The sequence below is a fragment of the Escherichia sp. KTE172 genome (assembly GCF_000408845.1).
Taxonomy (GTDB): Bacteria; Pseudomonadota; Gammaproteobacteria; order Enterobacterales; family Enterobacteriaceae; genus Escherichia; species Escherichia coli.
Genome location: NZ_KE137316.1, coordinates 3,579,721 through 3,622,879, shown reverse-complemented (window position 1 = coordinate 3,622,879; position 43,159 = coordinate 3,579,721). Strand labels below are relative to the sequence as shown.

Sequence of the window (43,159 nt, the reverse complement as noted above, 5' to 3'; positions counted from 1 at the left end):
TGCTCCGGCCGAACCGTGGCTGATGCCATGTAGCTCAAGTACCTGACTGCGTAATACAGCCCGTCTGCCGTCTGGTTTTTCAGGACGGTTTTTCCAGTATCTGTAGCTGCTGCGATGAACCCCGAACACATGGCAGAGTGTGACCACAGGATAATGCGCTCTGAGTTTCCCGATTATCGAGAACTGTTCAGGGAGTCTGACATCAAGAGCGCGGTAGCCTTTTTAATATTTCATTCTCCATTTCAATGCGTTGTAGCTTTTTCCTCAGCTTACGTATTTCGATTTGTTCTGGTGTTATCGGAGAGGCTTTTGGTGTTTTGCCCTGACGCTCATCACGCAGTTGTTTGACCCATCTTGTCATTGTGGAAAGGCCAACATCCATAGCTTTCGCGGCATCTGCCACCGTGTATTTCTGGTCAACAACCAGTTGAGCGGATTCGCGTTTAAACTCTGCGCTGAAATTTCTTTTTTTCATTGGAGCACCTGTGTTGTTCTGAGGTGAGCATATCACCTCTGTTCAGGTGGCCAAATTCAGTGTGCCACTTCAGCCCTGATTCGACTTTTACAATGACTTATCTGGACGCATGAAGAACGTCAGGAATATACCAATAACAAGCAATGCGACGGAACCGTAGAATGGTAAACTCCAGTTGCCTGTTTTGTCGATAATAATGCCAAAGGCGATAGGTGAAATAATGTCGGCGACAGCGGAACCGGCGTTCATCAATCCGCTGGCAATTCCCACATACTTCGGCGTAATATCCATCGGGACAGCCCGGATAGGCCCAATGGTCAGCTCATCGGCCAGCAATGTCGTGAACTGTGAGACGAAACAGCGTACACAGTTTGAATGTATCTACTTTTCCCAATACTGGGCGAAGGGAGATTTTATTGCGAAGCGCGCGCCAATTGGTCAGTGGGAACCTTATTCGGAAGAGTCACTACTTGGCATCATCGTCACCAGCGTCTGTCGTATTAAAGTCGCGATGCTAAAACCTGAACCTCCCAGAGATCCCCATATCCCGCTGATGGGGGATTTTAACTAAAACTTAGCGCTATCGCTGCGTATCGTAACTATCCCGTATTACGTAGCGTAAATTATGACGCCATATGGGGAACAAATACACAGAGGAAGAAAAAGATTAGATTGGTTTTAAGGGATGTTTTTATCATAAATGGCACTGCTAAAATTATGAGATTATCGAAGATAAAATTCTTGATCATACATAAAAGGCCTCCTGAATTAAATCAAGAGGCGTATAGTTTTTACATTACTGATGTATGTTTAATGATCTCACTGATTTTCACTTTCCTGTCCTGCGATCTTGAAAGAGTGGCAGCATCAGCAGTAGCAATCGCCGACATGGCCGCCTCACCATTGAGAAGGTCAATATAATCTTCTTCAGGTTTTGCACCACAGAGGATATTATGGAGGAATAACGTCTCCTTTCTTATTAAACTGGCAAGCCATAATGGTGTTTTTTTTCCTGGATGACCATATGCTATAGCGCCATCCATTTCTGAGGTCATATTGCCTTTCCGACGATCATCATCTTCTTCTTGTGTTTCATGGACCAAAAAATGCTTTGTCTGACCGCCAATCCTAAGTGACCCTGCTGTTTCTTGCATATCAATTTTAATAGAGCCTTTAGTTCCATTGATGATGACATAATGTTCCGGCCAGTTAAATGCACTCCCCCACTCTAAGGTTGCTAGTTTTCCTGACGGGAATTCCAAGGTCATAAATAACATATCATCTTCATTGCCAAATCCTGGACCAGAATGGGCCAAATTTCCACCAATCATAGTAACCGTCTCTGGTATTTCTCCAAGTAAATGCTGAACACAATCTAACTCATGTATATGATGATATAGATGTCCACCAGATTGTTCTTTCATCTTTTTCCAGGAAAGTCTCTCTTGTTTGTTTTCCCAGCCATTTCTCTTAGTATGACATGATAATATTTCGCCGATAACACCTTCTTTAATTAACTTCCGTGCATATTGAACCCCATTGAAAAAATTCATAATATGCCCGGCCATAAAGGTCACACCAGCTTCTTTACACGCTTTGACCATATCCACACAATCTTCATAACTTAATGCAATTGGTTTTTCACAAAAAACATGCTTCTTATTCTTTGCTGCTTTAATTACTGGTTCTTTATGCAGATAATTTGGGGTGGCTACGATCACGCAATCGACTAATTTACTTGAGACTAAAGCATCCAAGCTTGACATATTGATACACTGCAATTCACGGGCAATATTTTCTCCATTTTCAGGATCGTATACACATGTAATTTTTGCATTATCATGCATATTCATAAAACGAGCTAATTCAGCGCCAAAGTATCCAACACCAACAACGCCATAATTAATCATAAAGCCTCCAATCATTTAGCCACGGATAGTTTATAAATTTTACCTGGAATATCAAAACCAACTAACAAAATTAATAAGGCAGAGAATGCAACCGTAACAATGAATAATGAAACACCTAAGCCATAATATCCTGAAATGTATGTAGCTAATACAGGTGCGGCCATTCCTCCAGTTGCCCCTAAGTTATAAATAAGACCGGTCCCTAATCCTCTTAATTTTGTTGGAAAGTAATCATATATAAATTTTGGAACCAACCCTGCAATACCTAAATTTGTAAACATTAATCCAAAGAGACATAATCCTATAAGAGAAGAGTTTTTCACAGAAATAAAAAAAAGAGGACAAAGGAAAATAAATGAAGTTATTAGACCGACTACAAAGGCTTTTTTTACACCAATCTTATCACCAACAAAACCAAAAAATATTGTACCTGTCAGTGTTCCTAAACCTGCTATTGTCATCAGAGTTGAAATGACCACTGTATTAACTCCATTATCTGCCAGGTAGGAAGGAAGTAGTCCGTTTATCGGCCAGTTTGCACCAAATAGACAAAAACAGACGAGGAAAACGATCATAGAGATTGAAAGATGTGGTTTTCTGAAGACAGACAAAAATGTTGATTTATCCTTATATTTATCTTCAATCCACTCCTGACTTTCTGGAGCACTTTTTCTGATCCAAAGAACTAGTAAAACTGGTAACAGGCCTATAAAAAAAGAGTTTCTCCATCCATATACTTCAGCAAACTGAGGGATTATTTGTGCCGCAATAATATTTCCAACAGAAAAACCACTTACCAAAAAAGCACTAGCTTTAGATTGAAGATTTTTAGGCCAACTTTCTACCGCATAAGTTGAAGCACATGCATATTCACCAGACATCCCTAAGCCAACAATAAAACGGCAAACTGCGAGCATATATAAGTTTGTAGCAATACCGCTAAGGCCTGTTCCGACTGAGTAAATGAAAATTGCCCACATCATCATTGGCTTACGACCATATTTATCAGCCATGGCACCAAAAAAACCACCTCCAATAGGTCTGGCTATGAAGGCCACTGTCCCTATTAAAGTAGCCTGAATATCCGTAATGCCAAGATCTGCTTTTATAATATGAAGAATGTAAAATATCATCATAAAATCAAAGCCATCAAATACATATCCAAGCCATGCGGAAAAAAGAGCTTTCCGTTGTGGTGGATTAACTTGTTTATACCATGCTGTTGCCATATTTGTTTCCTGTGTTATTCTAATATAGCCCTTAAAGTAAATATTAGGGAGCCTCAACAATATCCAGAAATAATTATATTGTCTTCAAATACGCCAGTACTATTGATTGTTATCAATACCTAATCAGTACAATCTTTTCCTCCATTTCTTCTTAACATATTTCACTCTATGAAAGATAAAACTGATACCCACCTACAGTTTTGGGTCACCAACAAAAAACAATGTTCGCCAGATATTCCACCACTGGCACAGTTCAACCCTGCTTCAAAAATTGACTTATTCATTGTGCTCATTTTCGTAGTCCGTTCAGGTTGAATAAAACTCCCTTCGTCAAATGAGGAAAGACTGAGAGGTTATTACTTTAGCTTACGTTATAGCTGTTTTCCTTTGCAGTATTTCTTTGCTTTTCTGTATACCTTTATACCTGTTATACCAGATCAAAAAACAAGCAATCCACATAACAAAACGCGTTTTGTTACTGATGTCACAAATTGAGCATATTTTTGTAGCTGATAGTTTGTTACAAACACCAGAACCAAGATTAATGCCGATCAGTTAAGGATCAGTTGACCGATCCAGTGGCTGTGTAAGAATCCGGAAACGCTCACTTGTTTCCGGATTTTTTTATGCACATTGGACAGGCTCTTGATCTGGTATCCCGTTACGATTCTCTGCGTAACCCACTGACTTCTCTGGGGGATTACCTCGACCCCGAACTCATCTCTCGTTGCCTTGCCGAATCAGGTACTGTAACGCTACGCAAGCGCCGTCTTCCCCTCGAAATGATGGTCTGGTGTATTGTTGGCATGGCGCTTGAGCGTAAAGAACCTCTTCACCAGATTGTGAATCGCCTGGACATCATGCTGCCGGGCAATCGCCCCTTCGTTGCCCCCAGTGCCGTTATTCAGGCCCGCCAGCGCCTGGGAAGTGAGGCTGTCCGCCGCGTGTTCACGAAAACAGCGCAGCTCTGGCATAACGCCACGCCGCATCCGCACTGGTGCGGCCTGACCCTGCTGGCCATCGATGGTGTGTTCTGGCGCACACCGGATACACCAGAGAACGATGCAGCCTTCCCCCGCCAGACACATGCCGGGAACCCGGCGCTCTACCCGCAGGTCAAAATGGTCTGCCAGATGGAACTGACCAGCCATCTGCTGACGGCTGCAGCCTTCGGCACGATGAAGAACAGCGAAAATGAGCTTGCTGAGCAACTTATAGAACAAACCGGCGATAACACTCTGACGTTAATGGATAAAGGTTATTACTCACTGGGACTGTTAAATGCCTGGAGCCTGGCGGGAGAACACCGCCACTGGATGATACCTCTCAGAAAGGGAGCGCAATATGAAGAGATCAGAAAACTGGGTAAAGGCGATCATCTGGTGAAGCTGAAAACCAGCCCGCAGGCACGAAAAAAGTGGCCGGGACTGGGAAATGAAGTGACTGCCCGCCTGCTGACCGTGACGCGCAAAGGAAAAGTCTGCCATCTGCTGACGTCGATGACGGACGCCATGCGCTTCCCCGGAGGAGAAATGGGGGATCTGTACAGTCATCGCTGGGAAATCGAACTGGGATACAGGGAGATAAAACAGACGATGCAACGGAGCAGGCTGACGCTGAGAAGTAAAAAGCCGGAGCTTGTGGAGCAAGAGCTGTGGGGTGTCTTACTGGCTTATAATCTGGTGAGATATCAGATGATTAAAATGGCGGAACATCTGAAAGGTTACTGGCCGAATCAACTGAGTTTCTCAGAATCATGCGGAATGGTGATGAGAATGCTGATGACATTGCAGGGCGCTTCACCGGGACGTATACCGGAGCTGATGCGCGATCTTGCAAGTATGGGACAACTTGTGAAATTACCGACAAGAAGGGAAAGGGCCTTCCCGAGAGTGGTAAAGGAGAGGCCCTGGAAATACCCCACAGCCCCGAAAAAGAGCCAGTCAGTTGCTTAACTGACTGGCATTACAGAACCAAGATGCCTATTTCGTTTCAGCATCAACTGTTAAATTATCTGGTTGCCAACGAGAATACTGAGCTTTTTTGTCCCCAAGACTGACCGTCAACGCCACAATCTTTGACTGTTTGACATTGTCATGCCCGCAGGCCAGCGGATCTAAAGACATTAGACTGCTTGCATCAGCCAGTTGCGTATCTGGCTATGTCCCTTAATTGGTAAGGGTTCGAGGAACTCAACATTAACGCATTTTTTAGCGCATCACCGACAGTGTATATGAACGATTGCACTCTGACGATGGTTGATTTATTTGGTTGCGTAGGGGCTAGCTAGTCTGGTACCGGAGGCTAGATCTGAAGTACTGACCCCAGGAATAACGCCGGGCTAACTCATATTCTGACCCATTGTCAGCCCGCGTGTTTACTGCTCTAGCTCATTTCCTGTTGTCAGGCGTTCAATTCCCAACTGCAGGTTATGGCCCGGTGCACAAACACCTGACGGCAGGTATCACTTACCCGAAGAAGGTAAAGCCCTCAAGAGGCAGTAACTCAGCCAACCTCTCCTCCGGCCACTCCGGCAGACGCGTCAGGACGTCCGTCAGCCAAGCATGTGGCTCCAGACTGCGGTTCCCAGAAGGCTCATTATCTGTGCCGCGCGGTTCCCGGCCACCAGTGAACCAGCGAACAACCAGGCCTTTCGTCCCATAACGACCGGACGGATAGCACGCTCGCAGATATTGTTGTGTGTGCCTTGAAATGCACGATCTTTCCGTCGGTGAAAGTCCGCCCCGGCTAACTCTCGCTCCGACTGGAAGGACAAGAAGCGGTCCAGGAGGTAACAAAAGGGCTGAATCTCTCCCTGAAACGACTTCTTCAGGAAGTCAACGGGTTATGCGGGCCGTAACGTGAGTGAACACTGAGCAGCCATCGAAATGCCGTCGAGGGTGCTGACACGCCACAATAACGGGGAAGGCCGACGATGACCGGGAAGAGAGTGAGAAAGGCATCGGTCATACCCACCGGGGTTGTGGTGTCAGCATGCATAACAATTGATCGATCGTGCAACAAGAGAAGTCCATAACGGTGTCTGTCCGGGTGACGGGCAACAACGCCTCGCGAGGGGGTGAATCGGTTGTTATGGATGGCAGATGGGGTGTAGTAGTGAAAATACTGAGTAATGTCAGAGGAGCGAAGGCCCCCTCTTGCAGTACCAGTGTAACATGCAGGAAGAGCCCGGCGATTGCCATCAGCCTCACAACCCCGCTAGAACCGGTTCAGAACCTACAGAAAACACTACAGGAGAAAGCAAAGTGAACCGCCCCGTGTTTCCTGTTTATCATTTTCTGGTCAGTGCCGCGATTCTGGTATTCGTGGTGATTTTCTGGCGGACACACCATCGCGACCACCGTAACTGGCTGGCTCTACGGCTATTCGTATTATGCTCTGTAAACCGTTGGCCATTGCGGATGGTTAAAGGAACAGTTGTGGGGACAACTGACACATTACGTGAAATGCAGCGTTATGAACAACTGAGTAGCACGGGGCTGACAACTGGAAAATCCAGCCGGGAGCACCGTTATATGATACGATTGTTATTGTCACTGGTGAGAGTGTGCGCAGGGATTATATGTCAGTGTATGACTATCCCGTACCAACCACACCGTGGCTGAATACGGCACCCGGTTTATTTATTGACGATTATACCTCGACAGCCTCCAGTACAGTGTCTTCCCTGAGCCGGACACTGATTTATGACTATGAGCAGAACCCTGATTCCGGCAACAATGTGGTGGCGCTGGCAGCAAAAGCAGGATACAGCACATGGTGGATATCCAATCAAGGAAAACTGGGGGAGCATGACACACGCATCTCTGTTATTGCTTCTGATGCGGAGCATGCCACTTTCCTCAAGAAAGGCAGCTTCGCTTCCCGTAAAACAGATGACAAACTGTTGTTACAGGAAACAGAACGTGCGCTGGCGGATACATCCTCTCCGAAGATAATTTTCCTGCACATGATGGGTTCTCATCCAAATCCGTGTGACAGCCTTAACTCCTAGCCGAATAATTACCTGGAGCAGTATCCCCGAAAAATTGCCTGTTACCTCGCCAGCATCAGTAAACTGGATAACTTTCTTGGCCAGCTTGATGGTATCCTTCGCCGGTACTCACGTCATTTCGCCATGCTTTACTTTTCTGGCCTTGGGCTGTCGGTCAGCGACAGTGCCAATCCTGTTCATCATTATGGTCATGTGCAGGGAGGCTACAGTGTGCCACTGATTATTACCGCCAGTGACATAACGTCTCATCAGCCCGTCAGTAGAAAAATCAGTGCCCGTCATTTCGCAGGTATTTTTCAGTGGATGACCGGTATTTGTACTGAAAATATACCGCCATTCAATCCGCTGACAGACGAAGATAACTAACCTGTTATGGTTTTTAAGGGAGAGAGGAATATACCGGCAGACAGTTTGAAACCTCAGCCACTTATTCTTCCTGATCACAGGTAATCATATATGGCAGACTGTAATACAGTCGCTTGTACTGAAAAGTATTCTGTATAAAATATCCGTATTCATATCAGCACAAGGGACCATCAAATCCCTGCAGCACTCCTTACGTCAGTTATCCCGCATCACCCTGTGAGTACAGGATTTTTTATGAGGTTACTTTTTTATTGAATGTATATAAATAATGAATAACCGCGGATTCTGATAATCCCCCCTGCAGGGAGCGGTAAATAGTAAATACATCAGTTAATACCGTTTGTCTTTTTTAACAAAGAAAATAATCCTAGAATAATTCCCGGGCATTTGCCCGGGATGATTACTGTTTTAATGGATTATTAATCTTTGCATATTCAAATGGACTGATAAACCTTTCTCTGTTTACATCCAGAAAATCGGCCCACCACTGTAGCATCAATCGCCGTTCTTCCAGATGCTCTGCTTTATGGATATACGCGGCCCTCACTGAATTTCGCGCCATGTGGCTCATCTGACGTTCAACAGCATCACGAGACCACAGACCTGATTCGACCAATGAACTACAGGCCATTGTTCGAAAGCCATGACCACAAACCTCTACTTTTGTATCATACCCCATGACCCGTAACGCACTATTTACCGTATTCTCACTCATGGGTTTGTGCGAATCGTGATCACCAATAAATATCAAGTCATGGGCCCCATAAAACTGTTTTATCTGCTTTAAAATTGCAAGAGCTTGCGTTGAAAGAGGCACTAGATGCGTTGTACGCATTTTTGAGCCTCTATGGGAATGTTTCACTCCAGGAATAGGCTCCCGCTCCGGTGGGATAGTCCATATAGACGCTTCGAAATCGATCTCTGACCAACGAGCAAAACGCAGCTCACTGGACCGAATAAAGATCAGCAAAGTGAGTTCTATCGCCCATCGGGTTAGCGGCCTACCAGTATAGCTATCTATTTTTGTAAGCAACTCAGGGATGCGCTTTAATTCAAGCGCGGGACGATGTTGTCGATTACAGGAAGCAACCGCCCCAGCCATCTCTTGTGCCGGGTTATAATCAATTAACCCACTTTGCACTGCATAGCGCATGATGGCTGTAGTGCGCTGCTGAAGACGAGCGGCCACTTCAAGACGTCCAGACATTTCTACGGCCTTAATAGGTGCTAATAAATCTCGAGTTTTTAACTCAGCGATATTACGTTCACCAAGCGCTGCAAAAAGATTATCTTCAAGACTTTTTAGCACACGATGGGCGTGATCTTCAGACCACTTTTTATTGGTGCCATGCCACTCAATCGCGACTTCTTTAAAGGTTCGTGCTTTACTCTGTTCAACCTTATCATTTTTCTTTTTGTCTCCCGGATCGACGCCATTCGCAAGCAGCTTACGCGCCTCGTCACGACGTACTCTGGCATCCGCTAGTGTGATTTCAGGATAAACCCCAAGTGCCAGCATTTTTTGCTTTCCCTCATAACGGTACTGCAAACGCCAGTACTTAGAACCATTTGGATGGACAAGCAGATGCATACCGCCACCATCAGTCAGCTAATATTGCTTATCCGTTGGCTTGGCTGCTCTGACTTTGATATCTGTTAATGCCATCGTATTCCCTCCCTGTTGGTACAAGCATTATCGAACCGGAAATACCATCATCTGTACCAACATATGTTGGTAGATGTACGTTGATATCGGTTGACCTTGAGAGAGTTAATATAGCGGGAAAGATAGATAAACACTGGATTTCAGGCATAAAAAAAGACCTCAGTTGAGGTCTATTTACATACTTTTGGTGCCGAAGGCCGGACTCGAACCGGCACGTATTTCTACGGTTGATTTTGAATCAACTGCGTCTACCGATTTCGCCACTTCGGCACTGAAGAGGTATGCGGAAAACGTTGTGGATTATACCTGTCGCACGCCACCATGCAAGCGCCAGCTTGCTCGCACCTCGCTAAGTGCTGAAATTTTCAGCATTGCATACAGCGATGTGTAACCTTTGTCACACTCCAGGCACCCCGCCCTGCCATGCTCTACACTTCCCAAACAACACCAGAGAAGGACCAAAAAATGTCGATGATAAAAAGCTATGCCGCAAAAGAAGCGGGCGGCGAACTGGAAGTTTATGAGTACGATCCCGGTGAGCTGAGGCCACAAGATGTTGAAGTGCAGGTGGATTACTGCGGGATCTGCCATTCCGATCTGTCGATGATCGATAACGAATGGGGATTTTCACAATATCCGCTGGTTGCCGGGCATGAGGTGATTGGGCGCGTGGTGGCACTCGGGAGCGCCGCGCAGGATAAAGGTTTGCAGGTCGGTCAGCGTGTCGGGATTGGCTGGACGGCGCGTAGCTGTGGTCACTGCGACGCCTGTATTAGCGGTAATCAGATCAACTGCGAGCAAGGTGCGGTGCCGACGATTATGAATCGCGGTGGCTTTGCCGAGAAGTTGCGTGCGGACTGGCAATGGGTGATTCCACTGCCAGAAAATATTGATATCGAGTCCGCCGGGCCGCTGTTGTGCGGCGGTATCACGGTCTTTAAACCACTGTTGATGCACCATATCACTGCTACCAGCCGCGTTGGGGTAATTGGTATTGGCGGGCTGGGGCATATCGCTATAAAACTTCTGCACGCAATGGGATGCGAGGTGACAGCCTTTAGTTCTAATCCGGCGAAAGAGCAGGAAGTGCTGGCGATGGGTGCCGATAAAGTGGTGAATAGCCGCGATCCGCAGGCACTGAAAGCACTGGCGGGGCAGTTTGATCTCATTATCAACACCGTCAACGTCAGCCTCGACTGGCAGCCCTATTTTGAGGCGCTGACCTATGGCGGTAATTTCCATACGGTCGGTGCGGTTCTCACGCCGCTGTCTGTTCCGGCCTTTACGTTAATTGCGGGCGATCGCAGCGTCTCTGGTTCTGCTACCGGCACGCCTTATGAGCTGCGTAAGCTGATGCGTTTTGCCGCCCGCAGCAAGGTTGCGCCGACCACCGAACTGTTCCCGATGTCGAAAATTAACGACGCCATCCAGCATGTGCGCGACGGTAAGGCGCGTTACCGCGTGGTGTTGAAAGCCGATTTTTGAAAATCATTCGCAGCGCTGATCTGAGGCGCTGCCCTCTTTCGCACATATTCTGTTTTGTCGTATCGCCAGCACAGCCTGCCGACATTGTTCGGTGACATTGGCAATATCATGGTTGATATCAATGCGCACAATATCCTGTTCATCTGCTTGTGGACGCTCCAGTGCCTCAAACTGACTTTTTAGTAACGCTACCGGCATAAAATGCCCAGCCCGACGCTGCATTCGCGCGAGAATAGTTTCATAGTCGCCATCTAACCAGAGGAAATGAACATGGGGGCTACCCTTGCGTAAAATATCACGATACTGTTTTTTTAATGATGAACAGACAATAAATCCTGTTTCATTCTTTTTATAAAGACTGTATGAAGCATCATTTAAGCGTTCCAGCCAGGGAAGTCGATCTTCATCAGATAATGGAATACCCTGCGACATTTTATCTATATTTTTGGCTGGATGAAGATCGTCACCATCAATAAATTTAGCAGATAATAACGCGGCAACCTTGCTACCAATTAATGTTTTACCACTCCCTGAAACGCCCATCAAAATAAAGCTTTCACCCGCCATTTAAAATCTCCTGAATCATCTTACCTGCTGCGATACTACGCCTGGCGGCATAATAATTTCACGTTTTTTTATTTCTACTGATAAGAATTACAAGGCACATCACGTTATGCGTAACATAGTAATGTAACAATTTTCTGACGTGATCTTCATCACAAATAATGACAGTTAAAACCGCTTAAATGCTTCCGAGGTGTCTACCTGACCAGTGAGGAATTTATGCAAGTGAAAACACAGTCCTGCGTTGTTGCGGGCAAGAAAACTGTTGCCGTTACCGAGCAGACGATAGATTGGAATAATAATGGAACATTAGTACAAATAACCCGAGGTGGAATTTGCGGTTCCGATTTACATTATTATCAGGAAGGAAAAGTAGGTAATTTCATGATAAAGGCACCGATGGTGTTAGGTCATGAAGTTATCGGTAAAGTTATTCATAGCGACTCATCAGAATTACATGAAGGGCAAACGGTAGCCATTAATCCGTCTAAACCGTGCGGTCACTGCAAATACTGCATTGAACATAACGAGAATCAGTGTACAGATATGCGTTTTTTTGGCAGTGCCATGTATTTCCCTCATGTTGATGGTGGTTTTACCCGTTATAAAATGGTCGAAACGTCGCAATGTGTCCCTTATCCGGCCAAAGCTGACGAAAAGGTTATGGCTTTTGCCGAACCTTTAGCCGTCGCGATTCATGCCGCACATCAGGCCGGCGAGTTACAGGGCAAGCGAGTATTTATTTCCGGTGTTGGACCCATTGGCTGCCTGATTGTCAGTGCAGTGAAAACACTGGGGGCCGCGGAAATTGTCTGTGCTGATGTGAGTCCCCGTTCCCTTTCGCTGGGCAAAGAGATGGGGGCGGATGTGCTCGTAAACCCACAAAACGACGACATGGATCACTGGAAAGCGGAAAAAGGCTATTTCGATGTCAGCTTTGAAGTGTCCGGTCATCCTTCATCAGTGAATACCTGTCTGGAGGTCACTCGTGCACGCGGCGTAATGGTGCAGGTAGGTATGGGAGGCGCGATGGCAGAATTCCCAATGATGACGTTGATTGGTAAGGAGATTTCACTCAGAGGCTCTTTCCGTTTTACCAGCGAATTTAATACCGCAGTGTCATGGCTGGCGAATGGCGTTATCAATCCACTGCCTTTACTGAGTGCTGAATATCCCTTCACTGACCTGGAAGAGGCGCTACGTTTCGCCGGTGATAAAACCCAGGCAGCAAAAGTCCAGCTTGTTTTCTAAGAGATAAATAAAGGAATAATACAATGAACGATCTATTTTCACTGGCAGGAAAAAATATCTTGATTACCGGTTCAGCACAGGGCATTGGCTTTTTACTGGCAACCGGCCTGGGTAAATATGGCGCACAAATAATTATTAATGATATTACTGCCGAACGCGCAGAACTTGCTGTAGAAAAACTCCACCAGGAGGGTATTCAGGCCGTTGCCGCACCTTTTAATGTTACTCATAAACATGAAATTGATGCCGCCGTTGAACATATCGAAAAGGACATCGGCCCCATTGATGTGCTGGTGAATAACGCCGGTATCCAGCGCCGTCATCCTTTTACTGAGTTCCCTGAACAAGAGTGGAATGATGTGATCGCAGTAAACCAGACCGCCGTGTTCCTGGTATCGCAAGCGGTAACTCGTCACATGGTTGAACGCAAGGCAGGTAAAGTTATTAATATTTGCTCGATGCAAAGCGAACTGGGACGTGACACCATCACCCCTTATGCCGCATCGAAAGGGGCGGTAAAAATGCTCACCCGCGGCATGTGCGTCGAGCTGGCGCGCCACAATATTCAGGTCAACGGTATTGCGCCGGGCTATTTCAAAACAGAAATGACTAAAGCACTGGTTGAGGACGAAGCCTTCACCGCCTGGTTGTGCAAACGGACCCCCGCCGCACGCTGGGGAGATCCGCAGGAACTGATTGGTGCTGCGGTGTTCCTTTCTTCAAAAGCCTCTGATTTCGTAAACGGCCACCTGTTGTTTGTTGATGGCGGCATGTTAGTGGCTGTTTAACAGCCCCCCTACGTGCAGCGCGAAAGCGCTGCTTTTCTGGCACTAATAAGAGATAAAGACTATGCCATTAATCATTATTGCGGCAGGCGTCGCGCTGCTTCTTATCCTGATGATCGGCTTTAAAGTTAACGGCTTTATTGCCCTCGTTCTGGTAGCTGCCGTCGTCGGATTTGCCGAAGGGATGGATGCACAGGCCGTCCTGCACTCTATACAAAATGGTATCGGCAGCACGCTCGGCGGGCTGGCAATGATCCTCGGTTTCGGGGCCATGTTAGGCAAGCTGATTTCTGATACGGGTGCGGCACAACGTATCGCCACTACGCTGATTGCTACTTTTGGTAAAAAACGCGTGCAATGGGCGCTAGTGATCACCGGTCTGGTTGTGGGCCTCGCCATGTTTTTTGAAGTGGGTTTTGTCCTGCTGTTGCCGTTGGTATTTACCATCGTAGCATCATCAGGATTACCCCTGTTGTATGTTGGCGTACCAATGGTAGCAGCGCTCTCTGTAACCCACTGTTTTCTGCCGCCACATCCAGGGCCTACTGCCATCGCGACTATCTTTGAGGCTAATCTCGGAACGACTTTACTGTATGGATTTATCATTACCATTCCGACAGTTATTGTCGCAGGACCGCTGTTTTCTAAACTGCTAACTCGCTTTGAGAAAGCACCACCGGAAGGCTTATTTAATCCTCATCTGTTTAGCGAAGAGGAGATGCCCTCCTTCTGGAACAGTATTTTCGCTGCCGTGATCCCGGTCATCCTGATGGCTATCGCCGCCGTTTGTGAAATTACGTTACCGAAAACTAACACCGTGCGCCTCTTCTTTGAATTTGTCGGTAACCCTGCCGTTGCGCTGTTTATTGCCATTGTTATTGCGATTTTCACACTGGGCCGACGTAATGGACGCACCATCGAGCAAATCATGGATATCATTGGGGATTCTATAGGCGCTATCGCGATGATTGTGTTTATTATCGCTGGCGGCGGCGCGTTTAAGCAGGTATTAGTAGATAGCGGTGTCGGGCACTATATTTCACACTTAATGACCGGAACTACACTTTCGCCGTTATTGATGTGCTGGACTGTTGCGGCGCTGTTGCGTATCGCTCTGGGCTCTGCCACCGTCGCGGCCATTACCACCGCGGGTGTGGTGTTGCCGATTATCAACGTTACCCATGCCGATCCCGCTTTAATGGTACTGGCAACCGGTGCGGGCAGCGTGATCGCGTCACACGTAAACGACCCTGGCTTCTGGCTATTTAAAGGGTATTTTAATCTGACGGTTGGTGAAACGTTGCGTACCTGGACGGTGATGGAAACCCTTATTTCTATTATGGGTTTGCTGGGCGTGTTAGCCATTAACGCCGTATTGCACTGAAAGAATAAAATATTGTGATGTAGTTTCGGGGGAAGATTGAAGATTCCCCCGACGTTGGGAGAAGTTATGCGCAATCACAGAATTTCTTTACAGGATATCGCTACGCTGGCTGGCGTAACAAAAATGACCGTGAGTCGTTATATCCGCTCGCCGAAAAAGGTGGCAAAGGAAACAGGCGAGCGCATCGCCAAAATTATGGAAGAGATCAATTATATCCCTAATCGCGCTCCCGGCATGTTGTTGAATGCACAAAGTTATACCCTCGGTATCTTGATTCCGTCATTTCAAAATCAACTCTTCGCTGACATTCTCGCGGGAATAGAATCCGTCACCTCTGAGCATAATTATCAGACCCTTATTGCTAATTACAATTACGATCGCGATTCCGAAGAAGAGTCGGTGATTAACCTGCTCTCTTATAACATTGACGGGATTATACTTTCGGAAAAATATCACACCATCAGGACGGTGAAATTTCTGCGTTCAGCCACCATTCCGGTCGTGGAATTGATGGATGTACAGGGAGAACGGCTGGATATGGAGGTCGGTTTTGATAATCGGCAGGCCGCTTTTGACATGGTGTGTACCATGCTGGAGAAGCGAGTCAGGCACAAAATTCTGTATCTCGGTTCCAAAGATGACACCCGCGATGAACAGCGTTATCAGGGGTATTGCGATGCGATGATGCTGCATAATCTTTCCCCATTACGCATGAATCCACGCGCCATCTCATCCATTCATTTAGGAATGCAGTTAATGCGTGATGCCCTTAGCGCAAACCCGGATTTAGACGGTGTATTTTGCACCAATGACGATATTGCGATGGGTGCGCTTCTGCTGTGCCGCGAGCGAAACCTCGCCGTGCCAGAACAAATTTCCATTGCGGGTTTTCATGGGCTGGAGATTGGCAGGCAAATGATCCCAAGCCTCGCCAGCGTAATTACTCCCCGTTTTGATATTGGTCGGATGGCCGCCCAAATGTTGCTGAGCAAAATTAAAAATAACGATCACAACCACAACACTGTTGACCTCGGGTATCAGATTTATCACGGCAACACGCTTTAGGTTATTTTCTCTTCATTACACGTATTCTCTTTGCCGGACGTTGCCTATACTCCAGGCAGGAAACTGGAGGATATCTCATGAGTGAACCCCTGTTAATTGCCCGCACGCCGGACACAGAACTGTTTTTACTGCCGGGAATGGCTAACCGTCATGGGCTGATTACCGGCGCAACGGGGACGGGTAAAACCGTTACGCTGCAAAAACTGGCGGAGTCATTGTCGGAAATCGACGTGCCGGTGTTTATGGCTGATGTGAAAGGCGATCTGACCGGCGTCGCGCAGGCAGGAACGGTGTCGGAAAAACTGCTCGCAAGGCTTAAAAATATCGGCGTCAATGACTGGCAACCGCATGCCAATCCGGTGGTGGTGTGGGATATCTTTGGCGAGAAAGGCCATCCGGTGCGGGCGACGGTTTCGGATCTGGGGCCGCTGTTGCTGGCACGACTGTTGAATCTCAACGATGTGCAATCTGGCGTGCTGAATATCATCTTCCGCATTGCTGACGATCAGGGGCTGTTACTGCTCGACTTTAAAGATCTGCGGGCAATTACCCAGTACATCGGCGATAACGCCAAATCCTTCCAGAATCAGTACGGTAATATCAGTAGCGCATCGGTTGGTGCCATCCAGCGCGGGCTGTTGTCGCTGGAACAGCAAGGCGCAGCACACTTCTTTGGTGAGCCGATGCTGGATATCAAAGACTGGATGCGCACCGATGCCAACGGTAAAGGCGTTATCAATATCCTCAGCGCCGAGAAACTTTATCAGATGCCGAAACTGTACGCCGCCAGCCTGCTGTGGATGCTTTCAGAGTTGTATGAACAATTGCCGGAAGCGGGCGATCTGGAGAAACCAAAACTGGTGTTTTTCTTCGACGAGGCACATCTGCTGTTTAACGATGCCCCGCAGGTACTGCTGGATAAGATTGAGCAGGTGATAAGGCTTATTCGCTCAAAAGGCGTGGGCGTCTGGTTCGTTTCGCAAAACCCGTCTGATATTCCGGATAATGTGCTCGGGCAGCTCGGTAATCGCGTTCAACATGCTTTGCGGGCTTTTACGCCAAAAGATCAGAAAGCAGTGAAGGCAGCGGCGCAAACCATGCGGGCCAATCCGGCGTTTGATACCGAAAAGGCGATTCAGGAACTGGGCACCGGCGAGGCGTTGATCTCTTTTCTGGATGCGAAAGGAAGCCCTTCTGTGGTGGAGCGTGCGATGGTGATCGCGCCTTGTTCGCGGATGGGGCCGGTGACGGAAGATGAGCGTAATGGCTTGATTAATCACTCTCCGGTGTATGGCAAATATGAGGATGAGGTGGACCGGGAATCCGCCTATGAGATGTTGCAAAAAGGCTTTCAGGCCAGTACCGAGCAGCAAAATAATCCTCCCGCGAAAGGGAAAGAGGTAGCGGTGGATGACGGCATTCTTGGTGGATTGAAGGATATTTTGTTCGGCACTACCGGACCACGCGGCGGGAAGAAAGATGGTGTGGTGCAAACAATGGCCAAAAGCGCCGCTCGCCAAGTGACGAATCAGATTGTACGCGGGATGTTGGGGAGTTTGCTGGGGGGGAGAAGAAGGTAAGTCAGGCGAGATTTGTCTTTGCCTGATGCGACGCTGGCGCGTCTTATCATGCCCACCCCACTGCAATATATTGAATTTTAATTATTTTTCAGGAATGAACGAAGCACACTTTGCTAACAATAATAAAGGGAGCTTTCGCTCCCTTTATTCGTTCATTCGGTTACGATTTTCTCATTAACAGCCACAGGCTGATTAAGAAGAAGCTGGCGCTTGGCAACAGTGCGCCGATGATCGGCGGGATGCCATAAACCAACGTCAGCGGGCCGAAGATCTGGTCCAGTACGTAGAAGACAAAACCGAAACTGATACCGGTGACCACACGCACGCCCATCGGTACGCTACGCAGTGGGCCAAAGATGAACGACAGCGCCATCAGCATCATCACCGCCACAGATAGCGGCTGGAAGATTTTGCTCCACATGTTGAGCTGATAACGTCCGGCATCCTGACCGCTCGACTTCAGATACTTCACATAGTTGTGCAAACCGCTGATAGAGAGTGCATCCGGGTCCAGCGCCACCACGCCCAGTTTGTCCGGCGTGAGGTTGGTTTTCCAGGTGCCGCTCACCGTCTGCGAACCGGTAATCTGTTTCGGATTGGTCAGATCAGATTCATCAACCTGCGACAGACGCCAGACTTTATGTTCCGGGTCAAACTTCGCAGTAGCGGCATAGCGTACGGATTGCAGACGACGATTCTCGTTAAAGGCATAAATGCTGATGCCACCTAACTCTTCGTCACCTTTAACCCGCTCAATGTAGACGAAGTTGTTGCCATCTTTCGCCCATAAGCCTTGCTGGGTAGAGAGCAACGAGCCGCCGTACATCGCCTGCGCACGGTAGTTACGCGCCATCTGCTCGCCCTGCGGCGCGACCCATTCGCCAATCGCCATCGTCAGCAAGACCAGCGGAATGGCGGTTTTCATCACCGACAGCGCCACCTGCATACGGGTAAAACCAGAAGCCTGCATCACCACCAGTTCGCTGCGCTGCGCCAGCATCCCAAGACCAAGCAACGCCCCAAGCAGAGCCGCCATCGGGAAGAAGATCTGCACATCTTTCGGCACGCTCAGCAAGGTATACATTCCTGCGCCTAACGCGTCGTAACTCCCCTGCCCGGCTTTTTTCAGCTGATCGACAAACTTGATAATGCCCGACAGCGACACCAGCATGAACAGTGTCATCATGATGGTGGTGAAAATAGTTTTACCGATATAGCGGTCAAGTACGCCAAAAGGTTGCATCACACCGCTCCTTTACGCGAAAAACTGGCGCGCAGGCGGCGGACCGGCACGGTGTCCCAAAGGTTGAGAACAATCGCTAAAGCCAGATAAATCAGGTTAACGGTCCACATCCACAGCGTCGGGTCCAGCTTACCTTTACCGCCGTTCGATTTCAGGGAGGTCTGGATCAGGAAGAAAAGTAGATACAGCAGCATGGCTGGCAGCATCGACAGTACGCGTCCCTGACGTGGGTTAACCACGCTCAGCGGTACGACCATAAGTGCCATCATAAACACGGTGAATACCAACGTGATACGCCAGTTCAGTTCTGCGCGAGCACGATCGGTGTCAGTGTTCCACAATGTGCGCATGTCCATCTGGTCGGTATCGTTCGGGTCGAGCGCCACCGCCTGGTGACCAATGATCGCCTGATAATCCTGGAAGTCCGTAATGCGGAAATCACGTAACAATGCAGTGCCTTCGAAGCGCGTTCCCTGGTTGAGAGTGACGACCTGGGAGCCGTCGCGCAGCTGGGTTAAATGTCCGGAATCGGCCACCACCACAGAAGGACGTGCATTACCTTTTGGTCGAATTTGCGCGAGGAACACATCTTTGAAATCGCTGCCGTCAACGCTTTCGATGAACAGCACCGAGCTGCCATTAGTCGCTTGCTGGAATTGCCCTTGCGCCAGCGCCGCCATGCCAGGGTTCGCTTTCGCTTCTGCTAACACTTCATCCTGATGACGCGATGACCACGGTCCCGCCCACATCACGTTAACCGCCGCTACGATTGCCGTGAATACCGCAAGGATCATTGCCGCTTTCACCAGAACCGCTTTGCTCAGGCCGCAGGCATGCATTACCGTAATTTCACTTTCGGTATACAGTTTGCCCAGCGTCATCAGCAGCCCGAGGAACAGGCTTAATGGCAGGATAAGCTGCGCCATTTCCGGCACGCCCAACCCGAGAAGGGAGAGCACCAGATTCGCCGGAATATCGCCGTCAACCGCTGCGCCGAGGATCCTCACTAACTTTTGACAGAAGAAGATCAAAAGCAAGATGAAGAGTATCGCCAGCTGGCTTTTGAGCGTCTCCCGCACCAGATATCTTATGATTATCACTTTAAATACGCCCGTAAAAACTCGTCTTTTGCAGGATTTTAGCTTGTTTCATGGCTTAAACGTCATTTATTCTCTTGAGTCGTCGAAATCGTCGCTAAGATAATTATACTCAACGGATTCACCTCTCAGATTTTGTTCTGACGTGCCAATGCCGTAATAACGTTAAGATTAACACGAAGTCATCGCAACAGCGGACATGAGTTACGAAAGCTTGCAATTCTATCTGTAGCCACCGCCGTTGTCTTTAAGATTCAGGAGCGTAGTGCATGGAGTTTAGTGTAAAAAGCGGTAGCCCGGAGAAACAGCGGAGTGCCTGCATCGTCGTGGGCGTCTTCGAACCACGTCGCCTTTCTCCGATTGCAGAACAGCTCGATAAAATCAGCGATGGGTACATCAGCGCCCTGCTACGTCGGGGCGAACTGGAAGGAAAACCGGGGCAGACATTGTTGCTGCACCATGTTCCGAATGTACTTTCCGAGCGAATTCTCCTTATTGGTTGCGGCAAAGAACGTGAGCTGGATGAGCGTCAGTACAAGCAGGTTATTCAGAAAACCATTAATACGCTGAATGATACTGGCTCAATGGAAGCGGTCTGCTTTCTGACTGAGCTGCACGTTAAAGGCCGTAACAACTACTGGAAAGTGCGTCAGGCTGTCGAGACGGCAAAAGAGACGCTCTACAGTTTCGATCAGCTGAAAACGAACAAGAGCGAACCGCGTCGTCCGCTGCGTAAGATGGTGTTCAACGTGCCGACCCGCCGTGAACTGACCAGCGGTGAGCGCGCGATCCAGCACGGTCTGGCGATTGCCGCCGGGATTAAAGCCGCGAAAGATCTCGGCAATATGCCGCCGAATATCTGTAACGCCGCTTACCTCGCTTCACAAGCGCGCCAGCTGGCTGACAGCTACAGCAAGAATGTCATCACCCGCGTTATCGGCGAACAGCAGATGAAAGAGCTGGGGATGCATTCCTATCTGGCGGTCGGTCAGGGTTCGCAGAACGAATCGCTGATGTCGGTGATTGAGTACAAAGGCAACGCGTCGGAAGATGCACGCCCAATCGTGCTGGTGGGTAAAGGTTTAACCTTCGACTCCGGCGGTATCTCGATCAAGCCTTCAGAAGGCATGGATGAGATGAAGTACGATATGTGCGGTGCGGCAGCGGTTTACGGTGTGATGCGTATGGTCGCGGAGCTACAACTGCCGATTAACGTTATCGGCGTGCTGGCAGGCTGCGAAAACATGCCTGGCGGGCGTGCCTATCGTCCGGGCGATGTGTTAACCACCATGTCCGGTCAAACCGTTGAAGTGCTGAATACCGACGCTGAAGGCCGCCTGGTACTGTGCGACGTGTTAACTTACGTTGAGCGTTTTGAGCCGGAAGCGGTGATTGACGTGGCGACGCTGACCGGTGCCTGCGTGATCGCGCTGGGTCATCACATTACCGGTCTGATGGCGAACCATAATCCGCTGGCCCATGAACTGATTGCCGCGTCTGAACAATCCGGTGACCGCGCATGGCGCTTACCGCTGGGTGACGAGTATCAGGAACAACTGGAGTCCAATTTTGCCGATATGGCGAACATTGGCGGTCGTCCTGGTGGGGCGATTACCGCAGGTTGCTTCCTGTCACGCTTTACCCGTAAGTACAACTGGGCGCACCTGGATATCGCCGGTACCGCCTGGCGTTCTGGTAAAGCAAAAGGCGCCACCGGTCGTCCGGTAGCGTTGCTGGCACAGTTCCTGTTAAACCGCGCTGGGTTTAACGGCGAAGAGTAATTGCGTCAGGCAAGGCTGTTATTGCCGGATGCGGCGTGAACGCCTTATCCGACCTACACAGCACTGAACTCGTAGGCCTGATAAGACGCGGCAGCGTCGCATCAGGCAATGCTGTTATTGTCGGATGCGGCATGAACGCCTTATCCGACCTACACAGCACCGAACTCGTAGGCCTGATAAGACGCGGCAGCGTCGCATCAGGCGCTGCGGTGTATACCTGATGCGTATTTAAATCCACCACAAGAAGCCCCATTTATGAAAAACGCGACGTTCTACCTTCTGGACAATGACACCACCGTCGATGGCTTAAGCGCCGTTGAGCAACTGGTGTGTGAAATTGCCGCAGAACGTTGGCGCAGCGGTAAGCGCGTGCTCATCGCCTGTGAAGATGAAAAGCAGGCTTACCGGCTGGATGAAGCCCTGTGGGCGCGTCCGGCAGAAAGCTTTGTTCCGCATAATTTAGCGGGAGAAGGACCGCGCGGCGGTGCGCCGGTGGAGATCGCCTGGCCGCAAAAACGCAGCAGCAGCCCGCGCGATATATTGATTAGTCTGCGAACAAGCTTTGCAGATTTTGCCACCGCTTTCACAGAAGTGGTAGACTTCGTTCCTTATGAAGATTCTCTGAAACAACTGGCGCGCGAACGCTATAAAGCCTACCGCGTGGCTGGTTTCAACCTGAATACGGCAACCTGGAAATAATGGAAAAGACATATAACCCACAAGATATCGAACAGCCGCTTTACGAGCACTGGGAAAAGCAGGGCTACTTTAAGCCTAATGGCGATGAAAGCCAGGAAAGTTTCTGCATCATGATCCCGCCGCCGAACGTCACCGGCAGTTTGCATATGGGTCACGCCTTCCAGCAAACCATCATGGATACCATGATCCGCTATCAGCGCATGCAGGGCAAAAACACCCTGTGGCAGGTCGGTACTGACCACGCCGGGATCGCTACCCAGATGGTCGTTGAGCGCAAGATTGCCGCAGAAGAAGGTAAAACCCGTCACGACTACGGCCGCGAAGCTTTCATCGACAAAATCTGGGAATGGAAAGCGGAGTCCGGCGGCACCATTACCCGTCAGATGCGCCGTCTCGGCAACTCCGTCGACTGGGAGCGTGAACGCTTCACCATGGACGAAGGCCTGTCCAATGCGGTGAAAGAAGTTTTCGTTCGTCTGTATAAAGAAGACCTGATTTACCGTGGCAAACGCCTGGTAAACTGGGACCCGAAACTGCGCACCGCTATCTCTGACCTGGAAGTGGAAAACCGCGAATCAAAAGGTTCGATGTGGCACATCCGCTATCCGCTGGCTGACGGCGCGAAAACCGCAGACGGTAAAGATTATCTGGTGGTTGCGACTACCCGTCCGGAAACCCTGCTGGGCGATACTGGCGTAGCCGTTAACCCGGAAGATCCGCGTTACAAAGATCTGATTGGCAAATATGTCATTCTGCCGCTGGTTAACCGTCGTATTCCGATCGTTGGCGACGAACACGCCGACATGGAAAAAGGCACCGGCTGCGTGAAAATCACTCCGGCGCACGACTTTAACGACTATGAAGTGGGTAAACGTCACGCGCTGCCGATGATCAACATCCTGACCTTTGACGGCGATATCCGTGAAAGCGCCCAGGTGTTCGATACCAAAGGTAACGAATCTGACGTTTATTCCAGCGAAATCCCGGCAGAGTTCCAGAAACTCGAGCGTTTTGCTGCACGTAAAGCAGTCGTTGCTGCGGTTGACGCACTCGGCCTGCTGGAAGAAATTAAACCGCACGACCTGACCGTTCCTTACGGCGACCGTGGCGGCGTAGTTATCGAACCGATGCTGACCGACCAGTGGTACGTGCGTGCCGATGTCCTGGCGAAACCGGCAGTTGAAGCGGTTGAGAATGGCGACATTCAGTTCGTACCGAAGCAGTACGAAAACATGTACTTCTCCTGGATGCGCGATATTCAGGACTGGTGTATCTCTCGTCAGCTGTGGTGGGGTCACCGAATCCCGGCATGGTACGACGAAGCGGGTAACGTTTATGTTGGCCGCAACGAAGACGAAGTGCGTAAAGAAAATAACCTCGGTGCCGACGTTGCCCTGCGTCAGGACGAAGACGTTCTCGACACCTGGTTCTCTTCTGCGCTGTGGACCTTCTCTACCCTTGGCTGGCCGGAAAATACCGACGCCCTGCGTCAGTTCCACCCAACCAGCGTGATGGTATCTGGTTTCGACATCATCTTCTTCTGGATTGCCCGCATGATCATGATGACCATGCACTTCATCAAAGATGAAAATGGCAAACCGCAGGTGCCGTTCCACACTGTTTACATGACCGGCCTGATTCGTGACGACGAAGGCCAGAAGATGTCCAAATCCAAGGGTAACGTTATTGACCCACTGGATATGGTTGACGGTATTTCGCTGCCAGAACTGCTGGAAAAACGCACCGGCAATATGATGCAGCCACAGCTGGCGGACAAAATCCGTAAGCGCACCGAGAAGCAGTTCCCGAACGGTATTGAACCGCACGGTACTGACGCGCTGCGCTTCACCCTGGCGGCGCTGGCTTCTACCGGTCGCGATATCAACTGGGATATGAAACGCCTGGAAGGTTACCGTAACTTCTGTAACAAGCTGTGGAACGCCAGCCGCTTTGTGCTGATGAACACAGAAGGTCAGGATTGCGGCTTCAACGGCGGCGAAATGACGCTGTCGCTGGCGGATCGCTGGATTCTGGCGGAGTTCAACCAGACCATCAAAGCGTACCGCGAAGCGCTGGACAGCTTCCGCTTCGATATCGCCGCAGGCATTCTGTATGAGTTCACCTGGAACCAGTTCTGTGACTGGTATCTGGAACTGACTAAGCCGGTAATGAACGGTGGCACCGAAGCCGAACTGCGCGGTACTCGCCATACGCTGGTGACCGTGCTGGAAGGTCTGCTGCGCCTCGCGCATCCGATCATTCCGTTCATCACCGAAACCATCTGGCAGCGTGTGAAAGTACTTTGCGGTATCACTGCCGACACCATCATGCTGCAGCCGTTCCCGCAGTACGATGCATCTCAGGTTGATGAAGCCGCACTGGCCGACACAGAGTGGCTGAAGCAGGCGATCGTTGCGGTACGTAACATCCGTGCAGAAATGAACATCGCGCCGGGCAAACCGCTGGAGCTGCTACTGCGTGGTTGCAGCGCGGATGCAGAACGTCGCGTAAATGAAAACCGTGGCTTCCTGCAAACGCTGGCGCGTCTGGAAAGCATCACCGTGCTGCCTGCCGATGACAAAGGTCCGGTTTCCGTTACTAAGATCATCGACGGCGCAGAGCTGCTGATCCCGATGGCTGGCCTCATCAACAAAGAAGATGAGCTGGCGCGTCTGGCGAAAGAAGTGGCGAAGATCGAAGGCGAAATCAGCCGTATCGAGAACAAGCTGGCGAATGAAGGCTTTGTCGCCCGCGCACCGGAAGCGGTCATCGCGAAAGAGCGTGAAAAGCTGGAAGGCTATGCAGAAGCGAAAGCGAAGCTGATTGAACAGCAGGCTGTTATCGCCGCGCTGTAATCAAAACACAGTAATGAAAACGAAGGCCGGAGCATGCTCCGGCCTTTTTTATCTCTTACAGAAATGGTAAAGAAGGCATAATTCCCCGTGAAATCCTGGCTAAGAAGCCTTTATCTGGTTGTTCTTCTTTATTGATTAAAGGAAGGTCATCCAAATCGCCCAGCAAATACGTATTTTTTGCCTGCCAGTCAATCATCCATATTTTCAGCAGTGGATAAGCCAGACCGCCCGTAATCCCGGATATCACCACCAACGCACACATGCGATAAAGCATACCGTGGTACGTTAAAGTTGAGCGAAAACGAATACGCCCATCATTCAGTGACAGGTTGCTCATAAAATGATTTCGCAACGACACCGTTAAATAACTGGTGCTAACAGCAATCCCAAAATAATAGATTAACTGCGCGATTATCATTTTACGTTGCATTTCCATAAATTGCTGTAAATTCTCAATATCATCATTTGCATACACAGAACTATCATACGCATTTAATATTTGATCGAAGATAATATAACCAGCAACAGCGAGAAAAGGTAATAAAGCTAAAAATGCGAGAATGGCATATTTTATACAATACGTAGTATCTAATTTCACCTTGAAACGATGTATACCGAAACTGGTATTGCTCCAGAGAAAACTCATTACCAGGCTATATAAAGTACCATTAAAAATACCAATGGAAACAATACCAACTATTGCCATCAGAACCACAGATATAATAACACTACTTGAACTATTGGCATGTAGCATCTTTGTCGAGATAAAGAAAACAGTCCCCATCCCAATGGCCATTAAAATCGGCAAGAAAAAGGTTACCCACCAGAACCCTTTCATAGAGCAATTAAAACTAAATCTTACGCCGTTGAGACTGGTCATCAAGGCCTGATAACGCAGTCCTTTTGCTGCCATAAATATAAGCAAAACCAACAGTAACAAAGTCAAAACACAGCCAACAAGTGGCATATCTGCTGACACTGTCATTAAGATTGCGAAATAGCAAAAAACAAAAACAAGACAACTAACAAAAACATTCCCACCAGTAATTCCATAAGAAAATCGTTGTCCGTTAACTTCCATATTAGCATAGAGATAACGCTTACATTTCATTAATGCCCATGGCAAATAGATACCTAGCGTTATAATCGTTAACAACACATTCACCACACAAATAAGAAAATATCTCTCACCTGTACCATGAAAAACAAACGAATGGGACGGAACATCCATTTCATTAATAACTTGAGCCATAAAAATTCCCTGAATTAAAAAATCCATTGATATAATTTATATATACAGACAGTAAAATGTTCTGCCACGTTACAATACTCTTATCAGTAATAGGCTGGCAAAAACTTTATTACTTTATAAGTCGCTTGCGCACGTAAGAAGAGAGTGGTATTAAACAAATGTATAATTACTTTATTTTTATTGGGTTAAACTATGAATAACATTGCGCCGCAATCACCTGTAATGCGTCGCCTGACGCAGCAGGATAATCCCGCCATCGCCCGCGTCATTCGTCAGGTATCCGCCGAATACGGTCTTACCGCTGATAAAGGCTACACCGTCGCCGATCCGAACCTGGACGAGTTGTATCAAGTGTATAGTCAGCCGGGTCATGCATATTGGGTGGTTGAGTACGATGGTGAAGTGGTCGGCGGCGGTGGGATTGCGCCATTAACCGGGAGTGAGTCGGACATTTGCGAACTGCAGAAGATGTATTTTCTTCCGGCTATTCGCGGTAAAGGGCTGGCGAAAAAACTGGCCTTAATGGCGATGGAGCAGGCACGAGAGATGGGCTTCAAACGCTGCTATCTGGAAACGACCGCTTTTTTGAAAGAAGCGATTGGTTTGTATGAACATTTAGGTTTTCAACATATCGACTATGCACTTGGCTGCACGGGCCATGTAGATTGTGAAGTGCGGATGCTACGCGAACTCTAAAAAAATGCCCGCTAGTGTGTGCTATCGGGCATTTTAATCAATTAATTAGTGGCGAACCCCGTCATCGTCTTCATCGACAAAATCTTCATCGTCGCCGTCTTCGCCATTGGGATCTTCAAAGTAAGTGCCCCAACCGTCGTACTCAACGTCAAATTTCTCCGCCAGCGTCATCAGTTGTTCAACCTGGGCATCGATCAGATCGGCATTCAACGCGCACTCGCTGAGGATGTCGCAGCAAATCACGATATCACCATCTTCAACTTCCAGCTCTTCTGGATCGGTCACTTCGTAACCGAGTTTAAACGCTTCAACTGCTGCTTTTTCCAGGGTTTCCAGATCGTCTGCGGAAAGATGGTGTTCGATGGTGTACAGCGCGTCCGGATCGCTGCCATCTTCCAGTAATTCTTCAATAATCAAACGTGTTTCTTCACGCTGTTCTTCCAGTTGTTCCGGGTTTGCCATGGCTCATTCCTCTTAATGTCCTGCCGATACTCTTATTGTCACACACCACTGACATTGCCTCCACCTTTGTGACAAAGATTTATGCTTTAGACTTGCAAATGAATAATCATCCATATAAATTGAATTTTAATTCATTAAGGCGTTAGCCACAGGAGGGATCTATGTCCGGGTTTTATCATAAGCATTTCCTGAAATTACTCGATTTCACGCCAGCTGAACTCAACAGCCTGCTGCAGTTAGCCGCGAAGCTGAAAGCCGATAAGAAAAGCGGCAAAGAAGAAGCCAAACTCACTGGTAAAAACATCGCGCTCATCTTCGAAAAAGACTCGACCCGTACCCGATGCTCTTTCGAAGTTGCCGCATATGACCAGGGTGCTCGCGTTACTTATCTCGGCCCAAGCGGCAGTCAGATTGGTCATAAAGAGTCGATTAAAGACACTGCCCGCGTGCTGGGTCGCATGTATGACGGTATTCAGTATCGCGGCTATGGTCAGGAGATTGTCGAAACACTGGCGGAATACGCTGGCGTGCCGGTATGGAACGGCCTGACCAATGAGTTTCACCCCACGCAGTTGCTGGCGGATCTCCTCACCATGCAGGAGCATTTACCCGGTAAAGCATTCAACGAAATGACGCTGGTCTATGCAGGTGACGCACGTAACAACATGGGCAATTCGATGCTCGAAGCTGCGGCGCTTACCGGTCTGGATTTGCGTCTGGTCGCGCCACAGGCATGCTGGCCGGAAGCTGCGCTGGTTACGGAATGCCGCGCCCTGGCACAGCAAAATGGCGGGAATATTACGCTGACGGAAGATGTAGCCAAAGGAGTTGAAGGTGCTGACTTTATCTATACCGATGTATGGGTGTCGATGGGGGAAGCAAAAGAGAAATGGGCAGAACGGATTGCATTACTGCGTGATTATCAGGTGAACAGCAAGATGATGCAGTTGACCGGTAACCCGGAGGTCAAATTCCTCCACTGCCTGCCCGCGTTTCATGACGACCAGACGACGCTTGGTAAGAAAATGGCGGAAGAGTTTGGCCTACATGGCGGAATGGAAGTGACTGATGAGGTCTTCGAATCTGCCGCCAGCATTGTTTTTGATCAGGCGGAAAACCGCATGCATACCATCAAAGCGGTGATGGTCGCGACGCTCAGTAAATAATTGATATCGCTATAAAGATGCCGGGAAATACAAAAACATCCCGGCATCACATTATTTTATGCAGTAATAGTTCAATTATTCCATCCATATTTTTCTATTGCTATACGTAAATCTTCCGGAGGATTTTCATCATTCTTGTTCTAATTTTTAATTCATTAACCATCTTTTCTTCAAAAATCTTAACGACATAACCCGGATTGTTTTTTACAATTTCATTTGTTTTTTCTTCATTACCATAAACATATCCTAACTCATTAAGATACAGCTGTTCGCCCTCATAATCTTTAAGTAATTGATAGAAATACCACTTAGCAAAATCAGGTTGCTTCATGAAAAAATCCTTCAAAAAAAATATCATTTACTAAAATGCTGACAGGCACTTCATTAAATAGCAACTTAACATCATCAAATAACCTTAGTATTAAGCGTGATTTTTCTTGATTGCTTAAGTTAAAATCATTGACATATGCAACCAACTTATCCCAAATCAATTCCTGTAATTTACGGCTATTTTTATAGTGTTCTTTATCGAGATTGAAAAATAAGGTCTCAGCTATTTTAATTTTAGATTGATCGCAGCTAAAATCTTTAGATTGATCGCGGCTAAAATCAATATGATTTATCACGGAGCATGCATACTTTATCTTTTCAGAATCACCAAAATATTGCATTCTTTTATTAAAACATCAATCCAGTATTCTTACGTCATTAATATATGGGAATTTTAAAAAAATCTCCAGAATCGAATCGATGACCGGTGTAAGGTTAACTTTTGCATCATCTAAGGAATCAATAAGAATATGAGACAGGTTAACTTTGATGTCATTAATTTCATTGTCAGTAGCTTTCTTATTATTAAGAAGATAATTATTTACTGCGTTAAGGTCATCTATTTCTTTCAGTATCCCTTTTTCACCAAGCAAGTATGAAATCGATTCATTACATACATAAGGCATTAATAGCAGATGTTCTTTCCTTATTGCTAATAATGCATTATTCAATGGTTTTTCTAATAAATCCGTAATCGTAGAATCAACTGAATCTTTACAACTCACCTGCGAGTTATTCAAGTCCTGAGAATTATTTAACTCCTGCGGAATATTTAATAGACGAGCTATTTCCTTGTTAGCTTCGCGTTGGTAACACGCCAGAATCTTGTTAGTAATCAGGTGTAATGAACTCTCATCTTTTCTTTCAAAGGACTTCCCTTCATAACGATTAGTCGAACCATCAGGTTGTGTAAATATAATGACTGTATGTCCTTCACGAATCCCATTATTAAAAGCTGAGGCAAGTGTAATTTCTATTTCCACCTTAGATAAATCCGCTCGCTCCCCTTCAGGATTATTCATAACAAACTTCATTATCTCACTACCATCATTATTTTTGATATAAGATGAGGACTTAATATGAGCCATCATATTTCTACCCGCTTCGTTGGAGCGTTTGCTAAAATCCACATAACCCAGGGTAAATATCTTAGCCAAAAACTCCAAAAATGCTCTGGGAGAAAGAATATTGCTTCTGCTATTCTGCCCTCCGGCAATTCGGGCAAAATCATTCATTCCCACATACCAGGTATCTAAGTCTTCATTTTTTTGTTTACAATTGTCGGCTGATGTAATGTTTTGAGAAAAATTCCAACCTGATATTTTGCTCATGACGGACTCCTTGAGTTAATAAGAACGTCTAAGCATTACAAATTTTACTCACAAAAAATATCAAAAAACGCTCTTTTCACAAACTCGCCGTAAATCTGGAGTTATTTACGGCGAAAAGTCATCACGCCATCAGCATCTTCACTACTGCTTTGCGAACCTGGGCTGGTGCACCCACTGCGCACAGCGGTTTATGCACTTCCCCCGGATAAAACACAACAAAATCACCTTCATTAAGGATAACTGTTTTCTCATCAACGCCTTCCGGCAAAAATGCGATGTCTTTATCAGCTAACCAGTCGGTATCCGGCGTGCCTGCAGGTTGCGTGCTGAAGGTCATGCCTTCCTGACCTTTTAACACAATCTGAATGTCGAGATAGCGGGCATGGTACTCCGCACGGCGGGCTTCGTACGGCTCGGTCATATCTTCCGAGATAAGATAAAACAGACGATTGCCTTCGATATCGTGCTTGCCCTTTGGCGTTTCTGCCGTAACGTGTGCTTTGATATGCTCAATCGCCTGGCGTAACTCCTGGGGTAGCCACGGCTGAAGATTATGAATATTTCCGATGATCATCTTTTCCACTCCTTAATTAAAACAACGTTTCATTTCTATCGTTATACGAAAAGATGATCAATTCCGCTAGCCTTAACGCGTGAATTATTGTCTTATCACAACTTATCGGCAGGCGCGTTCCCGCCTTTCGGATCAAGGCCAGCATCACTCCTTGAGAAGAGTTTTTATCGCTTCCCCCGCCAGTGCAGCTGTTGCACAGAGTTGTTCGATTGAGTGCCCCTCCCGTGCCTTCGCAGAAAGCCCTGACATCACGGTACTCATAAAATCAGTCACACATTGTGCGCTTTGTGGATGCCGCCTGGCGATATAGTCATAAATGGTCGTTTCTGCGGCGTGATAATATTGAACGGCAATATCACGCGCTAGTGGATCATGACTATGAATACCTTCAAGAACCATACAGCCAGCGCAGCCGCCGTTTTGGCTATATCTGCGCGCCGCTTCTTTTAATACCTCAACCAGGCACTCGCCTACTGGACGATCATCACGAAGAATATCGGCAAGCGGAATAGCTTCCGTACCGACGTATTCATTGAGTACACGGCTAAATAACCCAGCTTTACTGCCAAAAGCCGCGTAGAGGCTCGGGGGGTTAATACCAAGATAATCAGTAACTTCAGCAACACTGACAGCATCGAAACCTTTTTGGTGAAAAAGCACTTTTGCCGCAGAGATTGCCTGCTCAGGAGCGAAACGTCTGGGACGACCTGGAACGCGAGATTGTTTTTTAGTGACCATTACAAAACCTGTTGACAGAAAGTTAAAACAGTTTTGTAATGCATGTTACATAATAAATCAAGGAGTCCTTATGGGCGCTTTTACAGGTAAGACAGTTCTCATCCTCGGTGGCAGTCGTGGTATCGGTGCCGCTATCGTACGTCGTTTCGTCACCGATGGGGCCAATGTACGATTCACCTATGCGGGGTCGAAAGATGCCGCTGAACACCTGGCACAAGAGACTGGAGCGACAGCAGTATTCACAGATAGTACTGACAGAGACGCTGTCATTGATGTCGTTCGTAAGAGCGGCGCATTGGATATCCTGGTGGTAAATGCAGGTATTGGCGTCTTTGGCGATGCCCTGGAATTGAATGCCGACGATATTGATCGCCTTTTCAAAATCAATATTCATGCTCCTTATCATGCCTCTGTTGAAGCCGCCCGGCAGATGCCCGAAGGCGGGCGCATCTTAATCATCGGCTCCGTGAATGGCGATCGTATGCCTGTTGCAGGCATGGCTGCTTATGCCGCCAGTAAATCTGCCCTGCAAGGCATGGCGCGCGGGCTGGCCCGTGATTTCGGACCGCGTGGGATCACCATTAACGTCGTCCAGCCAGGGCCAATTGATACCGACGCTAATCCCGCCAACGGGCCAATGCGCGATATGTTGCATAGTTTTATGGCTATCAAAAGACATGGGCAACCGGAAGAGGTCGCTGGTATGGTCGCATGGTTAGCAGGGCCAGAAGCCAGTTTTGTTACCGGCGCGATGCATACCATTGATGGCGCGTTTGGCGCATAACCGACTACGCTCAATTAAGCCCAGCCATTTCCCATGATGTCTGGGTTTTGTTTACTCACGTCGTCCGCTAAAAGCGGCTCCTGGTAAATATAAATCTTCTGTTCATGTCGTAAATCTTGAGGATAACCAAATGGTAGAAAGAACCGCTGTTTTCCCTGCAGGCCGACATTCACTGTATGCTGAACATCGTTATTCTGCGGCTATTCGCTCCGGCGATTTGCTGTTTGTTTCCGGGCAAGTAGGAAGTCGAGAGGACGGAACACCAGAACCCGATTTTCAGCAACAAGTCAGACTGGCATTTGATAATTTGCATGCGACCCTGGCTGCTGCGGGATGCACTTTTGACGATATCATTGATGTTACGAGCTTCCATACCGATCCAGAAAACCAATTTGAAGACATCATGACGGTGAAAAATGAAATATTTAGCGCCCCACCTTATCCAAACTGGACGGCGGTAGGTGTTACATGGCTGGCAGGCTTTGATTTTGAAATTAAAGTGATAGCGCGCATCCCTGAGCAGTAAGCAATAGTGTTAGCCGTTCGTTTTCACACTCCGCCCTATAAGTCGGATGAATGGAATAAAATGCATATCTGATTGCGTGAAAGTGAAAAAGAAAAAAGCAGGAAATGTCTGCAATTATTGATACCGAACGACCGTTCCCCTGCAGAATCACAACAAATAAAAATGCATGCATTTTGACTTATAATTCAAATAAACCGTTTGCGCTGACAAAATATTGCATCAAATGCTTGCACCGCTTCTGACGATGAGTATAATGCCGGACAATTTGCCGGGAGGATGTATGGTTCAGTGTGTTCGACATTTTGTCTTACCGCGTCTGAAAAAAGACGCTGGCCTGCCGTTTTTCTTCCCGTTGATCACCCATTCCCAGCCCCTCAATCGAGGGGCTTTTTTTTGCCCAGGCGTCAGGAGATAAAAGATGGCTAATCCGCTATATCAGAAACATATCATTTCCATAAACGACCTTAGTCGCGATGACCTTAATCTGGTGCTGGCGACAGCGGCGAAACTGAAAGCAAACCCGCAACCAGAGCTGTTGAAGCACAAAGTCATTGCCAGCTGTTTCTTCGAAGCCTCTACCCGTACCCGCCTCTCTTTCGAAACATCTATGCACCGCCTGGGTGCCAGCGTGGTGGGCTTCTCCGACAGCGCCAATACATCACTGGGTAAAAAGGGCGAAACGCTGGCCGATACCATTTCGGTTATCAGCACTTACGTCGATGCGATAGTGATGCGTCATCCGCAGGAAGGTGCGGCGCGCCTGGCCACCGAGTTTTCCGGCAATGTACCGGTACTGAATGCCGGTGATGGCTCCAACCAACATCCGACGCAAACCTTGCTGGACTTATTCACTATTCAGGAAACCCAGGGGCGTCTGGACAATCTCCACGTCGCAATGGTTGGTGACCTGAAATATGGCCGCACCGTTCACTCCCTGACTCAGGCGTTAGCGAAGTTCGACGGCAACCGTTTTTACTTCATCGCGCCGGACGCGCTGGCAATGCCGCAATACATTCTGGATATGCTCGATGAAAAAGGGATCGCATGGAGTCTGCACAGCTCTATTGAAGAAGTGATGGCGGAAGTAGACATCCTGTACATGACCCGCGTGCAAAAAGAGCGTCTGGACCCGTCCGAGTACGCCAACGTGAAAGCGCAGTTTGTTCTTCGCGCCAGCGATCTCCACAACGCCAAAGCCAATATGAAAGTGCTGCATCCGCTGCCGCGTGTTGATGAGATTGCGACGGATGTTGATAAAACGCCACACGCCTGGTACTTCCAGCAGGCAGGCAACGGGATTTTCGCTCGCCAGGCGTTACTGGCACTGGTTCTGAATCGCGATCTGGTACTGTAAGGGGAAATAGAGATGACACACGATAATAAATTGCAGGTTGAAGCTATTAAACGCGGCACGGTAATTGACCATATCCCCGCCCAGATCGGTTTTAAGCTGTTGAGTCTGTTCAAGCTGACCGAAACGGATCAGCGCATCACCATCGGTCTGAACTTGCCTTCTGGCGAGATGGGCCGCAAAGATCTGATCAAAATCGAAAATACCTTTTTGAGTGAAGATCAGGTAGATCAACTGGCATTGTATGCGCCGCAAGCCACGGTTAACCGTATCGACAACTATGAAGTGGTGGGTAAATCGCGCCCCAGTCTGCCAGAGCGCATCGACAATGTGCTGGTCTGCCCGAACAGCAACTGTATCAGCCATGCCGAACCGGTTTCTTCCAGCTTTGCCGTGCGAAAACGCGCCAATGACATCGCGCTCAAATGCAAATACTGTGAAAAAGAGTTTTCCCATAATGTGGTGCTGGCCAATTAATTGCGGTTGGTAATAAAAGTCTGGCTCCCTATAATGAGCCAGACTTTTTACCGCTGTAATAAAGGAGAAATCATGAGCAAAACTATCGCGACGGAAAATGCACCGGCAGCTATCGGTCCTTACGTACAGGGCGTTGATCTGGGCAATATGATCATCACCTCCGGTCAGATCCCGGTAAATCCGAAAACGGGTGAAGTACCGGCAGACGTCGCTGCACAGGCACGTCAGTCGCTGGATAACGTAAAAGCGATCGTCGAAGCCGCAGGCCTGAAAGTGGGCGACATCGTTAAAACCACCGTGTTTGTGAAAGATCTGAACGACTTCGCAACCGTTAATGCTACCTACGAAGCCTTCTTCACCGAACACAATGCCACCTTCCCGGCACGTTCTTGCGTTGAAGTTGCCCGTCTGCCGAAAGACGTGAAGATTGAGATCGAAGCGATCGCTGTTCGTCGCTAATCTTGATGGAAATCCGGGCTATCATGCCCGGATTAAGTCTGATGACAAACGCAAAATCGCCTGATGCGCTACGCTTATCAGGCCTACGTGATTCCTGCAATTTATTGAATTTGTTGGCCGGATAAGGCATTTACGCCGCATCCGGCATGAACAAAGCTTACTTTGTCTGCAATCTGAATCGGGGCTATCGTGCCCAGTTTATTCTTTACTGCCAGCCGTAACGACGGCTATAAAATCCTTTCACCAACTGAGTTAATGTCATATACCCTGCCAGAATCGCAACCAGCCACGGGAAATAGCTTAACGGCAGCGCCTGCAGCTGCAGATAACTGGCCAGCGGTGAAAACGGCAATGCGATCCCGACAATCATCACGATCACGGTCATGATCATTAACGGCCACGATGCACAGCTCTGAATAAACGGCACACGGCGGGTGCGGATCATATGCACAATCAGCGTTTGCGACAGTAAGCCCACCACAAACCATCCCGACTGGAACAGCGTTTGCGTTTCCGGCGTGTTGGCATGGAATACCCACCACATCAGGCAAAACGTCAGAATATCGAAGATCGAGCTGATCGGTCCGAAGAAGATCATAAAGCGCCCCAGATCCGCCGGATTCCAACGCTGCGGCTTTTGAATTTGCTCGTCGTCGACGTTATCAAACGGGATCGCCACCTGTGACACATCATACAGCAGGTTCTGAATAAGCAAGTGTAACGGCAACATCGGCAGGAAGGGCAAGAAAGCACTCGCCACCAGCACGCTGAACACATTACCGAAGTTGGAGCTCGCCGTCATTTTGATGTATTTCAGCATGTTGGCGAAAGTGCGACGTCCTTCAATAACCCCCTCTTCCAGCACCATCAGGCTTTTTTCCAGCAGGATGATATCAGCCGCTTCACGGGCAATATCTACCGCGCCGTCCACAGAAATGCCGATATCCGCAGCGCGTAAGGCGGGCGCATCATTAATACCATCGCCCATAAAGCCAACCACATGCCCTTCGCGCTTCAGTAAGGTCACAATGCGTTCTTTATGCATCGGCGTCAGGCGGGCAAACAGCGTGGTGCGCTGTGCAAGATTTGCCAGTTCGTCGTCAGATAGCGTTTCAATATCACTACCAATGACCACCTCTCCCGCGTCCAGCCCCACTTCATGGCACACTTTCGCTGCAACTAACTCACTGTCGCCAGTAAGGATTTTTACGGTAATGCCACTCGCTTTTAATGCCTTCAGTGCCGGAGCGGTTGTCTCTTTTGGCGGATCAAGGAAAGCAATATATCCTTCGAGGATCAGGTCGGATTCATCCGCCCGCTGGTAATCTCCTTCACGCGCTGGCAGGTATTTCGTCGCCACCGCAACCACGCGCAGCCCCTGACGATTCAGCGTATCAGTAACCCGCTTAATCTTACGCAGCATGATGTCATCGAGCGGCACAATCTCGCCATTGTGACGCACCTGCGAACACACATTGAGGATTTCCTGCAATGCACCTTTGCAAACCAGCTGATGGTGCTCGGTATTTTCTGCCACTACCACCGACATCCGGCGACGCTCGAAATCAAACGGAATCTCATCAATTTTTTGCCAACGACTGGCCAGCGAGCGCGCTGACTCTTCATCCGTACCTTCGAGCACCGCTGTATCGAGCAGGTTTTTAAGTCCGGTCTGATAATGACTGTTCAACCACGCGCTATGCAGCACGCGTTCGCTGGTTTTACCGGAGATATCGGTATGATTCTCCAGCACAATTTTGTCCTGTGTCAGGGTGCCAGTTTTATCAGTGCACAGAATATCCATTGCGCCAAAGTTCTGAATAGCATCCAGATGTTTGACGATCACTTTCTGTTTCGACAGCTTTACTGCGCCGCGCGCCAGCGTCGAGGTAACAATCATCGGCAACATTTCCGGCGTTAAGCCTACCGCGACCGAAAGCGCAAACAGTGCCGCTTCCCACCAGTCGCCTTTGGTGTAACCGTTGATAAGCAACACCACCGGAGCCATCACCAGCATAAAGCGAATCAGCAGCATACTGACGCGGCTGATCCCCTGCTGAAAGGCATTCGGCTCGCTTTCCTGCTCACTAACACGCCCCGCCAGTTGACCAAACCAGGTATTGGCACCTGTAGCAATCACCATTGCTTGTGCCGTGCCGCTCACCACGGTGGTGCCCATAAAACACAGCGTGTCGCACTCCAGCGGATTGCTGTGCTCCGGCTGGCGAGTGGTAGCGGCTTTTTCCACGGGCAGAGACTCACCGGTTAACGACGCCTGAGCGACGAACAGATCCCGCGCCTGCAAGATACGTAAATCTGCCGGGATCATATCTCCCGCCGCCAGTTTTATAATATCGCCGGGCACCAGCTGGTCGATCGGGATCTCCAGCCAGCCATTTTCGCCTTTGTCGTTAATTACGCGCAGCACCGTCGCGGTATTGCTGACCATCGCTTTCAGGGCATCTGCCGCTTTAGTGGAACGTGCTTCCTGAATAAAGTTCAGTAACGTTGAAATAGCGACCATTAGCGCAATAACGCCCGCGGCAAATAAATCTTCCGTGGCGTAAGAAATAGCGCCGAGAATGGTGAGTAAAATATTAAAGGGGTTGCGATAGCAGACCCATAAATGTACCCACCACGGCGACGGTTGTTGTGCGGGTAATTTATTTTCACCATGTTGTTCGCGGGCAGATTCCACTTCCGCCTGATTTAACCCTTCCGGATGGGTGTCGAACGTTTTCCATAATTCTTCTTCGGGCATCACCGCCATTTTCAGGCAATGCGCACTTAAGGACGGCGGGACCGCCGTATTCACTGTCTGCTGCGCGCCAGGCAATGGATCGCGATGAACCAGACGGGAAGGTAAATGGCGAATGAGCCGGGTAAAAATTTCTTTAAACATAAGGAGTCCCTCCGCACTGTCTGAAACAGTACAGAAATGTCTTCAGGCGTGGCGAAGCCTTACCTGAAGGTAATAAAGCTGAGCAGGGACGTTAAAACGTCACGGCCTTACGCATCCGGTAACGCCGTGAAAAGACGGGCTTACCGGAAAAGTTTTAATCTCCGTCGAGGGAGAGGCGTGGGATCAGGTTCCATATAACCTCCGGTAAGTGAAAAAAGCGCCGCAAATAATAAGGAGAATCCAATAATATTCGTAGCATCTATGGCGATATAATACCTGCTGGCAACTAAACCAACGATAAACCAGACTTTACCCATTGCTGAATGCACGGGTAAAGTTAGGCTCAAATAATTAAACAACACGTTACAGGACAACAGGATGCAAAATCGGCTGACCATCAAAGACATCGCGCGCTTAAGCGGCGTGGGGAAATCTACGGTTTCCCGGGTGCTGAATAACGAAAGCGGCGTGAGCCAGCGCACCCGCGAGCGTGTTGAAGCAGTGATGAATCAGCATGGATTTTCCCCTTCCCGCTCTGCGCGCGCTATGCGTGGGCAAAGCGATAAAGTGGTCGCCATCATTGTTACCCGCCTGGATTCGTTGTCAGAAAATCTCGCTGTTCAAACCATGCTGCCAGCGTTCTATGAACAAGGTTACGACCCAATCATGATGGAAAGTCAGTTTTCCCCGCAATTAGTTGCCGAACATTTGGGGGTGCTGAAACGGCGTAATATCGACGGCGTAGTGTTGTTCGGTTTTACTGGCATAACAGAAGAAATGTTAGCCCACTGGCAGTCATCGCTGGTTCTGCTGGCGCGTGACGCAAAAGGCTTTGCTTCGGTCTGTTATGACGACGAAGGGGCAATCAAGATCCTGATGCAACGGCTCTATGACCAGGGGCATCGCAATATCAGTTATCTCGGCGTGCCGCATAGTGACGTGACGACCGGGAAGCGACGTCACGAAGCCTACCTGGCGTTCTGCAAAGCGCATAAACTGCATCCCGTTGCCGCTCTGCCAGGGCTTGCTATGAAGCAAGGCTATGAAAACGTAGCAAAAGTGATTACGCCTGAAACTACCGCGTTACTGTGCGCAACCGACACTCTGGCTCTTGGCGCAAGTAAATACCTGCAAGAGCAACGCATCGACACCTTGCAACTGGCGAGCGTCGGTAATACGCCGTTAATGAAATTCCTTCATCCGGAGATCGTCACCGTAGATCCTGGCTACGCCGAAGCTGGACGCCAGGCGGCCTGCCAATTGATCGCACAGGTAACCGGGCGCAGCGAACCGCAACAAATCATCATCCCCGCCACCCTGTCCTGATCGTTTCCTGAACGATAAATTGTGATCTTCGCTGCGTTTCGGGAACGTTCCCGTTTTTAAATTTTTCCGCGCAATATATTCTGCAGCCAACCAAAAATGTCATCTGCCATGGGGCTTTATGATGAGCAAAATAAACCAAACGGATATCGATCGGTTGATTGAACTGGTCGGCGGGCGCGGCAATATTGCGACGGTGAGCCACTGTATTACTCGCCTGCGCTTTGTCCTCAACCAACCGGCCAATGCCAGACCGAAAGAAATTGAGCAACTCCCCATGGTGAAAGGCTGTTTCACCAATGCCGGGCAATTTCAGGTGGTGATTGGCACCAACGTGGGTGATTACTATCAAGCACTAATAGCGTCAACCGGACAGGCGCAGGTTGATAAAGAGCAGGTAAAAAAAGCCGCCCGGCAGAATATGAAATGGCATGAGCAGTTGATCTCTCATTTCGCGGAGATCTTCTTCCCGTTGCTGCCCGCGTTGATTAGCGGCGGTTTGATCCTCGGTTTTCGTAATGTGATCGGCGATTTGCCCATGAGCAACGGTCAAACGCTGGCGCAAATGTACCCTTCCCTGCAAACGATCTACGATTTTCTGTGGTTGATCGGTGAAGCGATCTTCTTCTACCTGCCGGTCGGGATTTGCTGGTCAGCGGTGAAAAAAATGGGCGGCACGCCGATCCTTGGTATCGTGCTTGGCGTGACACTGGTTTCCCCCCAGCTGATGAACGCTTATCTGCTCGGGCAGCAGCTGCCGGAAGTGTGGGACTTTGGCATGTTCAGCATCGCCAAAGTGGGCTATCAGGCGCAGGTGATCCCGGCACTGTTAGCCGGGCTGGCGCTGGGCGTTATTGAAACTCGCCTTAAACGCATCGTACCGGATTACCTCTATCTGGTGGTGGTGCCCGTCTGTTCGCTGATCCTCGCGGTGTTCCTCGCCCATGCGCTGATTGGTCCGTTTGGTCGCATGATTGGCGATGGCGTTGCCTTTGCGGTACGTCACCTGATGACCGGCAGCTTTGCTCCGATTGGTGCGGCATTGTTTGGCTTCCTGTACGCGCCGCTGGTGATCACCGGCGTACACCAGACCACCCTTGCTATTGATTTGCAGATGATTCAAAGCATGGGTGGCACGCCAGTGTGGCCGCTGATTGCGCTGTCGAATATCGCTCAGGGCTCCGCCGTGATAGGCATTATCATTTCCAGCCGCAAGCACAATGAACGCGAGATCTCCGTGCCTGCCGCTATCTCCGCCTGGCTTGGGGTCACTGAGCCTGCAATGTACGGCATCAACCTGAAATATCGCTTCCCGATGCTGTGCGCGATGATTGGTTCTGGTCTGGCAGGATTACTATGCGGCCTGAACGGCGTTATGGCGAATGGTATCGGCGTAGGCGGCCTGCCGGGAATTCTCTCGATTCAACCGAGCTACTGGCAGGTATTTGCGCTGGCAATGGTTATCGCCATCATCATCCCGATTGTACTCACCTCGTTTATCTATCAGCGGAAATACCGCCTGGGCACGCTGGATATTGTTTAATTTTCTTCGGGGCGCAATTGCGCCCCCTCGCATTTGCAGGAATAACGTAATGACTAATCTTCCCCACTGGTGGCAAAACGGCGTTATCTACCAGATTTATCCAAAGAGTTTTCAGGACACCACGGGTAGCGGCACCGGCGATTTACGTGGCGTTATCCAACGCCTGGACTATCTGCATAAACTGGGCGTTGATGCCATCTGGCTAACCCCCTTTTATATCTCTCCCCAGGTCGATAACGGTTACGACGTAGCGAACTATACGGCGATTGATCCCACCTACGGCACGCTGGACGATTTTGACGAACTGGTGACGCAGGCAAAATCGCGCGGGATTCGTATCATTCTTGATATGGTGTTTAACCATACCTCTACCCAACATGCCTGGTTTCGCGAGGCGCTGAACAAAGAAAGCCCTTACCGCCAGTTTTATATCTGGCGCGATGGCGAACCAGAAACGCCACCGAACAACTGGCGTTCAAAATTTGGCGGTAGTGCGTGGCGCTGGCATGCGGAAAGCGAACAGTACTATTTGCATCTCTTTGCACCAGAACAGGCGGATCTCAACTGGGAGAATCCAGCGGTACGCGCAGAGCTGAAAAAAGTCTGTGAATTCTGGGCCGATCGTGGGGTCGACGGGTTGCGCCTGGATGTGGTGAATCTGATCTCCAAAGACCCGCGTTTCCCTGAAGACCTGGATGGCGACGGGCGTCGCTTTTACACCGACGGGCCACGAGCACACGAGTTTTTGCACGAGATGAACCGCGATGTGTTTACGCCACGCGGGTTAATGACCGTAGGTGAAATGTCCTCCACCAGCCTTGAGCATTGCCAGCGATACGCGGCACTGACAGGCAGTGAATTGTCGATGACCTTTAATTTTCATCACCTGAAGGTCGATTATCCCGGTGGTGAAAAATGGACGCTGGCTAAACCTGACTTTGTGGCGTTGAAAACATTGTTCCGCCACTGGCAACAAGGAATGCACAACGTGGCATGGAATGCCTTGTTCTGGTGTAACCACGATCAGCCGCGCATTATTTCTCGCTTTGGTGATGAAGGTGAATACCGCGTGCCTGCGGCAAAAATGCTGGCGATGGTGCTGCATGGCATGCAGGGAACGCCGTATATCTACCAGGGCGAAGAGATTGGCATGACCAACCCGCATTTCACGCGCATTACTGACTATCGCGACGTGGAGAGCCTCAATATGTTTGCCGAGCTGCGCAACGATGGTCGTGATGCCGACGAGTTATTGGCAATCCTCGCCAGTAAATCCCGTGACAACAGCCGCACGCCCATGCAATGGAGCAACGGCGATAATGCCGGGTTTACGGCTGGCGAACCGTGGATTGGCCTGGGCGATAACTATCAACAAATCAACGTAGAAGCCGCGCTGGCCGATGACTCCTCGGTGTTTTACACCTACCAAAAGTTAATCGCACTGCGTAAGCAAGAAGCCATCCTGACATGGGGCAATTACCAGGATCTGCTGCCAAACAGCCCTGTATTGTGGTGCTATCGCCGTGAATGGAAGGGGCAAACCTTGCTGGTCATTGCCAACCTTAGCCGTGAGATCCAACCCTGGCAGCCAGGGCAAATGCGCGGCAACTGGCAGCTTGTGATGCATAACTACGAAGAAGCCTCACCACAACCCTGTGCCATGACTTTACGGCCTTTTGAGGCTGTCTGGTGGTTACAGAAGTAAGTATCCGCTAAGCCCCGGGAATGCCTGTCATTCCGGGGTTTTGTCTGTCAGCATGTTGTTTTTGTTGATTTTTCAACCAGCAAATTCATT

General features: G+C 48.8%; 37 protein-coding genes, 1 tRNA gene and 4 pseudogenes. 23 read left to right on the top strand and 19 right to left on the bottom strand.

Going from position 1 to position 43,159, the window contains the following annotated elements; genetic code table 11:
* A pseudogene (locus G434_RS29260) lies at positions 1 to 475 on the bottom strand (IS3-like element IS911 family transposase); the annotation flags it as partial.
* An 87-nt stretch (positions 476 to 562) separates the two neighbouring features.
* Complete coding sequence (locus G434_RS29950) at positions 563 to 766, bottom strand: MFS transporter (protein ID WP_000355616.1); 204 nt, start codon at positions 764 to 766, stop codon at positions 563 to 565.
* A gap of 22 nt (positions 767 to 788) precedes the next feature.
* On the opposite strand from G434_RS29950, the gene G434_RS0125780 reads away from it, so the two are divergent.
* A complete protein-coding gene (locus G434_RS0125780; RefSeq protein WP_000254999.1) occupies positions 789 to 1,046 on the top strand; it encodes a surface-adhesin E family protein in 258 nt (85 codons plus the stop codon).
* A 52-nt stretch (positions 1,047 to 1,098) separates the two neighbouring features.
* On the opposite strand, the gene ythA is transcribed toward G434_RS0125780, so the two are convergent.
* From ythA to G434_RS06950, 3 genes are read right to left on the bottom strand one after another with little or no spacing between them, the layout of a single operon-like run.
* Positions 1,099 to 1,224: a protein YthA gene (ythA, locus tag G434_RS29255; RefSeq protein WP_000594405.1), complete on the bottom strand. Its 126-nt coding sequence runs from the start codon at positions 1,222 to 1,224 to the stop codon at positions 1,099 to 1,101.
* Between the two features lie 42 nt (positions 1,225 to 1,266).
* A complete protein-coding gene (nanY, locus tag G434_RS06945) occupies positions 1,267 to 2,385 on the bottom strand; it encodes a 2,7-anhydro-N-acetylneuraminate hydratase (protein ID WP_000611568.1) in 1,119 nt (372 codons plus the stop codon).
* Positions 2,386 to 2,396: 11 nt separating this feature from the next.
* Positions 2,397 to 3,614, bottom strand: a complete 1,218-nt coding sequence (locus tag G434_RS06950; protein WP_000179691.1) for an MFS transporter — start codon at positions 3,612 to 3,614, stop codon at positions 2,397 to 2,399.
* Between the two features lie 608 nt (positions 3,615 to 4,222).
* Between G434_RS06950 and G434_RS06955 the strand changes: the two genes are divergently transcribed.
* Entirely contained in the window at positions 4,223 to 5,569 is a 1,347-nt protein-coding gene (locus G434_RS06955; protein WP_000483767.1) for an IS4-like element IS4 family transposase, read from the top strand.
* A gap of 513 nt (positions 5,570 to 6,082) precedes the next feature.
* On the opposite strand, the pseudogene G434_RS28105 reads toward G434_RS06955, so the two are convergent.
* A pseudogene (locus G434_RS28105) lies at positions 6,083 to 6,312 on the bottom strand (transposase domain-containing protein); the annotation flags it as partial.
* Positions 6,313 to 6,895: 583 nt separating this feature from the next.
* Here G434_RS28105 and G434_RS28095 point away from each other — a divergent pair.
* Positions 6,896 to 8,079: pseudogene (locus tag G434_RS28095) on the top strand (phosphoethanolamine transferase); the annotation flags it as partial.
* Between the two features lie 316 nt (positions 8,080 to 8,395).
* On the opposite strand, the gene G434_RS06965 reads toward G434_RS28095, so the two are convergent.
* Both G434_RS06965 and G434_RS06970 read right to left on the bottom strand, forming a co-directional pair.
* The gene (locus G434_RS06965) at positions 8,396 to 9,604 is read right to left on the bottom strand and encodes a tyrosine-type recombinase/integrase (RefSeq protein WP_223293345.1); all 1,209 of its coding nucleotides are present in this window, start codon (positions 9,602 to 9,604) and stop codon (positions 8,396 to 8,398) included.
* Between the two features lie 242 nt (positions 9,605 to 9,846).
* Positions 9,847 to 9,931 (bottom strand) — tRNA-Leu (locus G434_RS06970).
* Positions 9,932 to 10,126: 195 nt separating this feature from the next.
* Here G434_RS06970 and ahr point away from each other — a divergent pair.
* The gene (gene ahr, locus G434_RS06975; protein WP_001309160.1) at positions 10,127 to 11,146 is read left to right on the top strand and encodes an NADPH-dependent aldehyde reductase Ahr; all 1,020 of its coding nucleotides are present in this window, start codon (positions 10,127 to 10,129) and stop codon (positions 11,144 to 11,146) included.
* A 3-nt stretch (positions 11,147 to 11,149) separates the two neighbouring features.
* Here ahr and idnK read toward each other — a convergent pair whose 3' ends face one another.
* Positions 11,150 to 11,713, bottom strand: a complete 564-nt coding sequence (idnK, locus tag G434_RS06980) for a gluconokinase (RefSeq protein WP_000896738.1) — start codon at positions 11,711 to 11,713, stop codon at positions 11,150 to 11,152.
* A gap of 216 nt (positions 11,714 to 11,929) precedes the next feature.
* Here idnK and idnD point away from each other — a divergent pair, with 216 nt between their 5' ends.
* From idnD to G434_RS07005, 5 genes are all read left to right on the top strand, one after another.
* Complete coding sequence (idnD, locus tag G434_RS06985; protein ID WP_001197411.1) at positions 11,930 to 12,961, top strand: L-idonate 5-dehydrogenase; 1,032 nt, start codon at positions 11,930 to 11,932, stop codon at positions 12,959 to 12,961.
* Positions 12,962 to 12,984: 23 nt separating this feature from the next.
* Entirely contained in the window at positions 12,985 to 13,749 is a 765-nt protein-coding gene (idnO, locus tag G434_RS06990) for a gluconate 5-dehydrogenase (protein ID WP_000998695.1), read from the top strand.
* Positions 13,750 to 13,810: 61 nt separating this feature from the next.
* On the top strand, positions 13,811 to 15,130 hold the full coding sequence (idnT, locus tag G434_RS06995; RefSeq protein ID WP_001128335.1) for a gnt-II system L-idonate transporter: 1,320 nt from the start codon (positions 13,811 to 13,813) through the stop codon (positions 15,128 to 15,130).
* Between the two features lie 66 nt (positions 15,131 to 15,196).
* Positions 15,197 to 16,195, top strand: coding sequence for a DNA-binding transcriptional regulator IdnR (gene idnR, locus G434_RS07000; protein ID WP_001309159.1), 999 nt, complete (start codon positions 15,197 to 15,199; stop codon positions 16,193 to 16,195).
* A 77-nt stretch (positions 16,196 to 16,272) separates the two neighbouring features.
* A complete protein-coding gene (locus G434_RS07005; protein WP_016238974.1) occupies positions 16,273 to 17,775 on the top strand; it encodes a helicase HerA-like C-terminal domain-containing protein in 1,503 nt (500 codons plus the stop codon).
* Positions 17,776 to 17,935: 160 nt separating this feature from the next.
* On the opposite strand, the gene lptG is transcribed toward G434_RS07005, so the two are convergent.
* The 3 genes from lptG to ytgA all read right to left on the bottom strand — a co-directional run bounded on the left by lptG (position 17,936) and on the right by ytgA (position 20,231).
* Complete coding sequence (lptG, locus tag G434_RS07010) at positions 17,936 to 19,018, bottom strand: LPS export ABC transporter permease LptG (protein ID WP_001295681.1); 1,083 nt, start codon at positions 19,016 to 19,018, stop codon at positions 17,936 to 17,938.
* Positions 19,018 to 20,118: an LPS export ABC transporter permease LptF gene (gene lptF, locus G434_RS07015; protein WP_000584114.1), complete on the bottom strand. Its 1,101-nt coding sequence runs from the start codon at positions 20,116 to 20,118 to the stop codon at positions 19,018 to 19,020. The genes lptG and lptF overlap by 1 nt, the downstream gene beginning before the upstream one ends.
* Before the next feature lie 62 nt (positions 20,119 to 20,180).
* Entirely contained in the window at positions 20,181 to 20,231 is a 51-nt protein-coding gene (gene ytgA, locus G434_RS30525) for a protein YtgA (RefSeq protein ID WP_211180521.1), read from the bottom strand.
* A gap of 153 nt (positions 20,232 to 20,384) precedes the next feature.
* On the opposite strand from ytgA, the gene pepA reads away from it, so the two are divergent.
* The 3 genes from pepA (at position 20,385) to valS (ending at position 25,450) form a co-directional block, all read left to right on the top strand.
* Positions 20,385 to 21,896 carry a leucyl aminopeptidase gene (gene pepA, locus G434_RS07020; RefSeq protein ID WP_000397144.1) on the top strand — a complete coding sequence of 504 codons (1,512 nt, stop codon included), beginning with the start codon at positions 20,385 to 20,387 and terminating at the stop codon, positions 21,894 to 21,896.
* A gap of 255 nt (positions 21,897 to 22,151) precedes the next feature.
* Positions 22,152 to 22,595, top strand: a complete 444-nt coding sequence (holC, locus tag G434_RS07025; protein ID WP_000786399.1) for a DNA polymerase III subunit chi — start codon at positions 22,152 to 22,154, stop codon at positions 22,593 to 22,595.
* Entirely contained in the window at positions 22,595 to 25,450 is a 2,856-nt protein-coding gene (gene valS, locus G434_RS07030; protein WP_000416382.1) for a valine--tRNA ligase, read from the top strand. Before holC ends, valS begins: the two co-directional genes overlap by 1 nt.
* A gap of 55 nt (positions 25,451 to 25,505) precedes the next feature.
* Here the strand turns inward: valS and G434_RS07035 are convergent, their stop codons facing one another.
* A complete protein-coding gene (locus G434_RS07035) occupies positions 25,506 to 26,702 on the bottom strand; it encodes a YjgN family protein (RefSeq protein ID WP_000079641.1) in 1,197 nt (398 codons plus the stop codon).
* A gap of 192 nt (positions 26,703 to 26,894) precedes the next feature.
* Here G434_RS07035 and G434_RS07040 point away from each other — a divergent pair, with 192 nt between their 5' ends.
* Entirely contained in the window at positions 26,895 to 27,398 is a 504-nt protein-coding gene (locus G434_RS07040; protein WP_001059422.1) for a GNAT family N-acetyltransferase, read from the top strand.
* Between the two features lie 45 nt (positions 27,399 to 27,443).
* Here G434_RS07040 and rraB read toward each other — a convergent pair whose 3' ends face one another.
* Entirely contained in the window at positions 27,444 to 27,860 is a 417-nt protein-coding gene (rraB, locus tag G434_RS07045) for a ribonuclease E inhibitor RraB (protein WP_000002953.1), read from the bottom strand.
* 161 nt (positions 27,861 to 28,021) lie between these two features.
* Here rraB and argF point away from each other — a divergent pair, with 161 nt between their 5' ends.
* Positions 28,022 to 29,026 carry an ornithine carbamoyltransferase gene (gene argF, locus G434_RS07050; RefSeq protein WP_000012907.1) on the top strand — a complete coding sequence of 335 codons (1,005 nt, stop codon included), beginning with the start codon at positions 28,022 to 28,024 and terminating at the stop codon, positions 29,024 to 29,026.
* Between the two features lie 71 nt (positions 29,027 to 29,097).
* Here the strand turns inward: argF and G434_RS31110 are convergent.
* The 3 genes and pseudogenes from G434_RS31110 to G434_RS07075 form a co-directional block, all read right to left on the bottom strand.
* Positions 29,098 to 30,687, bottom strand: a pseudogene (locus G434_RS31110) (DNA-binding protein).
* 121 nt (positions 30,688 to 30,808) lie between these two features.
* The gene (gene tabA, locus G434_RS07070) at positions 30,809 to 31,261 is read right to left on the bottom strand and encodes a toxin-antitoxin biofilm protein TabA (RefSeq protein WP_000583470.1); all 453 of its coding nucleotides are present in this window, start codon (positions 31,259 to 31,261) and stop codon (positions 30,809 to 30,811) included.
* A 144-nt stretch (positions 31,262 to 31,405) separates the two neighbouring features.
* Complete coding sequence (locus G434_RS07075; RefSeq protein ID WP_000256656.1) at positions 31,406 to 31,999, bottom strand: TetR/AcrR family transcriptional regulator; 594 nt, start codon at positions 31,997 to 31,999, stop codon at positions 31,406 to 31,408.
* 70 nt (positions 32,000 to 32,069) lie between these two features.
* Between G434_RS07075 and bdcA the strand changes: the two genes are divergently transcribed.
* The 6 genes from bdcA to ridA all read left to right on the top strand — a co-directional run bounded on the left by bdcA (position 32,070) and on the right by ridA (position 35,596).
* Entirely contained in the window at positions 32,070 to 32,783 is a 714-nt protein-coding gene (bdcA, locus tag G434_RS07080) for an SDR family oxidoreductase (RefSeq protein WP_000500691.1), read from the top strand.
* A gap of 130 nt (positions 32,784 to 32,913) precedes the next feature.
* On the top strand, positions 32,914 to 33,309 hold the full coding sequence (locus G434_RS07085; protein WP_000230281.1) for a RidA family protein: 396 nt from the start codon (positions 32,914 to 32,916) through the stop codon (positions 33,307 to 33,309).
* 280 nt (positions 33,310 to 33,589) lie between these two features.
* Positions 33,590 to 33,724: a pyr operon leader peptide gene (pyrL, locus tag G434_RS0125750; protein ID WP_001296693.1), complete on the top strand. Its 135-nt coding sequence runs from the start codon at positions 33,590 to 33,592 to the stop codon at positions 33,722 to 33,724.
* A 3-nt stretch (positions 33,725 to 33,727) separates the two neighbouring features.
* Positions 33,728 to 34,663 (top strand): aspartate carbamoyltransferase, encoded by a 936-nt coding sequence (gene pyrB, locus G434_RS07090; protein WP_000013046.1) that lies wholly within the window; start codon positions 33,728 to 33,730, stop codon positions 34,661 to 34,663.
* A 12-nt stretch (positions 34,664 to 34,675) separates the two neighbouring features.
* Positions 34,676 to 35,137: an aspartate carbamoyltransferase regulatory subunit gene (gene pyrI / locus G434_RS07095; RefSeq protein WP_000148581.1), complete on the top strand. Its 462-nt coding sequence runs from the start codon at positions 34,676 to 34,678 to the stop codon at positions 35,135 to 35,137.
* A gap of 72 nt (positions 35,138 to 35,209) precedes the next feature.
* Positions 35,210 to 35,596, top strand: a complete 387-nt coding sequence (gene ridA / locus G434_RS07100; protein ID WP_000047539.1) for a 2-iminobutanoate/2-iminopropanoate deaminase — start codon at positions 35,210 to 35,212, stop codon at positions 35,594 to 35,596.
* Between the two features lie 205 nt (positions 35,597 to 35,801).
* Here ridA and mgtA read toward each other — a convergent pair whose 3' ends face one another.
* Positions 35,802 to 38,498, bottom strand: coding sequence for a magnesium-translocating P-type ATPase (gene mgtA / locus G434_RS07105; protein ID WP_000471866.1), 2,697 nt, complete (start codon positions 38,496 to 38,498; stop codon positions 35,802 to 35,804).
* A gap of 140 nt (positions 38,499 to 38,638) precedes the next feature.
* Positions 38,639 to 38,692, bottom strand: a complete 54-nt coding sequence (gene mgtL, locus G434_RS29940; RefSeq protein ID WP_001387276.1) for a mgtA regulatory leader peptide MgtL — start codon at positions 38,690 to 38,692, stop codon at positions 38,639 to 38,641.
* A gap of 184 nt (positions 38,693 to 38,876) precedes the next feature.
* Here mgtL and treR point away from each other — a divergent pair, with 184 nt between their 5' ends.
* From treR to treC, 3 genes are all read left to right on the top strand, one after another.
* Entirely contained in the window at positions 38,877 to 39,824 is a 948-nt protein-coding gene (gene treR, locus G434_RS07110; RefSeq protein ID WP_001181324.1) for a trehalose operon repressor TreR, read from the top strand.
* A 118-nt stretch (positions 39,825 to 39,942) separates the two neighbouring features.
* Complete coding sequence (treB, locus tag G434_RS07115; RefSeq protein ID WP_001297258.1) at positions 39,943 to 41,364, top strand: PTS trehalose transporter subunit IIBC; 1,422 nt, start codon at positions 39,943 to 39,945, stop codon at positions 41,362 to 41,364.
* Positions 41,365 to 41,413: 49 nt separating this feature from the next.
* The gene (treC, locus tag G434_RS07120) at positions 41,414 to 43,069 is read left to right on the top strand and encodes an alpha,alpha-phosphotrehalase (protein WP_001298928.1); all 1,656 of its coding nucleotides are present in this window, start codon (positions 41,414 to 41,416) and stop codon (positions 43,067 to 43,069) included.
* The last annotated feature ends 90 nt before the right edge of the window (positions 43,070 to 43,159 follow it).

Excerpts from the sequence above, each read along its gene's own strand:
- nanY (WP_000611568.1), bottom strand. The coding sequence starts at position 2,385 with ATGATTAATTATGGCGTTGTTGGTGTTGGATACTTTGGCGCTGAATTA.
- lptG (WP_001295681.1), bottom strand. The coding sequence starts at position 19,018 with ATGCAACCTTTTGGCGTACTTGACCGCTATATCGGTAAAACTATTTTC.
- valS (WP_000416382.1), top strand. The coding sequence starts at position 22,595 with ATGGAAAAGACATATAACCCACAAGATATCGAACAGCCGCTTTACGAG.
- ythA (WP_000594405.1), bottom strand. The coding sequence starts at position 1,224 with ATGATCAAGAATTTTATCTTCGATAATCTCATAATTTTAGCAGTGCCA.
- G434_RS07085 (WP_000230281.1), top strand. The coding sequence starts at position 32,914 with ATGGTAGAAAGAACCGCTGTTTTCCCTGCAGGCCGACATTCACTGTAT.
- G434_RS07005 (WP_016238974.1), top strand. The coding sequence starts at position 16,273 with ATGAGTGAACCCCTGTTAATTGCCCGCACGCCGGACACAGAACTGTTT.
- pyrB (WP_000013046.1), top strand. The coding sequence starts at position 33,728 with ATGGCTAATCCGCTATATCAGAAACATATCATTTCCATAAACGACCTT.
- mgtA (WP_000471866.1), bottom strand. The coding sequence starts at position 38,498 with ATGTTTAAAGAAATTTTTACCCGGCTCATTCGCCATTTACCTTCCCGT.
- pepA (WP_000397144.1), top strand. The coding sequence starts at position 20,385 with ATGGAGTTTAGTGTAAAAAGCGGTAGCCCGGAGAAACAGCGGAGTGCC.
- idnT (WP_001128335.1), top strand. The coding sequence starts at position 13,811 with ATGCCATTAATCATTATTGCGGCAGGCGTCGCGCTGCTTCTTATCCTG.
- G434_RS06950 (WP_000179691.1), bottom strand. The coding sequence starts at position 3,614 with ATGGCAACAGCATGGTATAAACAAGTTAATCCACCACAACGGAAAGCT.
- treC (WP_001298928.1), top strand. The coding sequence starts at position 41,414 with ATGACTAATCTTCCCCACTGGTGGCAAAACGGCGTTATCTACCAGATT.
- argF (WP_000012907.1), top strand. The coding sequence starts at position 28,022 with ATGTCCGGGTTTTATCATAAGCATTTCCTGAAATTACTCGATTTCACG.
- treR (WP_001181324.1), top strand. The coding sequence starts at position 38,877 with ATGCAAAATCGGCTGACCATCAAAGACATCGCGCGCTTAAGCGGCGTG.
- bdcA (WP_000500691.1), top strand. The coding sequence starts at position 32,070 with ATGGGCGCTTTTACAGGTAAGACAGTTCTCATCCTCGGTGGCAGTCGT.
- G434_RS29950 (WP_000355616.1), bottom strand. The coding sequence starts at position 766 with ATGGATATTACGCCGAAGTATGTGGGAATTGCCAGCGGATTGATGAAC.
- holC (WP_000786399.1), top strand. The coding sequence starts at position 22,152 with ATGAAAAACGCGACGTTCTACCTTCTGGACAATGACACCACCGTCGAT.
- tabA (WP_000583470.1), bottom strand. The coding sequence starts at position 31,261 with ATGATCATCGGAAATATTCATAATCTTCAGCCGTGGCTACCCCAGGAG.
- G434_RS07035 (WP_000079641.1), bottom strand. The coding sequence starts at position 26,702 with ATGGCTCAAGTTATTAATGAAATGGATGTTCCGTCCCATTCGTTTGTT.
- idnO (WP_000998695.1), top strand. The coding sequence starts at position 12,985 with ATGAACGATCTATTTTCACTGGCAGGAAAAAATATCTTGATTACCGGT.
- G434_RS07075 (WP_000256656.1), bottom strand. The coding sequence starts at position 31,999 with ATGGTCACTAAAAAACAATCTCGCGTTCCAGGTCGTCCCAGACGTTTC.
- G434_RS07040 (WP_001059422.1), top strand. The coding sequence starts at position 26,895 with ATGAATAACATTGCGCCGCAATCACCTGTAATGCGTCGCCTGACGCAG.
- ridA (WP_000047539.1), top strand. The coding sequence starts at position 35,210 with ATGAGCAAAACTATCGCGACGGAAAATGCACCGGCAGCTATCGGTCCT.
- rraB (WP_000002953.1), bottom strand. The coding sequence starts at position 27,860 with ATGGCAAACCCGGAACAACTGGAAGAACAGCGTGAAGAAACACGTTTG.
- idnR (WP_001309159.1), top strand. The coding sequence starts at position 15,197 with ATGCGCAATCACAGAATTTCTTTACAGGATATCGCTACGCTGGCTGGC.
- pyrL (WP_001296693.1), top strand. The coding sequence starts at position 33,590 with ATGGTTCAGTGTGTTCGACATTTTGTCTTACCGCGTCTGAAAAAAGAC.
- treB (WP_001297258.1), top strand. The coding sequence starts at position 39,943 with ATGATGAGCAAAATAAACCAAACGGATATCGATCGGTTGATTGAACTG.
- G434_RS0125780 (WP_000254999.1), top strand. The coding sequence starts at position 789 with ATGGTCAGCTCATCGGCCAGCAATGTCGTGAACTGTGAGACGAAACAG.
- idnK (WP_000896738.1), bottom strand. The coding sequence starts at position 11,713 with ATGGCGGGTGAAAGCTTTATTTTGATGGGCGTTTCAGGGAGTGGTAAA.
- ahr (WP_001309160.1), top strand. The coding sequence starts at position 10,127 with ATGTCGATGATAAAAAGCTATGCCGCAAAAGAAGCGGGCGGCGAACTG.
- pyrI (WP_000148581.1), top strand. The coding sequence starts at position 34,676 with ATGACACACGATAATAAATTGCAGGTTGAAGCTATTAAACGCGGCACG.
- idnD (WP_001197411.1), top strand. The coding sequence starts at position 11,930 with ATGCAAGTGAAAACACAGTCCTGCGTTGTTGCGGGCAAGAAAACTGTT.